The sequence below is a fragment of the Burkholderia pyrrocinia genome, from assembly GCF_018417535.1.
Lineage (GTDB): Bacteria > Pseudomonadota > Gammaproteobacteria > Burkholderiales > Burkholderiaceae > Burkholderia > Burkholderia pyrrocinia_E.
This window is the reverse complement of the sequence record NZ_CP070978.1, coordinates 57,672-113,148: the sequence shown is the minus strand read 5'-3', so window position 1 is coordinate 113,148 and position 55,477 is coordinate 57,672. Positions and strand designations below refer to the sequence as shown.

The following is a 55,477-nucleotide window of genomic DNA, read 5'->3' as shown; positions in this document are numbered from 1 at the left end:
GATGCGCCGCGCCGCCGTGCCGACTACACGCTCGCGCGGCTCGCCGACGACCTGAAGGCGGTGGCCGACGCGACCTGCGGCGGCCGGCCGTTCCATCTCGTCGGCCACGACTGGGGCTCGATCCAGTGCTGGGAGGCCGTGACCGACCCCGCGTTCCGCGGCCGGATCGCATCGTACACGTCGATCTCGGGCCCATGCCTCGATCACGTGTTCCGCGCGAAGATGCGGCTCAAGCAGAGCCTGAAGTCATGGTACATCGCGTTCTTCCACCTGCCGCTCGTGCCGTCGCTGGTGTGGCGGCTCGGCGGCGCGGCACTGTGGCCGCGCTGGCTGCAGCTCACCGAACGCGTGCGCGCCGAGCGCGACCCCGTGCAACTGAAGAACGCGCTGAACGGCCTGCAGCTTTACCGCGCGAACTTCCTCGCGCGGGCGCGCAAGCCGCGCGAACGGTATGCGCAGGCGCCCGTGCAGATCCTGGTGCCGGTGCGCGACCGCTACGTGACGCCCGAGATGTCGGTCGACCTCGACCGCTGGCTCGGCGACCACGTGCGCGAGGAAATCGACGGCACGCACTGGATCGTGCTGCGCCACCCGGACATGATCGCGTCGCGGATCGACCGCTTCGCGGCGGCGCAGGAGCGGCCGGCGGTTACGAACGCCGCGGTTCAGCGCACCGTCGGCGCCGGCAGGCGCCTGAACAGCGTCTCGTAGTCGATCACCAGCCCGTCGTCGTCGATGTCCATCTCGGCCGTGAAATTCCGGAAGATGCCTTCGTAGCGGTAGCGCCGGCCCGGCTCGATGCACGCGTAGGCCTGCTTGACCGGCGCGACCTTCAGGTCCGGCGTCGAGATATACGCGACGTCGATCGGCCGCCGCTCGCCGCGCGCGAGCCCGAGGCGGCCGATCGGCAGCGAATTCGTGAACGGCGTCGCCGCGATGTCGATGTCGATGCAGCCGTCCAGCTCCGGCAGCGCGCGGCCCGCGCCGTCGTGCCAGTGGCCGGCGCCGTCGCCGCGCAGTTCGAGCGTGCCGCCGCCCATCACCTTCAGCACCGCATACGTCACGCGCCAGTGCGGATCGCACTCGACACGATACGCGAGCCCGTACGTGCGACCGTACCGCTGGCCGACCACCGCGCTTTCGACGACGATCCCGCTGCCGCTCCGGTCGAACGTCAGATGTTCGACCCCGTCGCCCTCGAGCGACGCCCAACGCACTTCGCGCATCTTTCCGCCTCCGGGTTTACTCAATGCGAACGATCGTCGCATACATCCTGACCATCCGGAATTTCACTGTCGGCCAATCCAACGCGCGTCATTCGTTGTCGAAGTTCATGTCCCTGCCTTCAAACGAGGACCGGATAGCTTCCACGACTCGCGACGCCCTGCGCTCATTCTCCAGCTGCGGATACTGCTGCTTCAGCTTGCCGGAGATTTGCCAGCCGTTTTCCTTGACAGAGCGAATGATACGGTCAGCATCCGGGCCCGGCATCTCCACGACCTCCTTGAGCCGCTCCTGGGCAAGCTGAAAGATCAGCAGCGTCCTGGCTTCATCGGCCATCTCCGTGCGAATCGTGTGCTCGACAACTCGCGCGATATACAGAACGTGAGCCGTCAGATCCGGATAACGCCAGACGAAGCGCGCATCTTCGTAGTTGTCGAATACGAAGTTGCTCAGCGTCCCGTCCTCATAGGTCACCAGTTCTCCGAACCGATAGGACGTCGCATAGCGGCGCATGAAGCAGCGAGAAAACACCTCGAGCGTGCGATCGTAGCCGGCACGGAACTCCGTCGAACTCGTGATGGTTGCCGAGATCGGCAATATCACGCCATCCGGCACCGCCTTGTCCCGCACCAGGGAGTCGTTGATCAGGAAGCGATGAATCCGGCCGTTGCCGTCTCGCATAGGGTGGATATAAACGAAGCCGAATGCCAACGCTGCGGCACGTGCCAGCGGCTCGGCGCCTCGAGTCGCGGCCTCGAATTCACCGAGCCCCTCCAGCATCGGTGCCACGTCCTCGAACGCCGGGGCAATGTAATGCACGATGTTCTCGCGCATCGTAGCCTGCCCCACAAAGACCGGTGAACGCCGCAACCCCAAGCCGAACGCATCGTGGCCCAGAATGCCGGCTTGCAGCGTATGCAGGCTGCGGTCGCTTAGTGGAGCGTCGATACTGCCGCAGTATTGCGCGATGACGTGTGCAAACCGCTGGATGCGGTCGGTCTGATCAGCCTCTTTCTCAATGAGAAAACTCGCCCGCGACTCCTTGAACGTCAGCCAGCTGGCTGTCCGCATCAGGATGTCGGGACCGAAGACGCGATCCAACTCTCTCAATGCGGTGCCCAAGTCGAACTGCAGCGCTGCCTGCACCGCCGCGGTTCGCCGAACCAGCGGGCAGAACGCGGGCGTTCCCGGCAAGTTGTCGTGCACGCGCCAACGGCGAACGCGAAGCGACTCTGTGCGAGTAAGGTATTCAGTCGGAGAAACGGCGTTGACATAGCCGCCGTTGGTCACGTCAGGCACATTCAGGCGCCTGCCTGTCAGCCACTCGTACAGGAAACCCGCGCGTCGGGCGTATTGGCCAAAGGGGGCATTTCGGCACCACATTTCGATCGGCTCCGGTCCCACGGCTGCAAACAGGCGTGCAAAAAACTCGAAGTGAAGCGCTTCGTACTTGAGTCCGAATTCAAAATGGCCGGCGAAGTCGTCGGTGGGTCGATAGCTGGGCGGATACCGGTTTTCTACCTGCTCATCGGTTTCCCGGCTCGCACGTCCGGTGCCGATGACCGAATCGACACGCAGAGGTTGTGCGAGCGTAATACCGTAGCGAGCAGCCAGGGCCTTGAAGCCGACTTGCATGGAAAAATCTCCTACCGAGGCCGCGAAAATACTACCAATTCCCGGATCCTACCCGAAAACGCTAACGCGTTAGCATGCGCACGGAAAATCTAACGACGACCAAAATTTGCTACCAAAATAGAGAAACTCCAAAAAAACGCTAATGCGCCTGACAAACGCATCTTGGACAACGCTTTCCGCCCGAATTCGGGGCACCGCCGACAAATCCTGACTATCCAGGATTCCCTATTCCGGTGCATCGGATTGTGTCCTATGCTCGCGGCTCGTCCTGTCCCGCCGCCATCATGCCTACCGCCCGCTCCGCCTCGCCGTCGATCGACCTGCGCATCCTGCTGCGCGGCATCGGGCAGATCGTGCTGCAGGCGAATGCGTGCACCGGCGCGCTGCTGCTCGCCGCACTGGCGCTGACCGACCTGCGGCTCGCGTGCGCGGCGCTGGTCGGTTCGGCCGCCGCCAGCATGACCGCCGTGCTGACGGGCGCCGAGCGCCGCGACGTCGAGCAGGGGCTGCACAGCTTCAACGGCGCGCTCGCCGCGCTGATCGCCGTGCTGTTCGCGCCCTGTTCGGTCGCCGCGCTCGCGCTGGTGCCGCTGGCCGCGATCGGCGCGGCGCTCGTGCAGCGCGCGATGCGCGCGCCGCTCGCCCGCTGGCGCCAGTGCCCGTATTCGAGCCCGTGCCTCACCGTCACCGCGCTGTGGCTGCCGTTTGTTGCGCTGCAGCAAGCGAGCGGCGCCACAGTCAGCGCGGCGCTGACGCTTTCTTCCACCGCCGACGCCCTGCTCTCGGGCGTCGCGCAGACCACCTTCGCGCAAGGCGCATGGGCCGGCGCGCTGATCGTCGCCGGCATCGCCGTCGCATCGCGCCGCGCGGCCGCGTTCGCGCTCGGCGGCGCCATCGTGTCGACCGTGCTGCTGCTCGCGCTCGGCGCGAACGGCGCATGGTTCGCCGACGGCCTGCTCGGCTTCAACGGCGCGCTTGCCGCGCTCGCGCTGATGCCGCGCGGCCCGCGCGCGGCGTTCGCGGCCGCCGCACTCGCCGCATTGATCCAGTGGCTCGCGACGCGCGCGGGCATCCCCGCATTCACGGCCCCGTTCGCGCTCGCGTCGTGGGTCACGGTGGCCGTCGCGCGCCGCCTCACCCTCGGAGAACCCGATGTCGTCATTCGCACACCGTTCTGATGCCGTGAAACCCGGCGGCCCGATCTCGGACGCCGAACGCCGGCTGCGCGTCGACCTCGCCGCCGCGTATCGGCTCGTCGCGCTGAACGGCTGGGACGACCTGATCTACACGCACCTTTCCGCGACCGTGCCCGGCGAGCCCGGCCACTTCCTGATCAACCCGTTCGGCCTCACGTTCGACGAGGTCCGCGCGTCGAACCTCGTCAAGATCGACCTGGCCGGCAACCGGATCGGCGACAGCGAGCATGCAGTCAACGTGACGGGCTTCGCGCTGCATGCGGCCGTGCACGCCGCGCGCGCCGACGCCGTGTGCGTGATGCATCTGCACAATACGGCCGGCATCGCCGTGTCGATCCAGCGCGACGGGCTGTTGCCCGCGTCGCAGCACGCGCTGCGGTTTCATCGCGACCTCGCGTACCACGACTACGAGGCGCTCGCGTTCTCGCCGGCCGAAGGCGCGCGGCTTACTTCAAGCCTCGGCACGAAATCCGCGATGCTGCTGCGCAATCACGGCACGCTGACGGTCGGCCGCACCGTTGCCGAGGCCTATGTGCTGATGGATACGCTGATCAAGGCCTGCGACATCCAGGTGCGCGCGCAGGCAGGCGGCGAGCCGCTCGTGCTGCCCGATCCGGCCGTCGCCGACCGCACGGCCGAACAACTGCGCGACGGCGGCGCGATCGAAGGCGAACTGGAATGGCCGGCGCTGCTGCGCCGGCTCGACCGGATCGATCCTTCGTATCGCGACTGACGCCGCAACCATCGCCGCAACCGCGGCCGAATCGTTCAAACCCAACCGGAGCACTTGTCATGCCGACTTTCAATATCCAGCTCTTCGAAGGCCGCACCGTCGACCAGAAGCGCGAATTCGTCGAAGCGATCACGCGCGTCACATGCGAGACGCTCGGCTGCGCGCCGGGCTCGGTCGACATCATTCTCACCGACGTGAAGAAGGAAAACTGGGCGACGGCCGGGAAGCTGTGGAGCGACGAGCGCTGAGAGGCGCCCCACAGAAAGCCAGCGCGCCTCCGGACCACAAAAGCGCGCTGTCTCCGTTGCTCAGCTATAGCCCCTCGCCACCTCCTCGAATACCTCACGTCAATCAGCTATCCCAATATATTGCCATTGACATTCATAATCATCGCAATTAGCTTTCGTTAACACAACAGCATCCAGGAATCGTTTCTCTTTTTTCCAAAAATAGATTCGCATAACGAATCAAAAACATCATTCCGCATTCGACATAGTAGCCAGCCAATCACCGCCCATCGGTGTCACCGCCAGCGATGAAATCCGGCAAGTACGTCTACGCCGACATTCAACTTATCACTGCAGGTAGACACCATGAAAATCAGGACGCTCAAAGGCTACTCCGCCGCTCTGCTGTTTTCGTTGATTTCCTTCGCGACTTCCGGCGTCGGCAGCCCCGTCTCGACATCGTCCGACACGACGTCGGATCAGCACTCCGCTACTCTCCACGAGACATGGGAGGCCAACGAGAATGGAACGGCTTACAGAATCATCAAGATTTCCGCCGACCGCTTTCTAGTCGTATACGGAAACAAAAAGAATATTTCCGGATACGTCATCCATGATCGACGAGACGGATCAAACGGCACTGACTATGCCCCGTGGACTTCGAATTCGTCCAACATCACTATCGGAGTTCAGGAGACTAGCAGTCGATCAATTGGCGTCATGCTGAGCGCCAATGGTGAAACCACCAGCTTCGTTGCGAAACTCTATCGCTCCAAAAATAAAGCTCAGGGCGCCCTCCGTCCGGGAAGCTGGCTGGCAACAATCTCCGATATCCCTGTCCAGCTTCGCATCGACAAAAACCTTGCGGACGTGTCAGTCGATATCGGTAAATGCAGACTGTCAGGGAAGATAAAATCAGATGGCTTGGAAGATGGATCGCATCTGACGCTCTCTCCAGCAACGACAGCCTGCGCAACCAAGTTCAATCACGAATTTGATGCAGCGTTGCTCTTTTCGGAAGATCTCGCCGTGATCTATCCGACGAAACGAGAATCGACGAACTTCATCTTCGTCGCTCACCCGACCATCGACAACCCTCCTGGTATGGCGCCGCAGCCTCGAAACACGTCCTGCGCGCAATGGAGGGAGATGTGCCGGGCAAAGTGTTCTGCAATGACTTTACCAACCGGCAACTTCGGATTCAAATTCTGGAACTGCGTCAACAGTTGCAACGCATTGGCGGGATGTTAAAAAGGTAAGCACATGATCACGGACAAGCAAATCGCAAACGCCCTGAACGACATGATCTTACAAATGGGGGCCGATCTCGATCGCTCTCTACTGGAGGTCAAGGCGTCGTGCCCGGATTCCGAATTCGTCGCCTACCGCGAATTCGTATCGCAAGTGCTGACCACGATGCTGGTCGACTTCATGAACCCGCTCTACATACGGCATCCCGACCTCAAGCCGCCGGAACTGGCATGACCCGCATCTGCAGCACCCCGCCACGGGAGCTGCAGCCCCCTGCTTCACGCTCCGCCGTTGTGCGCCCGCACATCGCTTTGTCACGCAATCGGCGCATAATGCCGGACAGACGCAGCAGCCAATGGCCACCCGGGAGACCGCCATGGAAGCGAAGAACGAGGAAGTCGTCGCACACCTGCTCTCCGACGTCGTCGAATTCGCGCGCGGGCGCCTGCCCGAAGCCAGTTTCCGGATCGTCGAACCTTTCCTGCGTCACTACTACGATTTCGTCGACGCCGACGATCTGCAGAACCGCAGCATCGCCGACCTGTACGGCGCCGCGATGGCGCACTGGCAGACCGCCCAGAAATACGTACCCGGCAGCGAACGGCTGCGCGTATACAACCCGATCCTCGAACAGCACGGCTGGCACTCGGACCACACGGTCATCGAGATCGTCAACGACGACATGCCGTTCCTCGTCGACTCGGTGACGATGGCCGTCAACCGCCTCGGGCTCGCGCTGCATTCGGCGCTGCACCCCGTGTTCCGCCTCTGGCGCGGCGCCAACGGCGGCATCGAGCGCGTCGACGCGGGCGGCGCGACGCCCGGCGACGGCCAGTCGCAGCTCGCGTCGTTCATCCATTTCGAAGTCGATCGCTGCGGCGACGCGGCACTGCTCGACACGCTGCGCGAGGACATCGCACGCGTGCTCGGCGACGTGCGCGCCTCGGTCGAGGACTGGCCGAAGATCGTCGACATCGCGCGCGCGACGATCAAGGAGATGAAGGCGCGCGAATCGACCGCGGAAGACATCGAGGCGCGCGCGTTCCTCGAATGGATGTCCGCCGATCACTTCACGTTCCTCGGCCAGCGCGACTACGCGCTCGTGTCGGATGGCACGGGCTTCGGCCTGCGCGGCATCGAAGGTACGGGCCTCGGCATCCTGCGCGAATCGCTGCGCACGTCGGGCGCGCCCGACGTGACGCCGCTGCCGCAGGCCGCCGCCGACATCATCACCGGCGCCTGGCCGATCTTCCTGACCAAGGCGAATTCGCGCGCGACCGTGCACCGGCCCGGCTATCTCGACTACGTGGGCGTGAAGCGCATCGGCGCCGACGGCAAGGTCACCGGCGAGCGCCGCTTCATCGGGCTCTACACGTCGACCGCTTACATGGTGTCGAGCGCCGAGATCCCGATCGTGCGCCGCAAGTGCGCGAACATCGTGCGGCGCGCGGGCTTCCTGCCGAAGGGGCATCTCGGCAAGTCGCTCGTGACCGTGCTCGAAACCTATCCGCGCGACGAGCTGTTCCAGGCCGACGAAGACCAGCTCTACGACATCGCGCTCGGCGTCCTGCGGCTGCAGGAACACCAGCGCACGCGCCTGTTCGTGCGCCGCGACCGGTTCGACCGCTTCGTGTCGTGCCTCGTGTACGTGCCGCGCGACAAGTACAACACCGACCTGCGCCGGCGCATCGCGAAGCTGCTCGTCGACGCGTACAACGGCGTGAACGTCGAATTCACGCCGCTGCTGTCGGAATCGGCGATCGCGCGGATTCATTTCGTCGTGCACGCGGAACCGGGCACGATGCCCGACGTCGACACGCGCGAGCTCGAGACGCGGCTCGTGCAGGTCACGCGCCGCTGGCAGGACGATCTCGCCGACGCGCTGCTCGACACCTTCGGCGAAGAGCAAGGCAACCGCCTGCTGCAACGCTATGCCGACTCGTTCCCGGCCGGCTATCGCGACGACTATCCGGCGCGCACGGCCGTGCGCGACATCGAGCTGATCGAGCGCGTGAAGGATTCGGGCCAGCTCGCGATGAACCTGTACCGGCCGATCGAGGCTGAGCCGCGCGCATTCCGCTTCAAGGTCTATCGCGCGGGCGACCCGATCGCGCTGTCGCGCAGCCTGCCGATGCTCGAGCACCTCGGCGTGCGCGTCGACGAGGAGCGGCCGTACCGGATCCAGACGCAGGACGGCGCGCATGCATGGGTGCACGACTTCGGCCTTGAAGTCGCCGACGATGCCGAGTTCGACATCGAGCGCGTGAAAGACCTGTTCGAGGATGCGTTCGACCGGATCTGGAGCGGCCGGATCGAGAACGACGACTTCAACCGCCTCGTGCTGCGCGCACAACTGAGCGCGCGCGAAGTGACGATCCTGCGCGCGTACGCGAAGTACCTGCGGCAGGTCGGCTCGACGTTCAGCGACGCGTATATCGAACGCGCGCTGACCGGCAATCCGGCGATCGCACGGCAACTCGTCGAGCTGTTCGTGCTGCGCTTCGACCCGCGCATCGGCGACACGCGCGACGTGCAGGCCGAACGGCTGCTGAAGGCGATCGAAGGCGCGCTCGACCAGGTGCCGAACCTCGACGAGGACCGCATCCTGCGCCAGTTCCTCGGCGTGATCAACGCGACCGAGCGCACCAACTACTTCCTGCTCGACGCGAACGGCGAATCGAAACCCTATCTGTCGTTCAAGTTCAATCCGGCGAAAGTGCCGGGCCTGCCCGAACCGAAGCCGATGTTCGAGATCTGGGTGTATTCGCCGCGTGTCGAGGGCGTGCACCTGCGCGGCGGGCGCGTCGCGCGCGGCGGGCTGCGCTGGTCGGATCGCCGCGAGGATTTCCGCACCGAGGTGCTCGGGCTGATGAAGGCGCAGATGGTGAAGAACGTCGTGATCGTGCCGGTCGGCTCGAAAGGCGGCTTCGTCGTGAAGAACCCGCCGCCGCCGAGCGACCGCGAAGCGTGGATGCGCGAAGGCATTGCGTGCTACCAGACGTTCCTGCGCGGCCTGCTCGACCTGACCGACAACCTGGTCGGCAACGCGATCGTGCCGCCGCCCGACGTCGTGCGCCACGACCCCGACGATCCGTATCTCGTCGTCGCGGCCGACAAGGGCACGGCCACCTTCTCCGACTACGCGAACGCGATCTCGCACGAATACGGCTTCTGGCTCGACGACGCGTTCGCGTCCGGCGGCTCGGTCGGCTACGACCACAAGAAGATGGCGATCACCGCGCGCGGCGCATGGGAATCGGTGAAGCGGCACTTCCGCGAGATGGGCGTCGATACGCAGACGACCGACTTCACGGTAGTCGGCGTCGGCGACATGTCGGGCGACGTGTTCGGCAACGGGATGCTGCTGTCGCCGCATATCCGGCTCGTCGCCGCGTTCGATCACCGGCACGTGTTCCTCGACCCGAACCCCGATCCCGCGACGAGCTTCGCGGAGCGCCAGCGCATGTTCGCGCTCGAACGGTCGAGCTGGGCCGACTACGATCCGGCCGCGATCTCGGCGGGCGGCGGCGTCTATCCGCGCACCGCGAAGACGATCCCGCTGTCGCCGGCCGTGCAGGCCGCGCTCGGCATCGACGCGCAAGCGCTGCCGCCGACCGAGCTGATCCGCGCGATCCTGCAGGCGCCGGTCGACCTGCTGTACAACGGCGGCATCGGCACCTACGTGAAGGCCGCACGCGAAACCCATCTTCAGGTCGGCGACCGCGCGAACGACGCGGTGCGCGTGAACGGCGCAGACCTGCGCTGCAAGGTGGTCGGCGAAGGCGGCAACCTCGGCTGCACGCAGTTCGGCCGCATCGAGTTCGCACAGCGCGGCGGCCGCATGAACACCGATGCGATCGACAACTCGGCCGGCGTCGATTGTTCGGATCACGAAGTCAACATCAAGATCCTGCTCGGGCTCGTCGTCGCCGACGGCGAGATGACCGGGAAGCAGCGCAACGCGCTGCTCGCGGAGATGACCGACGAAGTCGGGTTGCTCGTGCTGCGCGACAACTACTACCAGACGCAGGCGCTGTCGATCGCGGGCCGTTATGCCGTCGAGCTGCTCGACGCCGAGGCGCGCCTGATGCGCTGGCTCGAACGCGCGGGCCGCCTGAACCGCGTGATCGAATTCCTGCCGACCGACGACGAAGTCGCCGAACGGCAAGCCGCGAAGCTCGGCCTCACGTCGCCGGAGCGCGCGGTGCTGCTGGCGTACAGCAAGATGTGGCTCTACGACGCGTTGCTCGAATCCGACGTGCCCGAGGATCCGCTGGTTGCCGCGATGCTCGTCGACTACTTCCCGACGCCGCTGCAGCAACGCTTCAGCGAACCGATGCGCCGCCATCCGCTGCGCCGCGAGATACTCGCGACGCACCTGACCAATGCGCTCGTCAATCGCGTCGGCTGCGCGTTCGTGCACCGGCTGCTGGAGGAAACCGACGCGAAGCCGGGCGACATCGTGCGCGCGTGCATCATGGCGCGCGACGTGTTCGACCTCGATGCGGTGTGGCGGGACATCGACGCGCTCGACAACCGCGTCGCCGACGACGTGCAGGCGCGCATGTTCGTCGACGTCGCGCGGTTGCTGGAGCGCGCGGCGCTGTGGTTCCTGCGGCACCTGCAGTCCGGCGCGGTGGCCGACGGCGGCGTTGCCGAGCTGATCGCGCGCTGCCGCGACGCGGCGCAGCGGCTCGCGCCGCAACTGCCGTCGCTGCTGCCGACGGACGCGCTCGAAGCGCTGTCCGAGCGGCAACGCGTGCTGGTCGAAGCCGGCGTCGACAGCGCGCTCGCGGTGCGCGTCGCGAGCGGCGACATCTCGGCCGCGCTGCTCGACATCGCCGAAGTGGCCGCGACCTGCAACCGCAGCCTCGAACTCGTCGCGGGCGTCTATTTCTCGCTCGGCACGCTGCTCAATTACGGGTGGATCGGCGAACGCGCGGCGACGCTGCCGACGCCGACGCACTGGGACATGCTCGCGCGCGCGGCCGCGCTCGCGGAAGTCGCGCGCCTGAAGCGCACGCTCGCGACGAGCGCGCTCGCGGAATCGCCGGATTCGACCACGTCGGAGACGATCGTCGGCGCGTGGCGCGAGCGCCGCGAAGCCGCGCTCGCGCGCTACGAGCACCTGCTCGCGGACTTGCGCGCGTCCGGCGGCGCCAGCCTCGCGGTGCTGCTCGTGATCGTGCGGGAGATGGCCGTGCTCGAGCGCGCGTAACTCTTCGAGCAGGGTCAGACCGTCGCGATCAGCAGCTCTTCCGCGTTGTTCGGCGGCCGCAGGCCGTCCGTGCGATCGGCGAAATAGCGGCGCGTCAGCTCCGCGGCCGACACGTGCCCGGCCTTCGCAAAACCGGCCTCCAGCGCGAGCGCCTGGATCTGTGCCGGCATGAAGAAGCTGATGAATGGCGTGCCGCTGGCGCGCGCGCCCTTCGCGGCCATCTCGAGCCCCGGGCGCACGTCCGGATCCGCGTTCTCCAGCGGCAGCAGGAACGTCATCGCGAGCGTCGAGCCCGGCGCGAGCGATGCGACTTCGCGCAGCGCGGCCGCGTTCGCTTCGCGCGTCAGGTACATGCTGACGCCGGTGGATACCACGACCGCCGGCTTGCCGGCATCGAAGCCCGCGCCGACGAGCGCAGCGCGCCACGACTGCTTCGCCTCGAAATCGACCGGCACGAACCGCAGCCAGTCGGGCACGCCGAAACTGAGCTCGGCGAGGCGGCGTTGCTTCCATGCCTGCGGCGCCGGCGGGTCGACTTCGAAGACCGTCACGCGCGACGCCATGTCGGGCCGGCGCTGCACGAAACTGTCGAGGCCCGCGCCGAGGATCACGTACTGGCTCACGCCGCGCGCGGCCTGCTCGACCACGAGATCCTCGATGAAACGCGCCCGCGCGACGATCGACGCGCGAAACGGCCGCGTGAACCGCGGATCCATGTCGCCGCGCTGCTGCCAGCCCGGCGCCGGCGCGAGCAGTCGAAGCCCGACTTCGTCGGCGACCACGTGCGGCGGCGCGTCGAGTTCGACGTGCAGCGCGCGCCACAGCGCGACGCGCGCGGCGGTGCTGTCGGGGGCGTCTTCCCGGGTATCGGTCATGTCGGCCTCACGCGCCCTGCTTGCCCGGCGCCTGCAGGCGCCACACTCGGCCGTCGGGATCGCGCACGGTCATGTCGCGCGTGCCCCAGTGCGTATCCTCGAACGGCGTGACGACCTCGACGATCGGCTGCGGCCGCACCGCCTGCTCGTCGGGCACCTTGAGCACGACCTGCATGTCGGGCGTCTCGCCCGGCGGCACTTCGGCGATGAACAGAGAGGGGCCGTCGCCGCTGCGAAGCTGGCCCGAGTTGTGATCGGTTTCGAATTCCAGCGTGAAGCCCAGCGCCTGGAAGAACTTCGCCGACTTGCCCCAGTTGTGCGTCGTCAGGTACACGGCTTCGATTCGCTCGGATGACATGTCACTCCTCCTTGGTGGACGGCCCCGCGCCCGGCGGCGGCACGGCCAGGTATGCGCGCAACGCGTCGGCCACCAGCGCGGACAGCGACTGCTCCGTTTCGATGGCGCGATGCTTGACCTGCCGGATCAGGCTGAGCGGCAGGTACACGTTGAATTGCTTCACTTCTTCGTCGGTCATGATTGCTAGTATGATAGCAATCTAGCAAAAGTCAACTGCGGGCGCGGCTGGATGGATAGCCGACGCAGGCGCTGTCGATCGCCGGCCACTACGCGGTCGAGCTGCTCGACGCCGGGGCGCGCGTCGCGAGCGGCGACATCTCGGCCGCGCTGCTCGTGGTCGTGCGGGAGATGGGGGCCCGAGCGGGCGTGATGGAACAAGGGCACGAATGGCGGCAGCAAAGGCCGGCGTTCAGCGATTCGCCCTGATCGAAGGCCGGGTGCCGCCGGGTCTGGCCGATGCGATCGCGACGACAAGCACACCGATTTATTTCGCCGCAACCCACTATATGGGCTCCCTTTCATTATGCTCAGCGATCGACGCCAGATATGCCAAAAATGATAGTTGTAGAGCGCTCATACGTGAACTAGTCTGAATTGGCCACAGCTTAATTCAATAAGAGTTGATTTTCACGTTTTTAGAAACTATTCCGGTATTCGTTGACATGACCGCGCGCGATGTTGCGACTTCCGCCGCTCCATTACGCTTTCCGTTAAAAAATTAAACAATACAGCCCCGGAGTTTCCATGAATGTCAGCAATGTATCGAGTTCGGGTCGGCGTGTTTCCCGGTGGGCGGCAGCGGCGATTTATGCGGGCGCCTTCATATCGGCGACCTGCGCCGCGCTGCCAGCGAATGCAAAAGGTATCGACGGCGGCGAATGTGACACGCCGACGACACCATTCTGCGATGCACTGATGAACCCGTTGCCGGCATGGCCCGGCCACGTTTTCAAGCTGTCGCAGGACTACCCCGATGTCGCGCCAAAAGATTACCGGCCGTGGCTTAAATACGATCCGATTACCGACACCAAACGCTACATCCTTTCGGCGCTCATGTATTTCTATGAAGGAAATATTCGGGGGAACCGCGCGGAAAGCGAATACAATTTCGATCCAGCACTCAATTCGAGGCGCACCTGGTATCACGCCCCCTGGCAAGATCACGGCAAGGAAGGGCGTGAGTTCATCCATGGATTGACGCGGGAACGTGTATCGGCACCTCTCGAACTCGCCAAAGCACAGACGTCATACTGGAATAACTACGCGGTCGGCTTCTACAACGCGCCGGGCGGTGTCACGCTCGGGAAGGTCTGGCGCGATCATGGAAAGCCCGATCCGGATGCCGGAATCTTTCCTGAAGGAACCGTTTCGGGGAAGCTGCTTTTTACGACGGCCACCCCTAACGAGGTTCCCTATCTCGCCGGCGCGCCCGAATGGAAGGCCTATATTTATTGCGACGTGCACGACCAAAACCCGACGCTGGATAGCAAGCGCTGTGTCACGACGGTTCGCTTGCTGCAGATCGACATTGCGGTGAAGGACAACCGTGCAAAGGGCACCGGTTGGGTATTCGGTACCTTTGTCTACGGAGGCGGCAAGCCACCGAAAACGAGTCCGTCAAGGAGCTCGGAACTCGCTGTCGGCGACGGAAGGCCGAAACTGAAGCCGCTAAGGAATTGGGAACAGGTTTATCCCGTCGGTGTCATGTGGGGCAATGACCCCGGTTTCACGGGGTCCGGCAAGCTGACCCAGACATGGCTCAATCCGGATGTCACGCTGCCCCATTACGGTTATCAGAACCGCCTTAACGGTCCGGTCGACAATCCGAAATCGGCTTGCATGTCGTGCCACTCGACTTCCCAGTGGCCGTTAAGTGCAAGCATGATCCCGCCCAAGGGGGCATCCCAATATGTCACTGCATGGTGGTTCCGCAACATCCCTTCGGGGACGCCATTCGGGCCGGGGATGCCGCCGGAACCGCCGCCGCCGGGGACGCCGCCCGCGAGCGACAATGTGCACCGTGTATCTCTCGATTATTCGCTTCAGCTCGCAGGCGGCATCAGAAACTTCTTTGAAGTCAATCCGCAGCTCATCGAAAAAATGTTTCCCAAGGCATCCGCTGACGAGGTCAAGGCATACCTTGGCAATCCGGTCACCCGGTCAGGCGAGGAATAGTCTCCAGGACGGGCACGGGTAGAGATTTCGCGCGACTCGGAATCATCGGGAATCGAGCGAGGGCCCAGGACTGTCGTGTGCGCGCAGTTATAGCGCCCACACGCAACGGAGCATTTACTTGCGGCCCACGGAAAAACCACTATCGGAACCAGGCGTCTTCGATTGGGAGAGGATAATATGCTGCAACCCGTAAAATGCCACGTCCGCTTACTACGCGTCGCGATGCTGATTGCGGGGGGCGCGTCGCTCACGATTTACCCAGCCACCGGGGTGAGCAGCTCCCCTGGTGGCGATGCAAACGATCCGATCGAGATTAGCTCCTCGCTCCCCAAGGATCTCAATAATTCCGATGCGCCGCACGCAACATTGCAACAGGCCGCCGCTTTTGCCTGGAATCAGTTCATTGCACTGAACTGGCCCGCACTGGCCAAAGATACCAATAATCAAAAGCGAGATTATCCTGATACGAGTTTACCGTTTGGCGATCCACAGTACAAAGACCCGCTCGTCTGGCATACTTTTCGCGGAAAAGTTGAAATATTCCCAGCCGACAATTCCAAGGCCTTCGCAAAAGGAGCTGCCAGCGATTACGGCTACGACGACAGGCCGAACTACAATTATGGACAAGGAAATGTCGCCCCCTCTTCCGGGCCGGCGCCCTGGATCAACCTCGACGAGAACAGCCAGATTGGCCTGAATAAAATTTATGCCGGCGTCGTGTCGAGCATACCACTGGATAAAAATGCACAAATTCTCTTTATGGCAAAGGCCAACAGAAATGAATACAAGTATATTACCGCAAACAAATGGTGGAATCCACTAGCCCCCGACCCAAGAGTGTCGAATCCGCTAGGCTCCACCCCAACCATATTCCAAGCGACAGCCGATTTCGTCAAAACATACAAACGCGACCCAATAGCCGGCTCGACCAATTGCGATGGCAACCCCTCCAAAGCCAGGTGCATCAGCCTGCCGCTAGACTCCATTGAAGTCAAGGCAGCATGGAGAAGATTGACTCCTGATGAAATAAAATCCGGACGATTTTATACAACCCTGACCCGTCACTACGAAAGCCAGGACGACGGAAAGAACATCAAAGCTATCGATGAAGCCATGGGGCTTGTCGGATTGCATATCATCAGAAAAACCAAATCCGCCCCCTATTTAATTTATACGACATTCGAGCAGGCTGACAATATAACGGATGCCGACGGGAATGCGATCGAAGATGAAGATGGAAATTACAAGAGCGTACTGAAGAACGCAACACCGATGACGCCGAACGTAATCTCCAACAACGCCACTGCCAGCACAACCCAGACGTTCGTGCGCCCGGAAAGTTACTCTGCCAAACCAAACAAACAGCTTTACTATCAGAACATCAAAGACACCAAAGATCACAGGTCCGGCCTGCTCAATGGAGGGATAATTCTCGTCAACAAAAGAATAAATGACATACCCGACGAAATAATAAACGCCAACAAGCAAGCCCACGACCAGATCCGGTCATATGCAGCATCCATGAATTTCAAGTCACCGCCCGTTTGGCTGTACTACAAGCTCATCAATGTTCAAAACACACCGCTTGGAGGAAAGATTCCCGGAATCGACCGATTCCCGCGATCAACCTATTATCAAGCCAATAGCGTTATCGAAACCGACTACAATCTTCAGCGGTTCAGTGGAGAGTTTGATGACTTCAGGAATAAAATTTTCACCATTTCCGATTTCACAAAAAGCGGAAACAACCTGACCAACGTTGCACACAATGGGAACAGTCTTAACATGGGCGGCTGCATGGGTTGTCACGGCAATGCCCAGGCTGCCGGGTCCGGCTTCAGCTTTATCTTTCTTGATTCACCCGTAACCGCTCCGGAGTGGGACACCAAATCCCTGAATGACACTAAATTTCGCCGATTCATGAATTACCTGGCCCGCCCATGAAAGTCCTTATATTTCGACCAGGCATCGGCAACGTTTTTCAAAAAAATTTCGAATCCCGTTCTGCGACTGGATAGGTGAATTTTTCACCTCGCTCCCAAGACAACCCGACAGTCGATTTAACAATTACTTAAAGAGGCCATCATGTCAAATACCATCAATATACTTGTTGCGGTAAATACAACCGGCGCAGTTAATGCAAACAACGGAGACATCCCAGGCAAAACCGTTGGCGACTTCGTATATATGGCAGACGACTCCGACACCACATACGCCGCTGCCGAAAATTACAAAACCGAGGGCACCGACGAACTGCTCACGTACTGCAACGACGGGGACGCCCTCATTTGGCGCGTTTATTCAATCAATCAACAGCCGAGCATTTCCATTACAGGAATTACCGGAAACGTGAACACCACGTTTAATGACTTCAATCCTCAACCGATACCCGGGCATAACGGCCAATGGTGGTCTGCAGTTATTCATGGAACAGGAACAAACGTTCAATACTCTGTAAACCTATTGATAGGCGATGTGCCCGTATCGTTCGACCCGCATATCACAGCGGTAGAACCTAAATTCGCCAAGCGCTAGTCGGGCAAACGGGGCAACCGACCGGAATCGAGCGCAAACACATGCTTGTCCCGGCCCGTTGCTTCCAAGCTCATGAACGCGGTGTTGAACAACGGCCCGCGGCAGCCTGCCCGCTCGTCACCGGGCCGCGCACGTCCGACCCCACGCTGCGCGCCGCCGCGTGCGCGAACAGCGCGTCGAGATCGAAGCCCGCCGTGTCGATGCCGATCGCGTCGCGCAGGCATGCGCCCCATGCAGCCGCGTCGTCGAACGTGACGGTGCGCCCGGCCCCCGCCGCGTCGCGCAGCGTCAGTGCGGTGTTGAGTAGCGCCGCGCGGCCGTCCGGCAGCACGCGGCATGCGATCAGGTCGTTCACGAAGATCGATTCGGGATACGTCGACGTGAACCAGTTCGCGGCGTCGTAATCGATCCACTCTGCCGGTTTCAGCGAGAAGCGGTACGTGGTCTGCCAGCCGTCGGGAATCTCGAACTGCATGTCGAATTCGCCGTCGACCGGCGCGTCGATCACGCGAAACGCGCCGTGCGGCGTCAGTTGCCGCTCGCCCGGCACGAAGCGCAGCGGCGCGGTCAGCGTCGCGCTGCCGAAGCCGATGTCCGCGAGCCAGGCCGCGCCATCGAGATCGATGCGCAGCAGCATGTGCGTCTGCGCGGTGACGATCTCGGGCGGCCGCATCCAGCGCACGCGCGCGATCAGCGGCGTCACGCGAAAACCGATCGTCGTGAGCGCGGTGTAGAACAGTTTGTTGAGTTCGAAGCAGTAGCCGCCGCGGCGGCGCCCGATCACCTTGTCGACGATCGCGGGCAGGTCGAGCGCGACGCGCGCGCCGGTCAGCGGATTGAGGTTCTCGAACGGAATCGCCTGCGGGTGCAGCAGATGCAGCCGGCGCAGCACGTCGAGCGTCGGCTCGGCCGGGCCGTCGTAGCCGATGCGGGAGAAATAGCGCGAGAGGTCGAACGAGTCAGTCATGAACCGGCACCGATAAAAGGGACACGCCACGATAGCATTGCGCGAAATCCCCATGTTGTGCGGGGCGATTGTCCGTCGTCGCGCGCGATGCCGGTACCGCATCGCGCGCAGCCCCGCGCAACGTTACGGCAGCAGCTTCAGCGCGGACGACGCGACCGACGGCACCGAAATACCCTGGCTCGTCGCGAACTGCACGGCCTGGCTGAGCGTCGCCGCGAGCGACTGCAACTGGCCCGGCGCGCTTTGCGCGATATACGACGCGGCCTGCATGTTCTGCGGATTCAGGCCCGACTGCAGCAGCGACGCGGCACTCGTCGAACCGAGATTGCCGAGCCCCGACTGCAGTTGCGAATATTGCGTGAGCCCCTGGCCGAGCGACGCGAGGCCGTTGCTGAACGCCTGCTTGTCGATCGGGCCGTGCGACGCGCCGCCGCTCGCGAATGCCTGGCCGAGCGCCTGCGACACCGACTGCTGCGCGCCGCCCATCTGCGACAGCGCGGCCGGCGTCAGCGCGTTGCTGCCGGCCAGTTGGCCCGCGGCCTGTTGCGCCTGCCCGGCCGCACCGGTGAGCCCCATCGCCGACGCGAGCGACGACTGGCCGGACAGCACCTGCTGGTTCGCACCGACATACGCCTGCAGCAACTGCGCGACGCCGCCCTGCGCGGGTGCCGCCTGCTGCTGGCCGCCGCCGAGCAGCGACGCGCCGAGCGACTGCAGGTCGAGCTGCGCGTGCGCGACGCCGCTCGCCAGGAGGCCGAATGCGATACCTGCCGAGGCCAGGTACCGGCCCGTCGCGCGAATGTGCTTCATGTGTTTCCCTCGTGCCGGAATGATTGAGGCCGATATTGTCGAAGCGCGTCGCACGCCGCCGCAACGACTGAAACACATCGAAACGAAATCGCGCCGTGCGGCCGCTTGCAATTCCGGGCCCGACGGACACCGTCGAGCGGATTCGTCCGCGTTTGCTGCGCGATATCACGCGTGTGCCGGAATTCGTTCTCCGGTCGCATCAATGAAGGCGGGTTTCGGTCTCTGCGCGCGGCGCCGCAAACGCGTCGCGCCAGAAAACGCGTCCGTCACCGGCGCGCCGAGTGCCGAGTGCCGAGTGCCGAGTGCCGAGTGCCGAATGCCGAGCGCCGACCAACACCGCGTTCGGGGATCGAAGCAAAACGGGCGGCTCGCCGCCGCCCGTTTCGCCACCGCGCGACCGGCTTCCCGCCGGCTGCGACGTTACGCAGCCATCCACGCCGGCATCCGCCGGCCGACCCAGTCGGCCGCCTGCTCGTAGCCGCGCGCGAGCTGCAGCACGGCGAGATCGGCGCGCGGGCGTCCGATCAGTTGCATCCCCATCGGCAGCCCCGCGTCGTTGAAACCGACCGGCACGTTGATCACCGGGCAGCCGGCCAGCGTCCACGGCACGACCGTTTCCATCCAGCGGTGGTAGGTGTCCATCGCGCGGCCCGCGATCTCCTTCGGCCAGCGCTGGTCGACGTCGAACGGGAACACCTGCGCAGTCGGCGCTGCGATGAAGTCGTAGCGGTCGAAGAAGCCCAGCACGGCCTGGTGCCACGCGGTGCGCTCGACGCTCGCATCGAACACCGCCGCACCCTGCATCGCGAGCAGCCCTTCGACCTCGTAGATCGCCTCGGGCTTCAGCAGTGCGCGCCGCGCCGGGTCGCGATAGTGCGCGAGCAGCCCGCCGCCGGACAACAGATGCCGGTGCGCGAGCCACAGGCGCCAGATCCGGTCGGGCGCGAACGCCGGCAGCGCGGCGTCGACGTCGCAGCCGATCTCGCGCAGCGTTGCCAGCCCCTGTTCGCACTGCGCGAGCACGCCGGCCTCGGTCGCGAGATAACCATTCCAGTCGCCGACCCACGCGATGCGCTTGCCGCGCAGGTCCGCGTCGAGCGGCTGCGCGAACACGGCCGGATCTTCCGCGAGCGACAGCGGATCGTTGCGGTCGTAGCCGGCCTGGATCGCGAGCAACTGCGCGACGTCGCCGACGGTGCGGCCCATCGGCCCTTCGATGCCGAGCTGCTGCACGAACACGTCGACGCCCGGCCAGCGCGGCACGCGCCCCTGCGACGGACGGAAGCCGTAGATGTTGCAGAACGCGGCCGGATTGCGCAGCGAGCCGCCGAAGTCGCTGCCGGCCGCCACCGGCAGCATCCGCGACGCAAGCGCCGCCGCCGTGCCGCCGCTGCTGCCGCCGGCGCTCTTCGTCAGGTCGTACGGATTGCGCGTCGCGCCATAAACCTCGTTGAACGTGTGCGAACCGAGCCCGAACTCCGGCGTATTGGTCTTGCCGATGAAGATCGCGCCGGCCGCGCGCATCCGCGCGACGCCGACGGAATCGGCCTGAGGCACGTTCTCGCGGAAGATCGGCGAGCCGTAGGTCGTCCGCAGCCCCTTCGTCATCGCCAGATCCTTCGGCGCCTGCGGCATCCCGTGCATCCAGCCGTGGTACTCGCCGCGCGCCAGCGCGGCATCCTTTTCCTCGGCTTCGGCGAGCAGCGCAGCGCGGTCGCGCAGCGCGACGATCGCGTTGACCGCGCCGTTCACGCGCTCGACGTGGTCGAGATACGCGCGCATCGTCTCGACGCACGAGACCGCCTTGCCGCGGATCGCCGACGCGAGCTCGCCGGCCGACAGGCGCACGATCGGGTCGACGGGGATGGAAGCGGGAGCGAGAAGCTGCGGGGCGCCGTGCGGCATGCGGGGTCTCCTGGGATCGGAATGGAATGGCAGGCCGCGTGGCGGCGGCGGTCGCTCCCGAACCGGCCGGGAGGGGCCGCGCCGCGGCCGATGCACTACTCTACGCGACGCCGAATCGGCGACCTCCGATATTTTCCGTCGCGATTCATTGCGGATCCGACTAAATCGGGGCGACAGGCGCCGGGCCGCCCACGCCGGCCCGGTCGATGAAATCGTTTATGCGCATAAACTTAAATTTCTTATATTTCTAATAGGCGCGACACGCGACGGCGCGCGTTAACGAGATTTTTACGCGGCCGCCCGATCTCTTTAGATTGCTCGTTCCGGCCGCGCGCTACGCTGGAAGCATCTCGTTCCCAGGACATCGCTCATGCTCAAGCTGCTGGTTCCGGTCGGTCACTCGCCCCGCTCGCTTCAGGCGGTTCGCCACGCGACATTCCTGTATCGCGAGCGGTGCGCATCGGAGATCGTGCTGATCAATGTCCAGGCGCCGCTCGAAGCGACGCGGCTCGAGGCCTATCACCCGCTGTCGCGGCTGCGCTCGATCGAGGAGAAGTTCGCGTCCGACGATCTGGCCGTGGCGGAGCGGATTCTGCGGGAAGCCGGCGTCAAGTACAGCGTCGTGATGAAGGTCGGCCCAGTGGCCGACACGATCGCTGCCGTGGCGGCCGAGACCGGATGCGACGAGATCGTCGTCGTCGCGCCGAGGCACGATCCGCTCCATGCGCTGATGTCGGTGTTTCGCCGCAGCGTGATGGGCCGGCTGGTACGGATTTCGAATGTGCCGGTGACGGCCGTGCAATGACCGGGATGATGCGCGGCGGCGCGGCGACGGTCGGTCGCGCGACGGGTCGCAGGCTTGCACCGGCGACGGACGAATGAGCGGCGCAGTACGTGTTGCGCGTTGCGCATCGCACGCGTACCGCCCGTCATGCGACGCTTATTCGATGACCTTGCGCCAGAACACGAAATAGGCGGCCGCCGAAGACGCCACTAGCAAAATTGCCCACATCGGAGCGAGACTGATCAGGACGGAAGAGACGTTCAACATTTGGATTCCTCACTATTTCGATAGCGATGTTCAACACGCACCTGCTTGCCGGATCCGATGCGTCCTTCAGGCATCGTGTTCCGTCAAATCATGTATTCATGCTATCGCTTTGAACGGCAGCGCGACCGTCCCCGCCTGCCCGTACCCTGACATTCGTCAAACGCGCGCGAATCACGCGCCTGTCGCACTGAAATCCGTCGCGCGATTCCCGCGCTGCGTGCCAATCCTCGCCTGCCTGCCGCCAGCCTGAAAGCTCCCTCCCTTTTGCACCCGAAACACGAAAAACGGGACAGGATCACGCCGCCCCGCCACCGATTCAGCAGACGTTTACCGGGGGAACCCCCAAGTGCTTCGCCGAACGTGTCCGCGTTACGCTTGAGCAACGAGGAGACGAACCATGAGACGAGCCGTACATATCGCTGTTTTCGCGCTGCTGGCCTATCTCATTGCGGATCGCGCGATCCTGCATGCGCAGGGCCGCGACGCCAGCCCGCTGGCGTGCGAACAGGGCGCCGCGCAGGTGAGGGTCGACGCGCTCGGCCGCGGCTTCGGCGAGACGGCCGCCAGCAGCCAGAGCGAGGCGTTCATGTCGGGCTGCCTGGTGACCGGGCGAAGCAATCAGGACGTCGCGATGGCAGCCCGCTGACGCGAATCCGGCGACAAGCCGGCTGCGCCGAAACCGCGAGCGCAGGCGCGGGCGTCAATCCGCGCTGTTTACCGTCATTTTCTCGATCGATGTCGCGACGGATGTCACGGCCCGGACGCCGTTCACGCTGAACGTCCGCTCGTGGTCCGTGTCGTCGCGGGGAAGTCGCATCGACAACTGCGCCGCCAGCCCGTCCTTTCCGTATTGCCCAAACCAGTCGATCAGCCGGCCGATGTAGCACTTGCCGCCGACATGAACCGGCACGTCGCCGACAATCTCGTACGTGTAATGGCCGGGGCCGTAGTTCGAATACTCGCTGCGATCGTCGCCCTGCACGTCGGGCGGGATCGGACACAGCGGCTTGTCCGCGCCGGCATCGCTCGCGACGTTGTCGCTCGCCTCGTGCAGCGCCTGTTCGAGGGCCGCATGCAGTGTGCCGTCGAGCACCGTCGTGCCCTGCTTGCCTTCCTCGTGCTGTTCGACCGGCACCGACAGGCGATAACGATAGTTCACCGTCAGTTTCGGCACCTGGTCGACGACGGTAAACGGCCGCAGCAGGTAAAACTCGTCCACGCCGTAGTGACTGTCGCGATAAAGGGCATAGACGCGCCCGCGTACGCGAATCCATTCGCCTGCCTGATTCGCGCCGCGGCCATTCGTCGTATACAGGCTGCGGTCGATCGCCTCGTTCGACTCGCCGGGCACCTCGAACTTGCCGCCGTTGCGGCGCAAGACGTGGACCGACGACCACAGCCCGGTTCCGTTCGACGCCGATTCGATGACCAGATCGCGCCGCCCGTCGCCGTCAAGGTCGATGAGCGTGTAGAACGCGCTCATGGCCGTGTCGTCGGTGTCGATGTGCGACGCCTTCAATGCGCTCCATTCGTCGGCCGTCACGCCGTCGGGCCGGACCGCCGGGAAAACCGGCCCCTGCTCGCCGCCGGATTCGCTCGAAAAACGCGTGACAGCGTTGTTGATCCGCAGCCGCTCGATCGCTTTCTCGACCGGCGAGCCTGAATCCGTTCGGCGCGCCTGATCGACGAGCGTACGCAAGTCGTCGAGCGCGGCCTTGTCTTCGGCGTCGGGGCGATACGCGAGCACCGTGACGAGCCGCGCTTGCAGATCACTGATCCGCGACAGATAGCGCTGCTCGATGCAGCCGCGATCGGCGCCGCATTGATCGCGGGTCTTCAGCCAGCCGAGCTGCGCGGTGCGCAACGCAGTGCGCTGACCTTGCGGCAACGCATCGGACAGCTTCCGGTAAAAGGCCGACAGCCTGCCGTCGTCCAGATGCAGGTCGTTCGACGCGCACACGGCCTTTTCTGTCGGGCTGGTCGCCTGCGTGCAGTCGAGCCCTGCCGCGAAGGATGGGGATGCCTGAGCAAACAGCACGAGCAACAGGGTGCGCCGCAACGGGGCTTCAATACGGAATTTCATGGATGGGTTCTCGACTGTCAACGCACGCTCAGGTCGAGGCCAGGCCGGCCTCCAGCGCGGGATTGTCCATCAATTGACCGGCCGGCGGAACAGCCGGGCGAAATCACCGCGCGCGGCCGCGTCCATCTGCGACAGCGCATTTGATTTCCGCTACAGTGGCTTGCCCGGCATCCGGCCGCCGCGTCGAGACTCCGCTTCATCTACAACGACAGCCAATCAAAAGATGAGCCATCCGAACTCCGAGTTGATCCAGCGCTTTTACACGGCCTTCCAGCAGCGCGACATCGACGCGATGCTGGCCTGCTATGCCGACGACGTCGTCTTCGGCGATCCCGCATTCGGCGAACTGCGCGGCGAGCTCGCGCGCGACATGTGGCGCATGCTGGTGGCGCGTGCGCAGGAATTTTCGTTGACGTTCGGCGAGGTCGACGCGGACGAACATGCCGGGCACGCGGAGTGGATCGCGCACTACAGGTTCACCGCGACCGGCCGGATGGTGGTCAACCGGATCCGCGCCCGGTTCCGGTTTCGCGATGGGCTCATCGTCGAGCATCGCGACAGTTTCGACCTGTGGCGCTGGGCGCGTCAGGCGCTTGGGCTGAAGGGAGCCCTGCTCGGCTGGACGCCTTTCATGCAACGCGCGATCCGTGCGCAGGCGCGGAAGAATCTCGACGCGTATCGAGCCAGGCGGAAATAGGACACGCGCCGCTATGGCTTCGTCGTGGCGTCGATCAGGTCGTAAGCCATGTCCGGCAACACGCCGTCCGGGTTCGTGAGACGGTATTCGCGATACCAGCTTTCGTCGACCTCGGGATGCGGGCCGACGAGCCCGATGCGCCCTTTGCCGTAGCGGTAGGTCGCGGCCGCGATATCGTTGTTCGGATAGGTCGCCAGCACGACACCCCCGGCGCGGGCCGGGGCGGCCGGAAGCGTCGCGCCGTCCTGGAAGTAAATCCAGCGCTTTTCCCCGCGCCATACGACTGGCGTCACCGTGTCCGCGATACCGTGAATCGTCGAGCCCGGGCGGTCGACCTCGGCGTCGATCTCGCCGGCGACCAGCCCGACCCCGGTCGCCCGCCAGGTATGCGCCCATGCAGATGCCCAGATATCGCCCGCCGTTCGACACGTATTGCCGCACGGCCTTCATTGATTTTGCTCCGATGCCGGCCGCCGCGGCGGGGATGTCCTGCCCGCCGCCGGGCCGCGGCACCGGCAAGGGCCGCGGGCGTGATCTTGCGCTTTTCCGCCGGCCCGACGTAGATCACCCGGAACGTGTAGTCCGATTGCCGCAGGCGCTTCGCGATCGCCTCGGGGCAGCCATCGCACGCCGCGGGCCCGCGACAGACCAGCGCGACGGGACGGCTGGCGGAGCCACGCGTTTCGTCGCCGGGCGCGGCCGCATGAACGACCGACGACGCAACGAGTGACGCCATCAGGACAATCGAATCTCGGGATCGCATGTTCTTGATCGACGGAGTGGAAAGCATCGCTACCGTTCAGGACGAATCGGCCGGCGCGCGTCCATTTTCGTCCCTCGTTTTTTTGAAACCTGATTGCAGGCCGCGCGACACGAAGCGTAGGCGCGCGAAAGCGCCGCGTGTGTACCGTTTCTTGCGTCCTTGTGCAGATATGTGCGGCCCCGGCAATCGGAATCGAGCCAGGCGGCTTCGTGATCCGACGCATGCCGTCGCCCGTCGCGATCTCGAACGGCCCGCGCCTGTTCCACATGACGAAAGCCGGGCCCGACAGGGCCGGCCTGACGTCAGCGGGCACCTCCGGACCGCGCCCGAACAGGTCGACGCCCCCGTGCAACCACGATTCCGTCACGTCTTGCGCCGTCTTGCGCCTCAACTCTTATATAAGACATAAGACATTTGACGTTCCAGAGCATTGAGATTAGAATCCCGCTCAAAGCAGTGCCTGGAACAGCCTCGGAGTGCCGGAAAGGCCTTCCCCTCAAACGCCATATCAGCAGGTCTCCCCATGCTTGAAAACTTTCGTGCTCACGTGGCCGCCCGCGCCGCGCTCGGTATTCCTCCCCTGCCGCTGACGGCTCAGCAAACCGCCGAACTGGTGGAACTGCTGACGAACCCGCCCGCCGGCGAAGAGCAGACGCTGCTCGAACTGATCACCTATCGCGTGCCCGCAGGCGTCGACGAAGCCGCCCGCGTGAAGGCCGGCTTCCTGGCCGCCGTGGCCAAGGGCGAGACCGCCTGCCCGCTGATCTCGCGCGAGCGCGCCACCGAACTGCTCGGCACGATGCTGGGCGGCTACAACATCCAGCCGCTGATCGAACTGCTGTCCGACGACGCAGTCGCGGCCGTGGCCGCCGACGCGCTGAAGAAAACCCTGCTGATGTTCGACCAGTTCCATGACGTGAAGGAACTCGCCGACAAGGGCAACGCGCACGCGAAGGCCGTGCTGCAAAGCTGGGCCGACGCCGAATGGTTCACGAGCCGTCCGGAAGTGCCGCAAAGCCTGACCATCACCGTCTTCAAGGTGACGGGCGAAACCAACACCGACGACCTGTCGCCGGCGCCGGACGCCACCACCCGCCCGGACATCCCGATGCACGCGCTGGCGATGCTGAAGAACGCCCGCCCGGGCATCACGCCGGAAGAAGACGGCAAGCGCGGCCCGGTCAAGTTCATCGAGTCGCTGAAGGAAAAGGGTCACCTGGTCGCGTACGTGGGCGACGTGGTCGGCACCGGCTCCTCGCGCAAGTCGGCCACCAACTCGGTGCTGTGGTTCACCGGCGAAGACATCCCGTTCGTGCCGAACAAGCGCTTCGGCGGCGTGTGCCTCGGCGGCAAGATCGCCCCGATCTTCTACAACACGATGGAAGACGCCGGCGCACTGCCGATCGAGCTCGACGTGTCGCAGATGGAAATGGGCGACGTGGTCGAACTGCGCCCGTATGACGGCAAGGCGCTGAAGAACGGTGCAGTGATCGCCGAATTCCAGGTCAAGTCCGACGTGCTGTTCGACGAAGTGCGCGCCGGCGGCCGCATTCCGCTGATCATCGGCCGCGGGCTGACCGCGAAGGCACGCGAAGCACTGGGCCTCGCGCCGTCGACGCTGTTCCGCCTGCCGCACCAGCCGGCCGACAGCGGCAAGGGCTTCTCGCTCGCGCAGAAGATGGTCGGCCGCGCATGCGGTCTGCCGGAAGGCCAGGGCGTGCGTCCGGGCACGTACTGCGAACCGAAGATGACCTCGGTCGGCTCGCAGGACACCACGGGCCCGATGACCCGCGACGAACTGAAGGATCTCGCGTGCCTCGGCTTCTCGGCCGATCTCGTGATGCAGTCGTTCTGCCACACCGCCGCTTATCCGAAGCCGGTCGACGTGAAGACGCACCAGACGCTGCCGAACTTCATCAGCACGCGCGGCGGCATCGCGCTGCGCCCGGGCGACGGCGTGATCCACTCGTGGCTGAACCGCATGCTGCTGCCCGACACCGTCGGCACCGGCGGCGATTCGCACACGCGCTTCCCGATCGGCATCAGCTTCCCGGCAGGCTCGGGCCTGGTCGCCTTCGCGGCCGCCACCGGCACGATGCCGCTGGACATGCCGGAATCGGTGCTGGTCCGCTTCAAGGGCAAGATGCAGCCGGGCGTCACGCTGCGCGACCTCGTCAACGCGATTCCGCTGTACGCGATCAAGCAGGGCATGCTGACGGTCGCCAAGCAAGGCAAGAAGAACATCTTCTCGGGCCGCATTCTCGAAATCGAAGGCCTGCCCGACCTGAAGGTCGAGCAAGCGTTCGAGCTGTCGGATGCGTCCGCCGAGCGTTCGGCCGCCGGTTGCACGGTCCACCTGAACAAGGAACCGATCATCGAGTACCTGAACAGCAACGTCACGCTGCTGAAGTGGATGATCGCGCAGGGCTACCAGGATCCGCGCAGCCTGCAGCGCCGTATCGCGGCGATGGAGCAGTGGCTGGCCGACCCGCAACTGCTGTCGCCGGATGCCAACGCCGACTACGCGGCCGTCATCGAGATCGATCTCGCCGACATCCACGAACCGATCGTCGCGTGCCCGAACGACCCGGACGACGTGAAGACGCTGTCCGACGTGGCTGGAGCTACGATCGACGAAGTGTTCATCGGCTCGTGCATGACCAACATCGGTCACTTCCGTGCGGCGTCGAAGCTGCTGGAAGGCAAGCGCGACATCCCGGTCAAGCTGTGGGTCGCGCCGCCGACCAAGATGGACCAGAAGCAACTGACCGAAGAAGGTCACTACGGCGTGTTCGGCACGGCCGGTGCGCGTACCGAAATGCCGGGCTGCTCGCTGTGCATGGGCAACCAGGCACAGGTGCGCGAAGGCGCGACGGTCATGTCGACGTCGACCCGCAACTTCCCGAACCGCCTGGGCAAGAACACGAACGTGTACCTCGGCTCGGCGGAACTGGCGGCGATCTGCTCGCGTCTGGGCAAGATTCCGACCAAGGATGAGTACATGGCCGACATGGGTGTGCTCAACGCCGACGGCGACAAGATCTACAAGTACATGAACTTCGACCAGATCGAAGACTTCAAGGAAGTGGCCGACACCGTGCAGATGTAAGCACGCTGCCGGACTGCGGCGGGCCGTTCCCGTCGCAGCGCCACGCAATGGCGCCGCAGGCTGAATGCCCGCGGCGCCATTTTTTTATGCGGCTCCGGCGACGCTCACCCGGCATCGCCGCCCGGCTCGCGACGGATCACCAACTCGTTGAAGCCGGTGCCCGCGTCGAGTTCGCGGGAGAAACGATGCGCGGGAAGCAGCACGAGCAGGATCTCGGCAGTCGTGCGCACCACGCAGCCGCTCGCCACATGGCCGCCCGTCACGCGGCCGCCTGCATCGGACACGGACATGTGCAGGTGCGCACCATCCGGCGAGACCGAGCCGGCCAGCGTCAGGATTTCGAGGTCGCCGCGCAGTTCGGTCGGCAGGTCGGCGCCGGCAAAGCGCAACTGCGCGACGCTCAGGCTGCCGATGCCCTGGATCACGAATGCCGCGTGCGCGCCGTGCGGACGTAACGCTCTCTCGATGGATCCGCGCAGATCGTCGCCAGGGGATAGACGCAGAGGATGGGCTTGCATGGTCAGGAACCCGCTGGTGGATCGTGGTGTCGACAAAGAGTACGTTCGACCCGTGAATCCGGCAAGTCACCCACCCTCGGGAAAACTGCGCGCCCGCCTCCCCGCGGTGCGCTGGCATCACCCGGCAAAACGCTCGCCCGCAATCTGCGCATCCGGTACGCCTGCCGCACCCGCGACTTCCTGCACGAGCGGCGGCGGCCTGCACACGTAGGCCGGTAGCGCACCAGCCCGCGCAAGCGCCGCACGCAACGCATCGACCGGCGTGCCGCGATACCTTGCCCACTCCCCGTCCGGCCGCCAAACGCAGAGATCGACCCGCAACCGCGGCAGGTCAGCCTGCAATCGCATGAGCTCGTCGAGCATGATCGGTTCGTTTTCCTGCTTGACGCCGAAGAACGGCCGCGCGTCGGCCATCTCCCGATACTCGGCCACGCCATCGACAGGATCGTCACCGACCAGCTGCGCAGCCATGCGGCAGCGAAGGCAGAGATACCGGTGCAGACCGGACCGGCGTGAAGCACGTGTTCGTGAAAGCGGCGCCCGCGCGAACAACCGTGCCGAAAACAGCCATCAGCCGACCCGTAGGCGCGAACGCAAGATGGGCGGGTTCCGGAATGCGCGTCGCACTCAGGCGTTTCTTTCATGCTTCGGCCCGATCCAGCAGCATTTCGCGTTGCCCAGACATCAAACGAAAGCGGCCTATCATCGGGCGATGCTCAAGGAGCGCATCGCCATATGGTACGACTGGGCTGCCGCCGAAGCGACCGGACCAGACATCCGATAAGGATGCCCATATAGGTTTCGACATTGCCCACTTCCATCGGTCAAATCGACAAAGCCGTAACGGATAATGTCGGGCGGGGAACCGGGATCTCTTGAACGAAACCGACGCCTCGACCGATTACGAGACGGAGGCGGATTCATTTTTCGCGTCCCATTCCATTCGCTTCCCCTGAAAAATCCTGCAATGCCATCCCGGTGTCATAGTCTTGCTGCATAAGCGGCCGCGGATTGCTCAGGGCCAATTAATTATCTTATTTTCGGAAATACACATTTTCATCAAATACCGGCCTCACCATAAGTACAGCACGTGGAATCCCGCCTATTTTTACGATAACCTGCTGGACACAACTTCACGAAAATTATTGGTACAGCCTGCATGTTTCAATAAAATTAATGCATCTTTAATCATGAAAAAATATTGACCGATATCCGGTCAAGTCATCGATGCACACGATGACGTTGATCATATATTGATGATGGATATCAATACATGATCTTCTTCGCTCGACCTATGATGTGTCTCTGCTCTTTTCATCCACCCGGACATTAATTGAGAGAACCCATGAAGACTACGATCCGACTCATACCAGCTTTTTTGGCCGCATTCGTTTCTCTCGCCGTGCAGGCCGATCCGAACATTTCCGCGTCGGCGCCGCAACCACCGACGGGTGGTTACGACCGCATGTCGTGGGATATCACGCCCGAAGTGGTTCCGACTACGGTTAACCGAAGCTTCTACTGGGCGAACCTGTTAACGTCGGAGCACGGTGGCCATGCCATCTACACCGGCATCCAGCCCCGCACCCAGGGATCGAATCTCGTTATCTTCAGTGCGTTTGACAACGGCACAACGCCGCTCGCGACGAACTGTTCGAGTGGCGCCGACGGCGGCTCAGGAACTTCCTGCTCCCTCGCCCTCGCTTGGCAAACGGGACATACCTATCAGCTGGAGATCGCGTACAGTGCGCCGGATTCCGATGGCGGCGATGCAACCCTCGAAGGTTCGATCACGGATAAGGGTACCGGTGTCAAGACGTCGACGGGCAAGATTGCGATTCCTGCATCATGGGGCGGCCTGTCGCGATCGGCCTATTTGTTCGACGAGTACTTTCCATTCAACGCCGGCCCGAAGGATCCCGCGCAGCGAGTCTGTGTTCCATACGTGCGATACACGACTGTCCTTCCGAGCTTCTACCTGAAGGGAGTGGAGTATCCGACGACCGAACAGTCGATTCGTTTGAACACAGGGCAGGATAAGTGCGCGGTTGCCGCCGGTACACCGAATGCGCGCGCAACGCTTGTCAACACGGCGACCTACCGCCTCGAGAATGGTTTCCTGCCTGGCAGCAGCGGTGCGCCGAAGTAAGCGGTGCTATCGCGCAGCGCCCGCCACCGGAATGGCGGGCGTCAAGCGAGATCAGCAAAGCGTGGTTGTAGCGGCTCGCAATCATCGGCCACCGGCATCCTCCGCCCCGCCGGCTTGAGCACCGCCACGATCTGCTCCACCGAAAACCGTTTGCGTTTCATCGCCAACCTCCTTCCGAGGAGTCTCGCGTCGAAACACCAACATCAATTTCGGTCCGGATTTCCTGAAGCAGATCAGCCAGGCATGCGTCGACAATTGCATGCGTTCGCGCTGCCCCGCGACGCAACCGGATCGCCCCGAACAAAAAAGCCCGGACATCGCCCGGGCCTGTGCACATCGTCCGTTACCGCCGGCCGCGCTTACGCTTCAAGCGCCTCGAGCACCTTCCCCTTCGTCTCGATCCCGACGAAATGCACGGTCACCGCCGCGATCAGCGGCACGATGCCGATCAGGTAGAACGCCGGCGCGAGGTTCCCGCCGATGATCGCGTGCGGCACGACCATCGGCGCGACGAACGACGCGATCTTCAGCCATGCGCTGCCGAGCCCGCAGCCCGACGCGCGGATGCTCGTCGGATACTGTTCCGGCGTGTAGACGTACGCGGTAATGAACCCCGACGCCATCAACCCGAGCGACAGCGAGCAGAAGACCGCGACGACATACACCGACGACGCGTGATAGATGCCCGCGAGCGCCAGCGACAGCGCGCACAGCACGAACGACCACACGATCACCGGCTTGCGGCCGAGCTTGTCGACGAGCAGCGCCGACGCCAGCGACCCGAGCACGCCCATCACCGAACCGATCACCGCGAGATTCAGCGCGAGCTGCAGCGGCGCGTGATAGAAGTTCTTGTAGATCGTCGGCAGCCACGTCGACAGCCCGTACTGGATGAACCCGCAGGTCGCCCACAGCGTCGCCACCGCGAGCGTGCGCTTGCGATACGCGGCGCTGAACAGGTCGCTCATCTTGCGCTTCGGATGCTGGCGCACCATCTCGTCGAACGCGGCCGCCTGCGTGACCGGCGGCAGCTCGCCGCGCACCGACGCTTCGAACACGCCCACCGCGCGCCCGGCTTCCGCGAGCCGCCCGCGCGACGCGAGCCAGCGCGGCGATTCCGGCACGAGACGGGTGAGCACGAACGACAGGATCAGCGGCAGCCCGCCGACGAAGTACATGATCTCCCAGCCGAAGCGCGGCACGAGCCACGCGCCGAGCGCCATCGACACCAGCAGGCCGATCGGGAACACGATCTCGTACAGCAGCACGAAACGGCCGCGGCCATGCGCGCGCGTGATCTCGTTGATGTACGTCGCGGCAACCGGCAACTCGCCGCCCAGCCCGAGCCCCTGCAGGATCCGCAGCAGCACGAACACTTCGAAGGTCGGCGCGAAGCCGCACGCGATGCTCGTGATGCCGATCACGGCCGAACTCCACGCGATCGCCTTCACGCGGCCGTGCTTCTCGGCCAGCGCGGGAAACAGGAATGCGCCGATCAACTGGCCGATCGCGCCGGACGCGATCAGCATGCCGATCTGCGTCGGCGACAGCCCCCATTTGTGAATCAGCAGCGGCAGCGTCGCCGCGATCGTGATCACGTCGAAGCCGTCGAAGAACGTCGCGGCGCCGATCAGCACACGCGCGCGGATCTGCATCGCGTTGCCGGGAAGCCGCTCGAGCCGCGCGATGATCGCGCCGGGCGTGGAGGCGGCAGCTTCCATCGTGGCGCGACCGGCCACGACGTTGTCGAAAGTGCTCATGTGGGGTGTCTCCTGGTCTTTGCCCGGTCAGGCAAGCGCTTTGGTCGTGTCTGCCAGGGCTTCCGTATCCACTGCCCGGCCCTGGTTCATCCACTTGCGCGCGAGCTTCAGCTCACGTGCGTTGTTCACGGCGATGACACCTCTCACATGCCCTCCGCCAAGGAAAAACAGCGTCGCGCGGCGCGCGGCGAGATCGCCGCGCACGACGAGCTGCGCATCGGCCGGCAGATCGCCGAGGATCTGCAGGTTCACGTCATACTGATCGGACCAGAACCACGGAATCTCCGCGTACGGCGCGCGCACGCCGAGCACGGCTTTCGCGGCCGCGATCGCCTGGTTCTGCGCGTTGGCCCACGATTCGAGCCGCACGCGCCGCTTCAGCCAGCCGTTGTGATGGTTCGCGACGTCGCCGCACGCGAAGATCGCCGGGTCGCTCGTCGCGCCGAATTCGTCGACGACGATGCCGTCGTCGACGGCCAGCCCCGCATCGCTCGCGAGCGACGCGTTCAGCGCGAGGCCAATGCCGGCCACCGCGAAATCGGCGTCGATCGTCGTGCCGTCGGCGAGCGTCGCGCGCACCTTCGATGCGTCGTCCGGCTGCGCATCGAGCGACGCGAGCGCCGCGCCGAGACGCACGTCGACGCCGTTCGCGCGATGCAGGTCGAGCAGGAAATCCGACACGATCTGCGGCACCGAGCGCCCGCACAGCCGCGGCGCGCCTTCGACCACGACCGCCTCGACGCCGAGCTTGCGCGCGGTGGCCGCGACTTCGAGGCCGATCCAGCCGCCGCCGATCACGAGCACGCGCCGGCTGGCGCGCAGCTTCTCGCCGAGCGCGGCCGCTTCGTCGAGCGTGCGCAGGTAATGCAGGTTCGGCGTCTTCACGATCGCGTCGGGCAGGCGGCGCGACGTGCCGCCGGTCGCGATCACGAGCCGGTCGTATTCGATCTCGCGGCCGCTTTCGGTACGCACCACGCGACGCGCACGGTCGATCGATGCCGCGCGTTCCGGCTGCCACGCCTCGATGTTCAGCGCGTCGAATTCGTCGGGACGCACGACGCGTACGGATTCGATATCGGCGTCGCCGGCCAGCACGGCCTTCGACAGCGGCGGCCGTTCGTACGGCAAATGCGCCTCGTCGGCGATCATCACGAGGCGGCCCGCGTAGCCTTCCGCGCGCAGCGTCTTCAGCACCCAGCCGGCGGCCTGGCCGCCGCCGATCACGACGACCGTGCCGGGCGCGGGCTGCGCGGGCATGTTCGCTTCGGTCAAGATTTGCGCTCCGTCATGAACTTGCCTTCCGGCGCCTTCGCGTTCTTCTGCCGGCGCGTGTTGCCGTCGAGGCCGCCGTCGACGGCCCACTCGGCGAACACGGTCGGGCCCGGCTCGAATTCGCGCGGCTGCCAGTCGGGCGTCAGGACGTCCTCGTCCGCGTAGTACTCGATCAGCGCGCCGGCCGGATTCTGGAAGTACCAGAAGTACGCGGACGATACGGGATGGCGGCCCGGGCCGAGTTGCGTTTCCCAGCCGCAGCGGTCGATGTGCATGCCGCCGCCGAACACTTCATGGATGTCGCGCACGGTGAACGCGACGTGGTTCAGGCCGCGCTTGCCATTCGGCAGCGCGAGCAGGAACAGGTCGTGATGGCCGCCGTGCGGCGCGCAACGCATGAACGCGCCGCGGCCCGGGTAGCGATCGGACGTCTCGAAGCCGAGCAGCTCGTGATAGAACTTTTCCTGTGCGTCGAGGCAGTTCGTGAAGAACACGACATGCCCGACCTCGACCGGCTCCGCGCGTGCATAGATCGGGCTCGGCTGGTCGACGCGCAGCGTCTGGCCCCACACGTTCGACGGCGAGCCCGTGATGTCGAGTTCGCGCTTGCGCGTGATTTCGACACGGATCGCCATCCCGTTCGGGTCGATACAGCCGACCGCATCGTCTTGCGCGTAGTAGCCCGGCTGGCCGGCAAGCTTCGTGCGCAGCGCGTCGAGTTCGCCCTGCGTCGCGACGCCCCACGTGACCTCACGCAGCGTCGGGCCGGCCTCGAACGCCGGCGGCAGCGACGGATCGTCGGCCCTGACCGCCAGCACGGTGCAGCCGTTCATCGTCTCGAAGCGCGCGCGCGTGTCGTCGTGCGCGACTTCCTTCAGCCCCCAGTCGGCGAAAAAGCGCCGGCAGGTCGCGAGGTCGTCGACGCCGTACGTGATCTGCTCGATTCCCAAGATGCTCATTGCGTCATTCCCCTTCGCTCAGTTCGCCCACGGCAGCGGCGCGTCGTTCAAACCCCAGTAGAGGCTCTTCTGCTGCATGTACTCGCGGATGCCGAGACGCCCCTTCTCGCGGCCCATCCCGCTCTCCTTCCAGCCGGAGAACGGCGTGGAGATCGAGAACAGCTTGTACGTGTTGATCCATACGGTGCCCGTCTCGAGCGCGCGCGCGATGCGCCATGCACGCTTGTAGTCGCGCGTCCAGATGCCGGCGGCAAGACCGAACACGCTGTCGTTCGCCTGCGCGATCAGCGACGCCTCGTCGTCGAACGGCATCGCGACGAGCACGGGCCCGAAGATTTCTTCCTGGCAGATGCGCGCGCTGTTCGGCAAGCCTTCGAGTATCGTCGGCTGATAGAAGAAGCCGTTCTCGCGCCCGTCGCCCGACGGCCGCTCGCCGCCGCACAGCAGCCGGCCGCCTTCTTCCAGGCCGAGCGCGACGTAGCGCTCCACCGATTCGCGGTGCTTCGCCGTGATCAGCGGCCCCATCTGCGTGTCGGGCCGCGTCGGGTCGCCCACGCGCAGCTTGCGTGCGCCCGCGACCAGGCGCTTCATGAATTCGTCGTACACCGCGCGCTGCACGAACAGCCGCGAACCCGCGATGCACGCTTCGCCCGACGAGCTGAAAATGCCGTACAGCACGCCGTTGACCGCGTGATCGAGATCGGCGTCGTCGCACACGATCGTCGGCGACTTGCCGCCGAGTTCGAGCGACACGGGCATCAGCTTCTCGGCCGCGATGCGCGCGATGCCGCGGCCCACTTCGGTGCCGCCCGTGAACGACACCTTCTTCACCAGCGGATGGCGCACGAGCACGTCGCCGATCACCGAGCCCTTGCCCGGCAGCACGCTCAGCACGCCCTTCGGCACGCCGGCTTCCTCGCAGATGCGTGCGAGCGCAAGCGACACGAGCGGCGTGACTTCGGCCGGCTTCAGCACCACCGCGTTGCCGCCGGCGAGTGCCGGCGCGAGCTTCTGCGCATCGGACGCGATCGGCGAGTTCCACGGCGTGATCGCCGCGATCACGCCGATCGGCTCGTACACGCTCATCGTCAGGTAGTCGCCGCGCGACGGCGTCAGTTCTTCGTCGAGCGTTTCGAGGCAGGCCGCGAAATAGCGGAACGTGTTCGCAGCGCTCGCCACCAGCACGCGGGTCTCGCCGATCGGCTTGCCGTTGTCGCGACGCTGCAGGTTCGCGAGCGCTTCGTGGCGCTGCATGATCAGATCCGCGATGCGGTACAGCACCTGCGCGCGCTGGTGCGGCTTAAGCCCGGCCCAGTCCGCACGGCGCCATGCCGCATCGGCGGCTTCGACGGCTTCGGCCGCGTCTTCGGCGTTCGCCGTCGACACTTCCAGGTTCAGCGACTGGTCGGCCGGATAGATGCTCGCGTAAGGCGCGCCACGGCCGCGCCGCCACTCGCCGCCGATCAGGATGTTGCCGTCGGGTACCAGGCTCGTATCGAAAGGAGTCATTTCACAAGTCCCACAAATCTGTCTCTGCGCACCCGCCCTCGCCGTGGCGCGGGCGGACGTTCCATTCCCCGAAGCGCCGCTCAGATCACGCAGCGGGCCGCGCGGTTGCGCAGCGCGCGGATCGCGCAGAACGCCGTCAGCGCGGACGTCTTCGGGTTGTCGGGCAGCGGCTTGCCGCTCATTTCCAGCGACATCTCGCCGAATGCGCCGCGTGCGGAAATGCGGTGCACGTTGCGCGCGACGGCCGGATCGGCGATCAGGCGCACGCGCGTCGCGTCGAGGCCGAGGCCTGCCAGCGCGACGGTCGCCGCGACGTTCGCGTTCTTCGGATACAGCCGCGCGGCGTCGCGCGCGGTGCCTTCGAAGATCACCTTCTCTTCGGTCATCGCGCGCAGGTCGCACAGTTCCTCGGCCGGCGTGCCGAGCCAGCCGAGCGGCGGCTTGCGGCCGACGTACAGCACTTCGTCGAGCCCGCCCTGCTTCGCGGAAGCCAGTGCATCGATGCCGCCGATCGCGCCGGACAGCAGCGTCAGCGTCGCGTCGCCTTCGTCGGCGGCCTGCGACAGCACATCGAGCAGCGCGAGATCGGACAGCGCGCCGATCGATGCGACCGCGCAGTCGGTGCCGGCCTTCAAGAGCGGCACGACGTGATCGACGAGCGCACTGTGGCCCGCGCATTCGAGCGCGAACCCGGGGCGGCGGGCAAGCGCGTCGACCGACGACACGACCTCCACCGCGCCGCCCAGCACACTCTGCACCGCGGCGCGCTGGTGTTCGGGCACGATCACGTGCGTGATGCTCAGCGACGCATCGTGCTCGACCGCGTGGTACACGGCCGCGCCGATCGCGCCGAAGCCGATCATCACGACGTCGACGGGTGCGTGCGCGTTACGCATACTGGCGCTCCGACAGCGCTTCCTTCTTGACCGGCGGGCCTGCGAACGACGATGCGAACGAGCCGACCGACAGCATGTCGACTTCGACCATCACCGGCCCTTCCTTCGCCATCCCGTCGCGCACGATCGCTTCGGCCTGGTCGAGCGACGTGATCCGGTAGTGCGTGAGGCCGAAGCTCGCGCAGAACTGCGCGAAATCGGGCTGGTGCAATTGCACGAAGCAGCGGCGGCCACCGTAGTGCGCATCCTGGATGTTGCGGATCACGCCGTAGCACTGGTCGTTCATCAGCACGATCATCACGTTCGCGTTTTCCTGCACGGCCGTCACGAGCTCGCCGACGTTGACCATCAGGCCGCCGTCGCCGACGAGGCAGACCGTCTTCGCGGCGGCGTCCGCCAGCGCCGCGCCGATGCCCATCTGAATCCCCTGGCCGATGCCGCCGCCGAGCGCATGCACGCCCGCGCGCGGTTCGAAGATCTTCAGCAGGCGGTTGCCCCACGTGCTGTTCGAGATCGTCACGTCGCGCACCCAGTTGTAGTCGCGGCCGACGGCGCCCTGCAGCGTATCGACGAGCTGCTTGTAGGGCCCGAGGCCCGTCGACACATCCGCGACTGCCTGCTCGCGGGCCGCCGCGAGGTCGGACGCGAACTGCGGATCGACCGACAGGCGGCCTTCGAGGCGGTCGGCGAGTTCGGCCAGCACGCGCTTCGAATCGCCGTGCACGAACAACTCGTTGCGGTAGCCGCGGTTGTCGGCGAGCGCGTCGGCATCGACGCGGAACAGCGGCTGCGGCAGCGCGAGCTTGTATTTCAGCGTCTCGTTGCCGCGCAGGCGCGAGCCGACCACGACGAGCGCGTCGCAGGTCTTGTAGAACGCTTCGACGGACGCGTGCACGTTGAACGCGCCGAGCGTCGCCGGATGATCCTCGGGCAGCACGCCGCGGCCCTGCACGCTCGTCACGACGCCGAAACCGAGCTTCACGAGGCGTTCGACTTCCTCGCGGGCGTGACGCGCGCCGCCGCCGAGCCACAGCAGCGGGCGACGCTTGGCCGCGAGCGCGTCGGCGAGCTTCGCGACGCGCGCGGCATCGTGCTCGCGCACCGTGATGTGCGCGGGCGCGAGGTCTTCCGGCCATTCGATTTCGGCAGCCTGGATGTCGATCGGAATCTCGACCGACACGGGGCCCGTCGGCGCGGTCTGCGCGATGCGCACGGCTTCGCGGATCGTCGGCAGCACGGTCTCGACCGTGCGCACGCGGAACGCGGCCTTCGAGATCGCGTCCAGCATCGTCAACTGGTCGGGCGCTTCGTGGATGTACGCGAGATCCTGGTCGAGGTACGGCGTCTCGATCTGCCCCGTGATGTGCAGCATCGCGGTGCCGGCCGTCAGTGCCTCGACCATCGCGCCGGCCGCGTTGCCCGCCGCCGTGCCCGTGCTCGTGAACGCGACGCCGAGGCCGCCCGACACGCGGGCCAGGCCGTCGGCCATGTTCACCGCGCCGGCTTCGCCGCGCGCGCCGACATACCGGATGTTGCCGCGCGAGTTGATCGCGTCGAGGATCGGCATGTTGTGGATCGAGATGACACCGAATGCGGTTTTGACGCCGCACTGCTCGAGAAAGGCGGCAATCAGCTCGCCAACCGTGGTTTTTTCAGACATGGCGTGCAAAGCCTCCAGAAACGTCGATATGGCTGCCCGTCGTATAGGACGACAGATGCGTTGCGAGATAAAAAAGTGCCCAGGCGGCCTCGTCGGGCTTGCCGAAGCGATTCAGCGGAATGTGCTTCTTGCGCGCGAGCGCACCCGTCCAGTCTTCCCAGCTTTCGCCGGCTTGCGCCTGCGCTTCGTAGCGGCGGCGCCACTGGCCGGACTCGACGATGCCGATCAGGATCGAGTTCACGCGGATGCGCTGCGGCGCCAGTTCGGTCGCGAGCGACTTCACGAGGCTCAGCACGCCCGCACGTGCCGACGACGTCGCGACCATGTGCGGCTCGGGCTGCAGCGCGAGCAGCGAGTTCACGCAGGTGATCGTCGGCGCGGCCGCATCGCGCAGCAGCGGCAGGAACGCGCGCGTCGGGCGGATGATGCTGAAGTACTTCAGTTCGAGCTCTTCGCGCCACGCGTCGTCGGTCGTATCGGCGAAGGTCGACACGCGGCCCTGGCCTGCGTTGTTCACCAGCATGTCGGCACGGCCGAAGCGGGCGGACACCGCTTGCGCGAACGCGGCCACGTCGGCTTCGTCGAGCACGTTGCAGCGCTCGGCGAGCAGTTGCGCGCCCGGATATTTTTCGCCGAGCATCGCCGCGGCGCGTGCGAGGCGGTCGCTGTCGCGGCCGCAAATCGCGACCGATGCGCCGGCCTGCAGGAACCGTTCGGCGGTCGCGAGGCCGATGCCGGACGAACCGCCCGTCACCACCGCAACCTGCCCGGTCAGATCGATCTCAATCATCGGAGTCCTAACGCCTTAAGAAACGTGTGCTCGTCATCCGAGCGGTAATTGAGCCGCCGCGACAGTTCCGCCGCCGCGCGCTGCACCTTGTCGATCAACCCGTCCGCGATCAGCGCCGCATCGATCTCCGGCCGCGGCACCGTCACCGTGATGCACGCGACGATCTTCTGCGTCTCGTTGCGCACGGGCGCCGTGACCACCGAGATGCCGCGCTCGAACGACGAGTTGCTGACGCCATAGCCGCGCAGCGCATCCTCGCGGATCACTTCGTACAGCGCATCGACCGTCTCCGGCGTCGCGTTCGTCATCCGGTTCAGCGTGCCTTGCGGATACAGCGCGCGCAGCTCCTTCAGCGACAGGTCGCCCATCAGCACATGGCCGTGCGTCGTCGCATGCGCGGGCAAGCGGGTGCCGACGTTCACGCGGATCGAGCTGAACACCGGCGCCTGGCTCTGCGCTTTCGCGACGAACACGACGTCGCGGCCGTCGCGGATCACGATGTGCGTCGTGAAGCCGGTCGCGTCGCGCAGGCTCTCGATCACCGGCAGGCCGAGATCGGTCAGCTCCAGCGAGCTCAGGTATTCGAAGCCGAGCCGCAGCACGGCGATGCCAAGCTTGTAGTTGCGATCCTTGTCCGCCCGCTCGAGGAAGCCGAGCGACTCGAGCGTCTGCAGCAGACGGAACACCGTCGTGCGCGGAATGCCGAGCCGCTTCGACAACTCGGGCGCGCCCAGCACGGGCTCGCGCGGCGAGAACTCGGCGAGAATCCGCAGCCCGCGCTCGAGGCCCGGCACCACGTAGCCGGCCTCGGCCTTGCCGTTTTCGGCTTCTTGTTGCAGCGGTTCACTCATGATGCCTCCCGCCGCGCCGCCTCAAAGGCGGCATCCGCCCCCTCGGGTGGCAGCGAACAAATGCGAGCGTGGGGGTCGTTCATCCCAGCCCTCGCTGCGTATCGCACTGACGGCAGAACGTGTCGATCAGTGCGGAATAAACGGCCGGCGCTTCCACGTAACCGGCATGGCCTGCCTGCGGAATCACCTGCAGCCCGACATGCGCGGCCGCGGCGATCCGCTCGCATGCGGCAGGCGGCGTGATCGCGTCGTTCGCGCCGACGGCCACCGCCGTGCGGCCGCGAAAACCGGCGAGATCGGTCGCGAGATCGGCGTTCGCGAGCAGATGCGTGGCCTGCGCATAACCGGCCGGCACGATGCGCGCCATGTTCCAGCGCACCCACGCGCGGGCATCCTCGCTCGCGAAACCGGACAGCATGTTGCCGCTGCGCTGCTCGGCGAGCCCGGCCGGGCCAAGTTCCGCGAGCATCGCGAGCCGCGCGTCGCGGCGCGATTCGCGCGTTTCGGCGGGCGCACTGCCGTAGCCGCCCGCGGGCGACACCAGCAGCAGGCCGGCGATCCGCGCGGGCATCGCGCGGGCGAGACCGCCCGCGACGATCGCGCCGAGCGAATGCCCGACCAGCACGCAGCGCTCGATGCCGAGTGCCTCGAGCCACGCGTTCAGCGACGCCGCGTAATCGGCGGCGGCCGGCGACGCGCCGTGCACGGGCGTCGATACGCCGTAACCGGGCGCATCCCACGCGAGCACGCGCCGCGATGCGCCGAGCGCGTCGAGCTGGCGCACCCACGATGCGGCGCCCGAGCCGATCCCGTGCAGCAGCACGACGGGCAGCGCGCGGCCCGCATGCTGCGCGCCGGCCTCGCGATAACCGATCGTGCCCGCCGCGCCGGCTGCGCAACGCTGCTCGGGAAACTGCCCGAGCAGCGCGGCGAACGCCGCGGTGCGGTCGCGTTCACGTTTGTCGATGACACTCATTGCTTCACCTGCCCCGTCTCAACGCTTGATCTTCGCGAGCGGCGAATCGGGCGGATAGGTCGGCGTGATGGGCGTCGACGAACCGAGCATCACGCACATCAGCGCGTCTTCCTCGCCGATGTTGATTTCCGTGCGATACACGCCGGGCGGCACCGAGATCAGGTCGCGCTCGCCGAGGATCGCTTCCCACGTCTGCCCGTCGCGCTCGCAGATCACCTTCATCTTGCCGCGCAGCACGAAGAAGATTTCCTCGACGTCGATGTGGATGTGGCTCGGGCCGATGTTGCCGGCCGGGATGACCATCGTCGAGAACGTGAAGTTGCCGGCCGGCACCGTGTTGACGTCCTTCGCGACGCCCGTGCCGCCGGTGCCGACATAGCGCATCTGCGCACGGCGGTACTTCGGGTCGTAGTCGGCCTGGAACTTCAGTGCGTCCCAGTCGTAGCGCCGCGTCGCGTAGCGCGCCACGCGCCCTTCCATCCAGTCGTTGAAGCTTGCGCCTTCCGGCTGGTCCCACGACTTGCGTTCGAGATCGGCGTCCGCCATCGTCAACTCCTTCATCAAGGGTGAAAACATCAATTCATTACGAAGCCGCCGTTCACCGGCAGCAGTTGGCCCGTCACGAAGCGCGCGCCGTCCGACAGCAGGAACAGCACGGGGCCCGTCACGTCGTCGGGCACCTGTGTGCGCGTCAGCGCGCGGCCCTGCATGTAGAACGCGTGACGCTCGGCCGGCACGTAGGCGGTTGCCTCGACTTCGGTCAGCCCCGGCGCGATCGCGTTGACCGTCACGCCGTGCGCGCCGAACTCGCGCGCCTGCGCATGCGTCATCGCGATCACCGCGCCCTTGCTCGCGACGTACGCGAGCAGCCTCGGCGCACCCCACAACGCGGTGTCCGATGCAAGGTTCACGATCGCGCCGCGCCCCGACTTCGCGAGGTGCGGCAGCGCCGCATTGCTGACGAGCCACACGCCGCGCACGTTCACGTTCATCACGGCGTCCCACGTCGACACGTCGAGCTCCGTCGACAGCTTGCCGCCCGAGTTCGTGATCGCCGCGTTGTTGATCAGCGCGTCGATGCCGCCGAGCGCCGCCGCGCCCTGCGCGACGAATGCGTCGATGCTGGCCGGATCGGCCAGGTCGAGCGCGAAGAAATGTGCGGCATGGCCGGCTTGCGCAAGCTGCGCGGCGAGCGCGCGGCCTTCGTCGGCCAGCACGTCGCCGAATGCGACCCGCGCGCCCGCGGCGACGAGCGCCTTCACGAACGCCGCGCCGAGACCGCGCGCGCCGCCGGTGACGAGCACGCGGCGCCCCGCGAGCGACACGACCGGAGCGGACTCAACCATTCGCGGGCTCCGAAGCGGCCTGCGTCGCGCGATGCGCATCAAGCGCGGTCAGGTGTTCCTGCGCGCGCTGGCGCAGCATCCGGCGCACGCGCGTGATGCCGACGTCGTGCTGGTACAGGTATTCGTGATCGCGCGCCTGCGGCGCGAGGCTTTCGAGGACGTAGCGGTCCTGCTCGAGCACGTCCCAGTGCAGCCCTTCGAGGCGGTTGCGGTACATGAAGCGCCACACGTCGCGCTGCCAGCCGCTGACCTTGCGCGTGCGCCAGAAGTAGACCTGGCAGTTGTCGCCGTCGACCGGCGTCGCGAAGCCGATGATCCCGAAGTTGCCGCCCGGGCCGAACTTCTGCTTGTACGGAATCGCGAGACGCATCCACAGGCAGCCGGTTTCGCCGAGCTCGACCCAGTCGAAGTTCACGTCGCGCTGGCCGATCTTCTCGAACATCAGGCCGGTTTCCGTCTTGCGCACGCGCATGTCGGCCTGCTTGTCGCCTTCGGCCATCGAGTGCGACGTCGCGTGCAGGTACGCGCCGTGCATCGGGTCCATTACGTTGTCGATCGCGTACTGGTAATTGCACTTCCAGTTCGACACGCACAGGAAGTGGCCGTACTCGTCGGCGACCAGTTCCTCGGGCAGGTTCAGCGGCGCCGGCTCGCCGTGCGCTTCGTCGCCGAACCACAGGAAGATCGCGCCGGCCTTCTCTTCGACCGGATAGGACTTCACGCACTTCATGCCTTCGAGCGGGCAGTTCGCGACGGCCGGCACCTTGTCGACCGTGCCGTCACCGCCGATCTCGATGCCGTGATACCAGCAGGCGATGCTGCCGCCGAGGTTCCAGCCGAGCGACAGCCGCGCGCCGCGGTGCGGGCAGCGATCTTCGAGTGCGTGAACCTTGCCGTCGTGATCGCGCCACAGCACGATCTGCTCGGACAGGCGCGTCAGGCCGACGGGGGCATTCGACACCTGCCAGCTCGGCGCGACGGGATACCAGTAGTTCTTGATGCCGCGGTCGAGATAGTCACGGACCGGGTCGTGTTGGGAAGCGTGTTGTGCGGGGGACGTCATCAGTGTGCTCCGGATGCGGTTGTCGTCGGGTCGGCGGGTCACGCGCTCGGCGCGGTCATTCCGCGAGCGCGGCCATTTCGGCGCGGAAGCGCTCCGGTGTCCACGGCGTGCCGTCCGGCGCGCGGAAGCCGATGCGGTTCAGGCCCGCGACGACGTCGTCCAGCTCGGTCGCGCCGGCTTCGAACACGCGTTCGAGCGCATCGCCGAGGTCGTTCTCGTACTGGGTCGGCTCGGCCTTGCGGTTCTGCCAGATCCGGTTCTCGACCTGACCGGGGATCTCGATCTGCCCCTTGCCGGCGACGTTGTTCGGCTGAGGCGCCACCCACGGCTTCAGGAAGGGATTGAAGTTGACGGTCGCTTCTTTCATGTCATTCCACCTTGATCTGGATTTCCTCGCCGGCGAGGCGCACCGCGTACTGCTTCAGCGCGCGTCCGCCCGGACCCTTCAGGCATTCGCCCGTCTTGATGTCGAACACGGCCTCGTGCAGCGGGCATTCGACCGTGCCTTCGTCGACGAACCCCTGCGTCAGCAGCGCGTACGCATGCGGGCACACGTTCTCGAGCGCATACACGTCGTCGCCGACGCGGTAGATCCCGATTTCGACGCCGTCGGTCCGCTTGAACTCGATCGGCGTGTCTTCCGACAGCGCGCCGGCGTGCCCGGCGCAAATCCATTGTTCAGACATCTCACACCCTTCCTTCTGATCGACTCTCGGTTTGCTTGTCGCTTGTTCCATATCAGGAACATCAGTTTATGGATGGTGATTATAGGAGCGACTTTCCATGAGTAAAACAAAAAGCTGCATGCCCTAGGGAAAACACCGACCGTCGAGTCGGCGATCACCTCCATCTACCGCATCAAATGTAATTTGTTGTTGTGTGTCGGGGAGTTATACCCTTTTTACGGGCTTCGCGCACCGGTCCCGGACATCGTCCCGGAGCCCATCCGTCCCGAAAAAATTATTTTTGATCACGGACATGACACCTCTATACTTCATTCCACCAGAGGCACATTGTTCCTTATATGGAACATACAAAATGCCCATCCGGCAGTGGAACACGCGTGACGGCCGGCCGTCCCTACGCATGCCGCCACGGCACGTTTTCATCAGGTTGGAGAGTCAGGAGATCAAATGGTCAAGCATGCGGTAGCAGCAGCAGTGATCGGATTGGGCGCCGTGTCGGGCGCGTGGGCACAGAGCAGCGTGGTGCTGTACGGCAGCCTGGATGCGGGCATCGCGTACGTGAACAACGTCGGCGGCCACGCGAAGTGGGCGATGATCCAGGGCAACACGCAGCCCGATCGGTGGGGCCTGAAAGGCAAGGAAGACCTCGGCGACGGCCTGTCGGCGATCTTCCAGCTCGAAAACGGCTTCTATACGAACAACGGCCAGTTCGCGACCGCGAACACGATCTGGAACCGCGCGGCATTCGTCGGCCTCAGCTCGGAGCGCTACGGCACGCTGACGCTCGGCCGCCAGACGCCGCTGTCGTTCGACTATCTCGATCCGCTCAGCACGGCCTACCTCGCGCTGAGCTGGTACGCATTCCACCCCGGCAACATCGACGGACTCGCCGCGACCGGCAACGTGCCGTACAACAATTCGGTGAAGTACCGTTCGCCGACCTACGCGGGCTTCTCGGCCGCGGCGACGCTGGCGCTCGGCAACACGACGAACTTCTCGACCGGCAAGTCGGTCGGCGTCGCGCTGAACTATGCGAACGGGCCGTTCAAGGCGTCGGCCGTCTACTCGAACGAACACGACCGCTCGATCCTGATCGGCCAGACGGGCATCGCTTCGTTCCAGGGGCAGAACACCGCGAACGGCTATATCGCGAACAAGGTCGAGAACATCGGCGCGGGCGCGTCGTACCAGTTCGGCGACTTCCTCGTGCACGGCCTCTACACGCGCACGAAGATGCAGTCGAACGGCCATTCGGATACGTTCCAGAGCTATGACGCAGGCGTGAACTACCGCAGCAGCGCGTTCAACACGATCGCGGGCGGCGCGGCGACCACGACGCTGGCCGGCCGCCGCTGGACGCAGGTCGAGCTCGGCGACATCTATGCGCTGTCGAAGCGCACGCAGCTCTATGCGAACGTGTTGTATGAACACGGTTCGGGCGGCGCGAAGGCCGCGTTCTTCACGGCCGGCGTATCGAGCACCGCGAACCAGGTGATCGTGCTCACCGGGATTCACCACTCGTTCTGAGCGGTTTCGGGCGTTCGGCATCCGAAACGACAAGAGCGGCCCTCGGGCCGCTCTTGTCGTTTACGAAGCCGGATGCGTCGCCCGCGCGTCAGAACATCGCGACCTTGTGGCGCGCGTGCGCGAACGTCGGGTCGCTTTCGAGCGGACGGTAGTTCAGGCGCTGCGACAGGTCGACCGCCGCGCCGCACACGGCTTCGACGAGCCGTTCCTTCTCGCCGGCCTCGCCGATCTCCGAGCGCGGCACCGTCGCCGTGATCGCCGCGACGATCGAGCCCGAATGATCGCGCACGGGCGCGGTCACGGCCGAGATGCCGCTTTCGAACGCCGCCTCGCTGACCGCATAACCGAGCCGCGCGTAATGGCGCACGCGTTCGTACAGTTCGTCGACGGTGCCCGGCGTGCGCTCGGTGAACTGCTCGAGCCGCTTTTCCGGATAGAGCTGGCGCAGCGCGTCGCGCGTCAGGTCGCCCATCAGCACGTGGCCGTGCACGGTCGCATGCGCCGGCAAGCGCGTGCCGACATGCACCTTCACCGAACCGAACATCGACGCATTGCTCTGCGCCTTCGCGACGAACACGACGTCGCGCTGGTCGCGGATCAGCAGGTGCGTCGAGAAGCCGGTGGAATCGCGCAGCCGTTCGAGCACGGGCGCGCCGAGATCGGTCAGCTCGAGCGAGTTCAGGTATTCGAAGCCGAGCCGCAGCACGCCGACGCCGAGGCGGAAATAACGGTCGCCGTTCACGCGCTCGAGGAAACCGAGCGCCTCGAGCGTCTGCAGCAGGCGGAACGTGGTCGTGCGCGGGATGCCGATGCGCTTCGACAGCTCGGGCGCGCCGAGCACAGGCTCGCGCGCCGAGAATTCGGCGAGGATTCGCAGCCCGCGTTCGAGCCCCGGCACCAGATAGGACGAAGCGCCGCCGGACGATTCGTCGTCGCCGGTAGCGGCAGGATCGGGTGCACCGCTCATCGTTGTCTTGACCATGTGGACATGGACGGAAGGAAATCAGTCACGAAACAGGTCATGGAACGTCGTGGATATTCAGTCATGCTACTCCAGCGCGCGCGCAGGCTCGCACCCGTGCGCTTCGCCGCGATGCCGCATGCGCATCCACGACCCCATGCAGAGTCTTTCACGGTCGAGAGGATAGCAGCGATGGACAGCGCAACGCCATGCGGAAATCGCCGAACGGCGGGAACCCGGCCGCCCTGCCGTTGCCCGCTTCGGGCGGCTGAAAGACGGCGACCGGCGCGGTAGTCGACGCCGCGTAGCCTACAGGCGCGACAGGTGGACCCGGATGTTCGCGCGGTCGTACGTAAAGCCGCCGGCCGCATCCTCCTCAAGCACCCGGGCAAGATCGACCGCATACATCCATCCGCTGCCCAGACGGCCGCCGTTCACGGCCCGGATCCGGCTGCCGCCGACCGCGATCGCGGCATGAAAGACATTGCCGCCGCGAGAGAAACCGACCGCAGTTCCCGCCGGAATGCTGGCGTGGCCGTCCCACTGATCGCCGGTCTCGAAGTTGAACCGCGTCCTCCAGTGCTGACCGATCGTGTCGAGCAGCGCACCGGGCGCGATCATCGCGTCGCCGCGCAGCAGGTACCGGACATAGGCCGCGGCGTCGTAGCAGACGCCGCCGGATACGTACTCGTTGATGTCGGCCATGCCGTACATCAGCGCTTGCGCATGTTTCTGCTTTTCGGCGAAGCCGGATTGGGCGACATGGCCGCCTAACTGGGTCAGTTGCATGGGTAGGTCCTTTTAAGGAAAAAGGGCATCGTCGCCCCGCCAACGCAATAACCTCATATCTTATTACGATATCCGCCGATATCGGCCGGCCCGGGCGTCACGGCGTGCGCGCGGCCGACGCCGGTGCGGCGGCGGCCGCGTCAGGATTCGGCGCGAGCCGCAGGCGCACGCGCAACGGCTGCAGCATGTCGGGCGGCGGCGGCTCGGCCAGCGGGCCGCCGGCCATGAGCAGTTGCCGCAGCGTCGCATCCGCGTCCGGATCGCCCAGCGACGCGAATTCGACGCGCGTGACGGCGCCGTTCGCGCCGATCCACGCGCGCACGACGATCGCGGGCGGCGGCGCATCGGCGCTCGCGTTCAGCACGCGCGCCTCGAGATAGCGGTGCAGCCGGTCGGCCGCGTCGCCGTCCGCTTCGAGCCACGCCTGGAACTGCTGCCCGGCGAGCTGCCCGTAACGGATCCACGTCTGCGGCACGTCGGCCGTCTGCGCGGCGGCCGGCGCGGCACACGCGGCCAGCGCCGATGCGACGACGATCGCCCGCAGCCATCCGGATGCGCCCCACTCCTGCATTCGCTTCATCCCGCCTCCCGTTTCGACGAATCGCCTGCGCGCCGTTTCGTGCGCGGCCTTCGCGTTGCCCTCGCGTTGCCCTCGCATTGCCCTCGTGCTGCCCTCGTGCCGCCTGGTTTCGCCCGCTCACCCGATCTCGATCGGCACATACAGCCGCGTGCCGCCGCGCTGGACCAGCAGCGCGACGTTGCCGTGCGCGGCGTCGATCTCGGTCATCAGCGCGCCGATGCTCGCGACCGGCGTGCCATTCACCGACAGCACGATGTCACCCGGCTGCAAACCCGCGCGGGCGGCCTGGCCGCTCGCCTGCTCGACGACGAGCGCCTGGCCGACGCCGAGCCGCTGGCGTTCCTGTTCCGTCGCCGCGCGCAGCGCGAGCCCGAACCGCGCGGGCCCTTGCTCGCCGCCGGTCGACGCCGTGCCGCTGTCGAATGCGCCGACCGTCGCGACCACGTGCATCGCCCGGCCCGCGCGCCACACGAGCAGGTCGGCCTGCCGCCCGGCACGCATGCCCGCGACCGTGCCGAGCAGGTCCGCCGATTCGGCAACCGGCTTGCCGTCGACCGCGAGCACGACGTCGCCCGCCTGCAGGCCCGCATGCGCGGCCGGGCCGTCCGGCTCGACCATCGTGATCAACGCGCCGTCCGGGCTCGCGAGGCCGAACGAACGCGCGAGCGCCTGGCTCACTTCCTGCACGGCCACGCCGAGCCGGCCGCGCGTGACCTTGCCGGTCCGCAGCAACTGGTCCTTCACGTCGAGCGCGATGTCGATCGGGATCGCGAACGCGAGCCCCTGATAACCGCCCGTCTTCGAGAAGATCATCGAGTTGATCGCGATCACGCGGCCGCCCAGGTCGAACAGCGGGCCGCCCGAATTACCGGGGTTGATCGGCACGTCGGTCTGGATGAACGGAATCGCGCGCTCGCCGGGCAACGAGCGCGATTTCGCGCTGACGATGCCCTGCGTGACCGTGTTCGCGAACCCGTACGGCGAACCGATCGCCATCACCCAGTCGCCGACCTCCGTGCGCGCGGGGTCGCCGGTCTCGACGACCGGCAGGTTGTGCGCGTCGATGCGGATCACCGCGACGTCGGACACGGGATCGCTGCCGATCACGCGCCCCTTGAACTGGCGCTTGTCGGTCAGCTTCACGTCGATGTCGGCCGCATCGCCGACCACGTGCCGGTTGGTCAGGATCACGCCGTCAGCACTGACGATGAAGCCGGAGCCGAGACTCACTTCCTCGCGGTTGCCGATCACGCGCCGCGCGAGAAACGGTGCGAGCGGATGATCGGGCGCGATGCCGGGCGGCAACTGGATGCCCATCTGCGTGACTTCGCGCGTGACGCTGATGTTGACGACGGCCGGGCCGACGCGCCGGACCAGCGCGGCGAAGTTCGGCAGCGCGACGGTCGGCGGTGCGGCCCCCGCCTGCACGGATCGCTCCACGGCCGGTGCCGTCGAGCACGCGCAGGCGAACGCGAACACGCCCGCGATCGCCCGCAGCACCACCGCCCGGCCCGTGTGCTTGCCCGCTTTCATGTCGCTGATCCTCGTCGGTTTGCACCGGAACGCCGCCGGCTCATCGATGCCCGCGCCGCGCGACCGGCCGCATGCATCACTTCGGCGGCACCGCGACCGGCGCATCGGGCCGCTGCGGCGTCACCGACCGGCCCCAGTTCGAGCCGAAGCGGTTCCGCTCGGTCGACAGGTTGAACGTGCCGAGACGGTTCGACGGCTGCTTCGACAGCCGCTCCGAATCCGTCTGCGATGCGCCCGTCTGCGGGTCGGCCTTCGGCTTCAGTTGCTGGCTCAGGCAGTCGTACGACAGCGCGCGCTTGCCGTCGACTTCCGCGTCGACGCACACCGGCTTCGCAGCCGAACCCGGACTGGCCGGCGCAGGGATGGCCGCACCCGCCGCCGTGCGGCTGCCCTGCGCATGGGCGCCAGCTGCCAGCAGCAGGCAGACGATCGTCGCGATTCCGTTTCGTCGCATCTTCATCCGCGGCTCCTTCGGTGATGGCTTCATCGCTTTCGCGCCGCCGCACTCACACGCTCGCACGCGACGCCGGCGCGCGCGCCAGAAAGCGCTCGACCGCCGCGCGATCGGACGCGTCGACGGCCGGTTCATGCGCATCGGCGTGCTGCGACCAGGCATCGCGCATGCCGTCGACCGGCTGCCACGCCTGCACCTGCGCACCGGTCGGATACGGCGTGACGAGCGCCTCGCGATAGTCGACGCGAAACAGCGGCGGCGCGTCGCTGCCGGCCGCCCACAGATCGCCGACGTCGCGCACGCTCGCGTCGAACCAGAACCGCGCCCAGCGCACCGTGGGCGCACGCGCATCGCCGGCCGGCGCGTCGGCGCCCGGCACATCCGGCACGCGCAGGAAGCCGGCCAGCACGAGCAGCACGGCCGCGAGATCGTCGTCGCGCAGCATCCGGTACGACCAGAGATCCGCGACATCCACGCATGCGATCACCGCGATGAAGCGGCCGATCGTGAGCGCGGGCCACGCGCGCCGCATCAGCGCGTAATGACGCGGCCACTGCGCGATGAAGCGCTCGCGATGGAGCGCGGCGACCGGTGCATCGCGCGAGCCGCGTATCGTCAGTTCGTCCGGCTGATACTGGCGCGTCGTGAGCACGCACTGCGCGGAGCACCGCGCGCTCCGGTGCCGCGCATAGCCTCCCGCGCCGGGCAACGGCTCCAGCGCACCGAAGCAAAGCGGACAATGCGTCGGCCATTCGCCGGGCCGGCCCGGCCACGGGTTCGCCTTCGGCATGCGCGGACGGTCGGACGCGGCCGCCGGGCGACGCCGCGCCGGCGTGCGCGCGTCGGGGGCCGCGACGCGCGGCGTCGAACGGACAGGTGCCATGAGTGCGCCTACCGGGCCGACGCGAGCGCTTTCTTCAGCGCGTCTTCGTTGATCGGCGCGTTCGCGGCCAGCTTCGCCAGATACGCCTGCGCATTCTGCTGCGTGCGCTGCGCGCGCAGCATCGCGCGCAACTGCTCCTTCACGCCGGCCAGCGGGCGCGGCGCAGCCGCGCGTACGTCGATCAGCTTCACGACGTGAAAGCCGGCCGGCGTCCGGATCGGCGCGGAGACCTGGCCCGGCTTCAGCGCGTCGGCCGCCTGCCGGACGGCCGGCAACATCAACGAGTCGGGCACGAAGCCGAGATCGCCGCCGTTCGCGGCGCTCGCCTTGTCCTGCGAGTTCGCCTTCGCGAGTGCCGCGAAATCGCCGCTGCGTGCGCGGTTCGCAAGATCGGCCGCCTGCTTGCGCGCCTTGTCGAGCGTCGCGACATCCGCGTTCGGCGGCACCGCGAGGTAGATCTGCGCGACGTGCAGCGCGCGCGGCGCGGTGAACGCCGCAGGGTTCCTGTCATACGCGGACTGGATCTCCGCGTCCGACGGATAGTCGGCCGGCGGTGCACTCACCGACGTGAGATAGCTGCGCGCGACGATGTCGCGCTGCGCCTGCTCGACGGCCGCCTGCACCTGCGCCTGCTGGTCCCAGCCCTTCGATTTCGCCTCGGCCAGCACGGCCTTCTGCGCCAGCGTCGAACGCACGACCTGGTCCAGCGCCGCGGGGTCGGCCGCGAGGCGTTCGCGCCCTTCGGGGCTCACCGCCTTCAACAGCCCCGCGATGTCGGCCTGCGTGACCGACGCCTGCGCGGCGTTCGCGATCACGTCGTCCTGTGCGTGCGCGGCAAGCGGCGCGCTCAGCGCGAGACTGCCCGCCAGCATTGCCAGCGTCTTCACTTTCGTCATCATGATTCGACAGCCCTCTCGATTGCTTTTGAAGCGCGTACACCGTCCGTCGCGCGGTGTCCGCGTCGTTCCGTTCGTCGCCGTCCCGCGCTAGCGCATGCCCGTCAGCGTCACGCGCATCACGATCGGCTGCGTCATCCCGCGCGGCGGTGCCGTGCCCACCGCGCGGCCCACCAGCGCGTCGCGCAGCGCAGCATCGATCGCCGGGTGGCCGGCCCCCGGATGACCGGCCCCCGAATCCCCGGCCGGCGCGCTGGCGACCCGCGTCACGCGCCCGCGCCGGTCGAGCCATGCGCGCACCAGCAGCGCGGGCACGTCGTCGCCGATATCGGCGAGCCGGTCGGCCCAACGCCCGACATCGGCACGCAGCCGGCACACGGCCGCGTCGTCGCCGTCGAGCACCGTCCGCAGCCCTTGCGCAACGCCTTCCGCGTACATCACCCACGCGGCGGGTGCGGCGGTGGCGGACGTCGGCCCGGCGTCCGGCAGCCGACGCCCCGGCAACAGCGCGCGCAGCGCGGCGGCGATGCGACTGCCGGCGGTCCTGCCAGCGGCGTTCACGACTGCGCGACGGCCTCGCGTGCAGCCGAAGCCGAAGCCGGAGCCTCAGCCGGAACCGCCGCCGGTTCGCTCGCCGCCGCTTCCTGCTCGGCCATCGCGGGCCGGTTGCGCAGGTGCAGCAGGAATTCCTGGATCAACCGATCCCACAGCTCGATCGTCGAGCGCAGGTAGCGCTCGGACACGCCGCCCGCGACGACGACGTCCATCTCCAGCGCGAGAAACGCCCCGTGGCTCGCGAGACGCGCAAAGCGCTTGGTCCGGTTCCAGTCCGCAACGAGTTCGGCCGGCAATTCGCCCTGCACCTGCAGCACGCACGACAGCGTGTAGTCGATATACGGCAGCGCGGCGGCCTGCGCATCGGCGCCATGCGGCACGAGTGCCGTGGCCGGATTGCCGAAGCGCACCGCGAAGCCGATGCCCTGGCTCGCGCTCATCAATTGCACCGTGCCGTTCTGCTCGGCGGCCGTCACGCGGTAGCCCGCGCGGCGCAGCACGTCGGCGAGGCGCTCGGCGCTGATCGCTTCGATCGGCGCATCGTGTGCCGCGCGTTCGTCGCCGGCGTTCGGTTGCTTGTCTTGCATGTCTGTCTTCTCCGTATTCAACGAACCGATCGGTTCAAGTGCGGCTTCAAGCCGTGCGCTCATTGGGTGCTCACTGCGCGCTCGCCGACGCGGCCGACGCCGATGCCGACGCCGGTGCCGGTGCCGGTGCCGGTGCCGCGGCAGCCGGACGTTCGGCCGGGTCGTACTTGCCCGCATACAGCGCATCGCCGTAGCGTTGCGCGAGATCGTCATACTTCACGCGCGCCGACTGCGCGAACGGCTGCCGCGACGAGAAGAACGTGCCGATCCCGACATGCTCGTACGCGTCGAGAATCTCGTGCCCCACGCGATACAACTCGGCATTGTGTGCCCGGCAGGTTGTCAGTTGCGTGTCACGCGCGGCGACATCCTTCTGCAGTTGCGTGTGCTGCGCATCGCGGGCGCGCGACACGGCGAGCAGGTCCTCGTAGGACGACTTGTATTTCGCCAGCGACTTCGCGTCCTGCTCGCGGCCCGCGCGCTCCTGCGCGAGCGCACGCTTCGCGGCTGCTTCGGCGCCCGAATCGCCGCGTGCCGCCGCAAGCTGCCCCTGCAACGCCTTCAGTTGCGCGAGTGCGCCGTCGCGCTGCTGCTCGGCCGCCGACTTGTCGCTCTGCAATTGCGCCTGGTTGTCCTGCAACTGGCGCAGCTCCTGCACGGTCGAACGCAACTGGCTGCGCAGCTTGTCCTCGATGCTCTGCGCGTGCGCGCCGCCGGCCGCCAGCAGCAGCGCGCCGGCCACGCCGGCTGCGAGCAGCGTGCGATGGGTCGGATGGGTCGTATTCATTCGCGGCTCCGGTCAGAAGCGAGCATTGAGCTCGATCTGCAGCACGTCGATCGAGACCGGCGGCCCGTACACTTCCTTCGAGCTCAGGTAGCGGGCCGACACCCACGTGTCGCGTGCGACCGCGTACGCGGCGCCGATCACGTAGCCGCGCGCGTTGGTGCCGCCGAGATGGAAGTCGGGATCGTTGAACGCGTCGAGCACGGCGTCCGGCTGCAGGTACTTGTACGCGACCGAGAAATTCCACTGGCCCTTCTCGCGCGGCTCCGGCTCGCCGATCGTCGCCTTCGCGAGGAAGCCGTTCGGGCCGCTGCGGTAGTCGGCACGCGTCGCGTTCACCGACGTCGATTCGTAGTTGTTGACCGGCAGCGACGCCGCCGCGAACGCCTTGTTGTCGTTGTACGCGAGGTTGCGCACGTATTCGCCGTCCAGGCGCAGCTTGAAGCGGTCGGCCACCACCGTGTCCCACTGCGCCTTCAGGTCGAGCAGCCGGTAGTTGTACGCGAGCCCGAAGAGCTGCGGCTGCGGCGTCATCCCCGGCGCGAGTTGCGGGTTCTGCACGATGTTGCGCAGCGCGATCAGCGTATTGCCGCCCTGCATGAACGCGGGCGCCTCGTTGTCGGTGCTGCAGTTCGTCGCGCCGAAAGACAGCGCACACGGCGACGACAGCGTGCCGCGCAT

53 protein-coding genes and 1 pseudogene (2 of these 54 only partly in view) are annotated in these 55,477 nt (G+C 65.9%); 17 read left to right on the top strand and 37 right to left on the bottom strand.

All coding sequences use genetic code 11. From position 1 onward, the window contains the following. A protein-coding gene (locus tag JYG32_RS18645) for an alpha/beta fold hydrolase (RefSeq protein WP_174382440.1) crosses the window boundary here: on the top strand, positions 1 to 711 show its 3' portion. It extends 201 nt beyond the left edge of the window; only the last 711 of its 912 coding nucleotides appear in the window; the start codon falls outside the window, past its left edge; its stop codon occupies positions 709 to 711. Here JYG32_RS18645 and JYG32_RS18640 read toward each other — a convergent pair. Both JYG32_RS18640 and JYG32_RS18635 read right to left on the bottom strand, forming a co-directional pair. Continuing rightward, the gene (locus JYG32_RS18640) at positions 666 to 1,226 is read right to left on the bottom strand and encodes a putative glycolipid-binding domain-containing protein (protein WP_213266490.1); all 561 of its coding nucleotides are present in this window, start codon (positions 1,224 to 1,226) and stop codon (positions 666 to 668) included. The two genes, JYG32_RS18645 and JYG32_RS18640, sit on opposite strands and share 46 nt — an antisense overlap. Positions 1,227 to 1,314: 88 nt before the next feature. Continuing rightward, positions 1,315 to 2,859, bottom strand: coding sequence for a Fic family protein (locus JYG32_RS18635; RefSeq protein WP_213266489.1), 1,545 nt, complete (start codon positions 2,857 to 2,859; stop codon positions 1,315 to 1,317). Between the two features lie 284 nt (positions 2,860 to 3,143). Between JYG32_RS18635 and JYG32_RS18630 the strand changes: the two genes are divergently transcribed. The 6 genes from JYG32_RS18630 (at position 3,144) to JYG32_RS18605 (ending at position 11,484) form a co-directional block, all read left to right on the top strand. Next, a complete protein-coding gene (locus tag JYG32_RS18630) occupies positions 3,144 to 4,037 on the top strand; it encodes an urea transporter (protein WP_213266488.1) in 894 nt (297 codons plus the stop codon). Further along, the gene (locus tag JYG32_RS18625; RefSeq protein ID WP_213266487.1) at positions 4,012 to 4,788 is read left to right on the top strand and encodes a class II aldolase/adducin family protein; all 777 of its coding nucleotides are present in this window, start codon (positions 4,012 to 4,014) and stop codon (positions 4,786 to 4,788) included. Before JYG32_RS18630 ends, JYG32_RS18625 begins: the two co-directional genes overlap by 26 nt. A 59-nt stretch (positions 4,789 to 4,847) precedes the next feature. Next, complete coding sequence (locus JYG32_RS18620) at positions 4,848 to 5,036, top strand: 4-oxalocrotonate tautomerase (RefSeq protein ID WP_011354745.1); 189 nt, start codon at positions 4,848 to 4,850, stop codon at positions 5,034 to 5,036. Between the two features lie 345 nt (positions 5,037 to 5,381). Further along, positions 5,382 to 6,266: a hypothetical protein gene (locus JYG32_RS18615; protein ID WP_213266486.1), complete on the top strand. Its 885-nt coding sequence runs from the start codon at positions 5,382 to 5,384 to the stop codon at positions 6,264 to 6,266. A 12-nt stretch (positions 6,267 to 6,278) separates the two neighbouring features. Next, positions 6,279 to 6,500, top strand: coding sequence for a hypothetical protein (locus JYG32_RS18610; protein ID WP_213266485.1), 222 nt, complete (start codon positions 6,279 to 6,281; stop codon positions 6,498 to 6,500). Between the two features lie 142 nt (positions 6,501 to 6,642). Then, positions 6,643 to 11,484 (top strand): NAD-glutamate dehydrogenase, encoded by a 4,842-nt coding sequence (locus tag JYG32_RS18605; protein WP_213266484.1) that lies wholly within the window; start codon positions 6,643 to 6,645, stop codon positions 11,482 to 11,484. A gap of 14 nt (positions 11,485 to 11,498) precedes the next feature. Here the strand turns inward: JYG32_RS18605 and JYG32_RS18600 are convergent, their stop codons facing one another. From JYG32_RS18600 to JYG32_RS18590, 3 genes are read right to left on the bottom strand one after another with little or no spacing between them, the layout of a single operon-like run. After that, positions 11,499 to 12,359, bottom strand: a complete 861-nt coding sequence (locus JYG32_RS18600) for a class I SAM-dependent methyltransferase (protein ID WP_213266483.1) — start codon at positions 12,357 to 12,359, stop codon at positions 11,499 to 11,501. 7 nt (positions 12,360 to 12,366) lie between these two features. Beyond that, entirely contained in the window at positions 12,367 to 12,717 is a 351-nt protein-coding gene (locus JYG32_RS18595; RefSeq protein WP_213266482.1) for a VOC family protein, read from the bottom strand. A gap of 1 nt (position 12,718) precedes the next feature. After that, on the bottom strand, positions 12,719 to 12,895 hold the full coding sequence (locus tag JYG32_RS18590; protein WP_122947424.1) for a ribbon-helix-helix domain-containing protein: 177 nt from the start codon (positions 12,893 to 12,895) through the stop codon (positions 12,719 to 12,721). Between the two features lie 566 nt (positions 12,896 to 13,461). Here JYG32_RS18590 and JYG32_RS18585 point away from each other — a divergent pair. The 3 genes from JYG32_RS18585 (at position 13,462) to JYG32_RS18575 (ending at position 17,427) form a co-directional block, all read left to right on the top strand. Next, complete coding sequence (locus JYG32_RS18585) at positions 13,462 to 14,892, top strand: hypothetical protein (protein ID WP_213266481.1); 1,431 nt, start codon at positions 13,462 to 13,464, stop codon at positions 14,890 to 14,892. A gap of 177 nt (positions 14,893 to 15,069) precedes the next feature. Then, positions 15,070 to 16,836 carry a hypothetical protein gene (locus tag JYG32_RS18580; protein WP_213266480.1) on the top strand — a complete coding sequence of 589 codons (1,767 nt, stop codon included), beginning with the start codon at positions 15,070 to 15,072 and terminating at the stop codon, positions 16,834 to 16,836. 141 nt (positions 16,837 to 16,977) lie between these two features. After that, complete coding sequence (locus tag JYG32_RS18575) at positions 16,978 to 17,427, top strand: hypothetical protein (RefSeq protein WP_213266479.1); 450 nt, start codon at positions 16,978 to 16,980, stop codon at positions 17,425 to 17,427. A 70-nt stretch (positions 17,428 to 17,497) separates the two neighbouring features. On the opposite strand, the gene JYG32_RS18570 is transcribed toward JYG32_RS18575, so the two are convergent. The 3 genes from JYG32_RS18570 to JYG32_RS18560 form a co-directional block, all read right to left on the bottom strand. Further along, entirely contained in the window at positions 17,498 to 18,394 is an 897-nt protein-coding gene (locus tag JYG32_RS18570; RefSeq protein ID WP_213266478.1) for an arylamine N-acetyltransferase family protein, read from the bottom strand. 123 nt (positions 18,395 to 18,517) lie between these two features. Next, positions 18,518 to 19,204, bottom strand: a complete 687-nt coding sequence (locus JYG32_RS18565; RefSeq protein ID WP_213266477.1) for a hypothetical protein — start codon at positions 19,202 to 19,204, stop codon at positions 18,518 to 18,520. 420 nt (positions 19,205 to 19,624) lie between these two features. Beyond that, positions 19,625 to 21,109 (bottom strand): amidase, encoded by a 1,485-nt coding sequence (locus tag JYG32_RS18560; RefSeq protein WP_213266476.1) that lies wholly within the window; start codon positions 21,107 to 21,109, stop codon positions 19,625 to 19,627. 370 nt (positions 21,110 to 21,479) lie between these two features. Between JYG32_RS18560 and JYG32_RS18555 the strand changes: the two genes are divergently transcribed. Then, positions 21,480 to 21,914: a universal stress protein gene (locus JYG32_RS18555; protein WP_213266475.1), complete on the top strand. Its 435-nt coding sequence runs from the start codon at positions 21,480 to 21,482 to the stop codon at positions 21,912 to 21,914. Between the two features lie 643 nt (positions 21,915 to 22,557). Beyond that, positions 22,558 to 22,806 carry an adhesin gene (locus tag JYG32_RS18550; RefSeq protein WP_213266474.1) on the top strand — a complete coding sequence of 83 codons (249 nt, stop codon included), beginning with the start codon at positions 22,558 to 22,560 and terminating at the stop codon, positions 22,804 to 22,806. Between the two features lie 54 nt (positions 22,807 to 22,860). Here the strand turns inward: JYG32_RS18550 and JYG32_RS18545 are convergent, their stop codons facing one another. Then, the gene (locus tag JYG32_RS18545; protein ID WP_213266473.1) at positions 22,861 to 24,243 is read right to left on the bottom strand and encodes a lysozyme inhibitor LprI family protein; all 1,383 of its coding nucleotides are present in this window, start codon (positions 24,241 to 24,243) and stop codon (positions 22,861 to 22,863) included. A 223-nt stretch (positions 24,244 to 24,466) separates the two neighbouring features. Between JYG32_RS18545 and JYG32_RS18540 the strand changes: the two genes are divergently transcribed. Further along, positions 24,467 to 24,940, top strand: a complete 474-nt coding sequence (locus tag JYG32_RS18540) for a nuclear transport factor 2 family protein (protein ID WP_174382144.1) — start codon at positions 24,467 to 24,469, stop codon at positions 24,938 to 24,940. 11 nt (positions 24,941 to 24,951) lie between these two features. Here the strand turns inward: JYG32_RS18540 and JYG32_RS38950 are convergent, their stop codons facing one another. Next, the gene (locus tag JYG32_RS38950; RefSeq protein ID WP_249744815.1) at positions 24,952 to 25,233 is read right to left on the bottom strand and encodes a hypothetical protein; all 282 of its coding nucleotides are present in this window, start codon (positions 25,231 to 25,233) and stop codon (positions 24,952 to 24,954) included. 993 nt (positions 25,234 to 26,226) lie between these two features. Here JYG32_RS38950 and acnB point away from each other — a divergent pair. Further along, positions 26,227 to 28,812 carry a bifunctional aconitate hydratase 2/2-methylisocitrate dehydratase gene (gene acnB / locus JYG32_RS18530; RefSeq protein ID WP_213266472.1) on the top strand — a complete coding sequence of 862 codons (2,586 nt, stop codon included), beginning with the start codon at positions 26,227 to 26,229 and terminating at the stop codon, positions 28,810 to 28,812. 104 nt (positions 28,813 to 28,916) lie between these two features. Here acnB and JYG32_RS18525 read toward each other — a convergent pair whose 3' ends face one another. Beyond that, positions 28,917 to 29,330, bottom strand: coding sequence for a PPC domain-containing DNA-binding protein (locus JYG32_RS18525; RefSeq protein ID WP_213266471.1), 414 nt, complete (start codon positions 29,328 to 29,330; stop codon positions 28,917 to 28,919). Between the two features lie 117 nt (positions 29,331 to 29,447). Further along, entirely contained in the window at positions 29,448 to 29,744 is a 297-nt protein-coding gene (locus JYG32_RS18520) for a hypothetical protein (RefSeq protein ID WP_283842755.1), read from the bottom strand. 27 nt (positions 29,745 to 29,771) lie between these two features. On the opposite strand from JYG32_RS18520, the pseudogene JYG32_RS39710 reads away from it, so the two are divergent. Together JYG32_RS39710 and JYG32_RS18515 are read left to right on the top strand one after the other, a co-directional pair. Next, positions 29,772 to 30,114 (top strand): annotated as a pseudogene (locus JYG32_RS39710) (DDE-type integrase/transposase/recombinase); the annotation flags it as partial. Positions 30,115 to 30,675: 561 nt separating this feature from the next. Beyond that, complete coding sequence (locus JYG32_RS18515) at positions 30,676 to 31,479, top strand: DUF3472 domain-containing protein (RefSeq protein WP_249744814.1); 804 nt, start codon at positions 30,676 to 30,678, stop codon at positions 31,477 to 31,479. A gap of 359 nt (positions 31,480 to 31,838) precedes the next feature. Here JYG32_RS18515 and JYG32_RS18510 read toward each other — a convergent pair whose 3' ends face one another. The 14 genes from JYG32_RS18510 to JYG32_RS18445 form a co-directional block, all read right to left on the bottom strand. Beyond that, on the bottom strand, positions 31,839 to 33,239 hold the full coding sequence (locus JYG32_RS18510) for an MFS transporter (RefSeq protein WP_174382127.1): 1,401 nt from the start codon (positions 33,237 to 33,239) through the stop codon (positions 31,839 to 31,841). 27 nt (positions 33,240 to 33,266) lie between these two features. Next, positions 33,267 to 34,496 carry an NAD(P)/FAD-dependent oxidoreductase gene (locus JYG32_RS18505; protein WP_213267415.1) on the bottom strand — a complete coding sequence of 410 codons (1,230 nt, stop codon included), beginning with the start codon at positions 34,494 to 34,496 and terminating at the stop codon, positions 33,267 to 33,269. 11 nt (positions 34,497 to 34,507) lie between these two features. Then, positions 34,508 to 35,470, bottom strand: coding sequence for a VOC family protein (locus JYG32_RS18500; RefSeq protein WP_213266469.1), 963 nt, complete (start codon positions 35,468 to 35,470; stop codon positions 34,508 to 34,510). A gap of 18 nt (positions 35,471 to 35,488) precedes the next feature. After that, entirely contained in the window at positions 35,489 to 36,979 is a 1,491-nt protein-coding gene (locus JYG32_RS18495; RefSeq protein WP_213266468.1) for an aldehyde dehydrogenase, read from the bottom strand. Between the two features lie 80 nt (positions 36,980 to 37,059). Further along, positions 37,060 to 37,875, bottom strand: coding sequence for an aspartate dehydrogenase (locus JYG32_RS18490; protein WP_213266467.1), 816 nt, complete (start codon positions 37,873 to 37,875; stop codon positions 37,060 to 37,062). After that, positions 37,868 to 39,535, bottom strand: a complete 1,668-nt coding sequence (locus JYG32_RS18485; RefSeq protein ID WP_213266466.1) for a thiamine pyrophosphate-binding protein — start codon at positions 39,533 to 39,535, stop codon at positions 37,868 to 37,870. Before JYG32_RS18485 ends, JYG32_RS18490 begins: the two co-directional genes overlap by 8 nt. Further along, positions 39,528 to 40,325, bottom strand: coding sequence for an SDR family oxidoreductase (locus tag JYG32_RS18480; protein ID WP_174382122.1), 798 nt, complete (start codon positions 40,323 to 40,325; stop codon positions 39,528 to 39,530). The genes JYG32_RS18485 and JYG32_RS18480 overlap by 8 nt, the downstream gene beginning before the upstream one ends. Further along, a complete protein-coding gene (locus tag JYG32_RS18475; RefSeq protein ID WP_213266465.1) occupies positions 40,322 to 41,176 on the bottom strand; it encodes an IclR family transcriptional regulator in 855 nt (284 codons plus the stop codon). The genes JYG32_RS18480 and JYG32_RS18475 overlap by 4 nt, the downstream gene beginning before the upstream one ends. 79 nt (positions 41,177 to 41,255) lie before the next feature. After that, positions 41,256 to 42,152: an alpha/beta fold hydrolase gene (locus JYG32_RS18470; RefSeq protein WP_213266464.1), complete on the bottom strand. Its 897-nt coding sequence runs from the start codon at positions 42,150 to 42,152 to the stop codon at positions 41,256 to 41,258. Between the two features lie 18 nt (positions 42,153 to 42,170). Beyond that, a complete protein-coding gene (locus tag JYG32_RS18465) occupies positions 42,171 to 42,698 on the bottom strand; it encodes a cupin domain-containing protein (RefSeq protein ID WP_174384192.1) in 528 nt (175 codons plus the stop codon). Between the two features lie 29 nt (positions 42,699 to 42,727). After that, the gene (locus JYG32_RS18460) at positions 42,728 to 43,498 is read right to left on the bottom strand and encodes an SDR family oxidoreductase (RefSeq protein WP_213266463.1); all 771 of its coding nucleotides are present in this window, start codon (positions 43,496 to 43,498) and stop codon (positions 42,728 to 42,730) included. After that, on the bottom strand, positions 43,491 to 44,561 hold the full coding sequence (locus tag JYG32_RS18455; protein ID WP_174384194.1) for an aromatic ring-hydroxylating oxygenase subunit alpha: 1,071 nt from the start codon (positions 44,559 to 44,561) through the stop codon (positions 43,491 to 43,493). Before JYG32_RS18455 ends, JYG32_RS18460 begins: the two co-directional genes overlap by 8 nt. A gap of 55 nt (positions 44,562 to 44,616) precedes the next feature. Then, on the bottom strand, positions 44,617 to 44,928 hold the full coding sequence (locus JYG32_RS18450) for a recombinase-like helix-turn-helix domain-containing protein (RefSeq protein ID WP_034180372.1): 312 nt from the start codon (positions 44,926 to 44,928) through the stop codon (positions 44,617 to 44,619). A 1-nt stretch (position 44,929) separates the two neighbouring features. Next, positions 44,930 to 45,247 carry a non-heme iron oxygenase ferredoxin subunit gene (locus JYG32_RS18445; RefSeq protein ID WP_006489883.1) on the bottom strand — a complete coding sequence of 106 codons (318 nt, stop codon included), beginning with the start codon at positions 45,245 to 45,247 and terminating at the stop codon, positions 44,930 to 44,932. 447 nt (positions 45,248 to 45,694) lie between these two features. On the opposite strand from JYG32_RS18445, the gene JYG32_RS18440 reads away from it, so the two are divergent. Further along, on the top strand, positions 45,695 to 46,774 hold the full coding sequence (locus JYG32_RS18440; RefSeq protein WP_174384195.1) for a porin: 1,080 nt from the start codon (positions 45,695 to 45,697) through the stop codon (positions 46,772 to 46,774). 88 nt (positions 46,775 to 46,862) lie between these two features. Here the strand turns inward: JYG32_RS18440 and JYG32_RS18435 are convergent, their stop codons facing one another. The 11 genes from JYG32_RS18435 to JYG32_RS18385 all read right to left on the bottom strand — a co-directional run. Further along, positions 46,863 to 47,756: an IclR family transcriptional regulator gene (locus tag JYG32_RS18435; protein WP_213266462.1), complete on the bottom strand. Its 894-nt coding sequence runs from the start codon at positions 47,754 to 47,756 to the stop codon at positions 46,863 to 46,865. Between the two features lie 288 nt (positions 47,757 to 48,044). Then, entirely contained in the window at positions 48,045 to 48,524 is a 480-nt protein-coding gene (gene tecA / locus JYG32_RS18430; protein ID WP_213266461.1) for a type 6 secretion system effector deamidase TecA, read from the bottom strand. A 97-nt stretch (positions 48,525 to 48,621) separates the two neighbouring features. Next, positions 48,622 to 49,104: a YbaB/EbfC family DNA-binding protein gene (locus tag JYG32_RS18425; RefSeq protein WP_213266460.1), complete on the bottom strand. Its 483-nt coding sequence runs from the start codon at positions 49,102 to 49,104 to the stop codon at positions 48,622 to 48,624. A gap of 117 nt (positions 49,105 to 49,221) precedes the next feature. Then, on the bottom strand, positions 49,222 to 50,637 hold the full coding sequence (locus JYG32_RS18420; RefSeq protein WP_213266459.1) for a Do family serine endopeptidase: 1,416 nt from the start codon (positions 50,635 to 50,637) through the stop codon (positions 49,222 to 49,224). A gap of 76 nt (positions 50,638 to 50,713) precedes the next feature. Continuing rightward, positions 50,714 to 51,097, bottom strand: coding sequence for a hypothetical protein (locus JYG32_RS18415; protein ID WP_213266458.1), 384 nt, complete (start codon positions 51,095 to 51,097; stop codon positions 50,714 to 50,716). A 46-nt stretch (positions 51,098 to 51,143) separates the two neighbouring features. Further along, on the bottom strand, positions 51,144 to 51,974 hold the full coding sequence (locus JYG32_RS18410) for a hypothetical protein (protein ID WP_213266457.1): 831 nt from the start codon (positions 51,972 to 51,974) through the stop codon (positions 51,144 to 51,146). Positions 51,975 to 51,982: 8 nt separating this feature from the next. Beyond that, positions 51,983 to 52,873, bottom strand: coding sequence for a peptidylprolyl isomerase (locus tag JYG32_RS18405; RefSeq protein ID WP_213266456.1), 891 nt, complete (start codon positions 52,871 to 52,873; stop codon positions 51,983 to 51,985). A gap of 87 nt (positions 52,874 to 52,960) precedes the next feature. After that, entirely contained in the window at positions 52,961 to 53,431 is a 471-nt protein-coding gene (locus JYG32_RS18400) for a hypothetical protein (protein ID WP_213266455.1), read from the bottom strand. Next, positions 53,428 to 54,012 (bottom strand): YbjN domain-containing protein, encoded by a 585-nt coding sequence (locus tag JYG32_RS18395; protein WP_213266454.1) that lies wholly within the window; start codon positions 54,010 to 54,012, stop codon positions 53,428 to 53,430. The genes JYG32_RS18400 and JYG32_RS18395 overlap by 4 nt, the downstream gene beginning before the upstream one ends. A 70-nt stretch (positions 54,013 to 54,082) precedes the next feature. After that, positions 54,083 to 54,799, bottom strand: coding sequence for a hypothetical protein (locus tag JYG32_RS18390; protein ID WP_213266453.1), 717 nt, complete (start codon positions 54,797 to 54,799; stop codon positions 54,083 to 54,085). Positions 54,800 to 54,811: 12 nt separating this feature from the next. Then, positions 54,812 to 55,477, bottom strand: the 3' portion of a protein-coding gene (locus tag JYG32_RS18385; RefSeq protein ID WP_213266452.1) for a putative porin. The gene runs 1,149 nt beyond the window's last position; the window shows 666 of its 1,815 coding nt (coding positions 1,150-1,815); the start codon falls outside the window, past its right edge; its stop codon occupies positions 54,812 to 54,814.

What these genes read in the sequence shown, in the direction of transcription:
- JYG32_RS18615 (WP_213266486.1), top strand. Translation starts at nt 5,382, where the DNA reads ATGAAAATCAGGACGCTCAAAGGCTACTCCGCCGCTCTGCTGTTTTCG.
- JYG32_RS18595 (WP_213266482.1), bottom strand. Translation starts at nt 12,717, where the DNA reads ATGTCATCCGAGCGAATCGAAGCCGTGTACCTGACGACGCACAACTGG.
- JYG32_RS18510 (WP_174382127.1), bottom strand. Translation starts at nt 33,239, where the DNA reads ATGAGCACTTTCGACAACGTCGTGGCCGGTCGCGCCACGATGGAAGCT.
- JYG32_RS18390 (WP_213266453.1), bottom strand. Translation starts at nt 54,799, where the DNA reads ATGAATACGACCCATCCGACCCATCGCACGCTGCTCGCAGCCGGCGTG.
- JYG32_RS18600 (WP_213266483.1), bottom strand. Translation starts at nt 12,359, where the DNA reads ATGACCGATACCCGGGAAGACGCCCCCGACAGCACCGCCGCGCGCGTC.
- JYG32_RS18580 (WP_213266480.1), top strand. Translation starts at nt 15,070, where the DNA reads ATGCTGCAACCCGTAAAATGCCACGTCCGCTTACTACGCGTCGCGATG.
- JYG32_RS18445 (WP_006489883.1), bottom strand. Translation starts at nt 45,247, where the DNA reads ATGTCTGAACAATGGATTTGCGCCGGGCACGCCGGCGCGCTGTCGGAA.
- JYG32_RS18455 (WP_174384194.1), bottom strand. Translation starts at nt 44,561, where the DNA reads ATGACGTCCCCCGCACAACACGCTTCCCAACACGACCCGGTCCGTGAC.
- JYG32_RS18575 (WP_213266479.1), top strand. Translation starts at nt 16,978, where the DNA reads ATGTCAAATACCATCAATATACTTGTTGCGGTAAATACAACCGGCGCA.
- JYG32_RS18500 (WP_213266469.1), bottom strand. Translation starts at nt 35,470, where the DNA reads ATGAGCATCTTGGGAATCGAGCAGATCACGTACGGCGTCGACGACCTC.
- JYG32_RS18640 (WP_213266490.1), bottom strand. Translation starts at nt 1,226, where the DNA reads ATGCGCGAAGTGCGTTGGGCGTCGCTCGAGGGCGACGGGGTCGAACAT.
- JYG32_RS18540 (WP_174382144.1), top strand. Translation starts at nt 24,467, where the DNA reads ATGAGCCATCCGAACTCCGAGTTGATCCAGCGCTTTTACACGGCCTTC.
- JYG32_RS18625 (WP_213266487.1), top strand. Translation starts at nt 4,012, where the DNA reads ATGTCGTCATTCGCACACCGTTCTGATGCCGTGAAACCCGGCGGCCCG.
- JYG32_RS18405 (WP_213266456.1), bottom strand. Translation starts at nt 52,873, where the DNA reads ATGATGACGAAAGTGAAGACGCTGGCAATGCTGGCGGGCAGTCTCGCG.
- JYG32_RS18590 (WP_122947424.1), bottom strand. Translation starts at nt 12,895, where the DNA reads ATGACCGACGAAGAAGTGAAGCAATTCAACGTGTACCTGCCGCTCAGC.
- JYG32_RS18545 (WP_213266473.1), bottom strand. Translation starts at nt 24,243, where the DNA reads ATGAAATTCCGTATTGAAGCCCCGTTGCGGCGCACCCTGTTGCTCGTG.
- JYG32_RS18450 (WP_034180372.1), bottom strand. Translation starts at nt 44,928, where the DNA reads ATGAAAGAAGCGACCGTCAACTTCAATCCCTTCCTGAAGCCGTGGGTG.
- JYG32_RS18560 (WP_213266476.1), bottom strand. Translation starts at nt 21,109, where the DNA reads ATGCCGCACGGCGCCCCGCAGCTTCTCGCTCCCGCTTCCATCCCCGTC.
- JYG32_RS18515 (WP_249744814.1), top strand. Translation starts at nt 30,676, where the DNA reads ATGAAGACTACGATCCGACTCATACCAGCTTTTTTGGCCGCATTCGTT.
- JYG32_RS18555 (WP_213266475.1), top strand. Translation starts at nt 21,480, where the DNA reads ATGCTCAAGCTGCTGGTTCCGGTCGGTCACTCGCCCCGCTCGCTTCAG.
- JYG32_RS18465 (WP_174384192.1), bottom strand. Translation starts at nt 42,698, where the DNA reads ATGGCGGACGCCGATCTCGAACGCAAGTCGTGGGACCAGCCGGAAGGC.
- JYG32_RS18470 (WP_213266464.1), bottom strand. Translation starts at nt 42,152, where the DNA reads ATGAGTGTCATCGACAAACGTGAACGCGACCGCACCGCGGCGTTCGCC.
- JYG32_RS18525 (WP_213266471.1), bottom strand. Translation starts at nt 29,330, where the DNA reads ATGCAAGCCCATCCTCTGCGTCTATCCCCTGGCGACGATCTGCGCGGA.
- JYG32_RS18495 (WP_213266468.1), bottom strand. Translation starts at nt 36,979, where the DNA reads ATGACTCCTTTCGATACGAGCCTGGTACCCGACGGCAACATCCTGATC.
- JYG32_RS18490 (WP_213266467.1), bottom strand. Translation starts at nt 37,875, where the DNA reads ATGCGTAACGCGCACGCACCCGTCGACGTCGTGATGATCGGCTTCGGC.
- JYG32_RS18635 (WP_213266489.1), bottom strand. Translation starts at nt 2,859, where the DNA reads ATGCAAGTCGGCTTCAAGGCCCTGGCTGCTCGCTACGGTATTACGCTC.
- JYG32_RS18460 (WP_213266463.1), bottom strand. Translation starts at nt 43,498, where the DNA reads ATGGTTGAGTCCGCTCCGGTCGTGTCGCTCGCGGGGCGCCGCGTGCTC.
- JYG32_RS18395 (WP_213266454.1), bottom strand. Translation starts at nt 54,012, where the DNA reads ATGCAAGACAAGCAACCGAACGCCGGCGACGAACGCGCGGCACACGAT.
- JYG32_RS18630 (WP_213266488.1), top strand. Translation starts at nt 3,144, where the DNA reads ATGCCTACCGCCCGCTCCGCCTCGCCGTCGATCGACCTGCGCATCCTG.
- JYG32_RS18410 (WP_213266457.1), bottom strand. Translation starts at nt 51,974, where the DNA reads ATGGCACCTGTCCGTTCGACGCCGCGCGTCGCGGCCCCCGACGCGCGC.
- JYG32_RS18585 (WP_213266481.1), top strand. Translation starts at nt 13,462, where the DNA reads ATGAATGTCAGCAATGTATCGAGTTCGGGTCGGCGTGTTTCCCGGTGG.
- tecA (WP_213266461.1), bottom strand. Translation starts at nt 48,524, where the DNA reads ATGCAACTGACCCAGTTAGGCGGCCATGTCGCCCAATCCGGCTTCGCC.
- JYG32_RS18520 (WP_283842755.1), bottom strand. Translation starts at nt 29,744, where the DNA reads ATGGCCGACGCGCGGCCGTTCTTCGGCGTCAAGCAGGAAAACGAACCG.
- JYG32_RS18605 (WP_213266484.1), top strand. Translation starts at nt 6,643, where the DNA reads ATGGAAGCGAAGAACGAGGAAGTCGTCGCACACCTGCTCTCCGACGTC.
- JYG32_RS18415 (WP_213266458.1), bottom strand. Translation starts at nt 51,097, where the DNA reads ATGAAGATGCGACGAAACGGAATCGCGACGATCGTCTGCCTGCTGCTG.
- JYG32_RS18610 (WP_213266485.1), top strand. Translation starts at nt 6,279, where the DNA reads ATGATCACGGACAAGCAAATCGCAAACGCCCTGAACGACATGATCTTA.
- JYG32_RS18480 (WP_174382122.1), bottom strand. Translation starts at nt 40,325, where the DNA reads ATGATTGAGATCGATCTGACCGGGCAGGTTGCGGTGGTGACGGGCGGT.
- acnB (WP_213266472.1), top strand. Translation starts at nt 26,227, where the DNA reads ATGCTTGAAAACTTTCGTGCTCACGTGGCCGCCCGCGCCGCGCTCGGT.
- JYG32_RS18425 (WP_213266460.1), bottom strand. Translation starts at nt 49,104, where the DNA reads ATGAAGCGAATGCAGGAGTGGGGCGCATCCGGATGGCTGCGGGCGATC.
- JYG32_RS18550 (WP_213266474.1), top strand. Translation starts at nt 22,558, where the DNA reads ATGAGACGAGCCGTACATATCGCTGTTTTCGCGCTGCTGGCCTATCTC.
- JYG32_RS18440 (WP_174384195.1), top strand. Translation starts at nt 45,695, where the DNA reads ATGGTCAAGCATGCGGTAGCAGCAGCAGTGATCGGATTGGGCGCCGTG.
- JYG32_RS18435 (WP_213266462.1), bottom strand. Translation starts at nt 47,756, where the DNA reads ATGGTCAAGACAACGATGAGCGGTGCACCCGATCCTGCCGCTACCGGC.
- JYG32_RS18420 (WP_213266459.1), bottom strand. Translation starts at nt 50,637, where the DNA reads ATGAAAGCGGGCAAGCACACGGGCCGGGCGGTGGTGCTGCGGGCGATC.
- JYG32_RS18475 (WP_213266465.1), bottom strand. Translation starts at nt 41,176, where the DNA reads ATGAGTGAACCGCTGCAACAAGAAGCCGAAAACGGCAAGGCCGAGGCC.
- JYG32_RS18620 (WP_011354745.1), top strand. Translation starts at nt 4,848, where the DNA reads ATGCCGACTTTCAATATCCAGCTCTTCGAAGGCCGCACCGTCGACCAG.
- JYG32_RS18485 (WP_213266466.1), bottom strand. Translation starts at nt 39,535, where the DNA reads ATGTCTGAAAAAACCACGGTTGGCGAGCTGATTGCCGCCTTTCTCGAG.
- JYG32_RS18565 (WP_213266477.1), bottom strand. Translation starts at nt 19,204, where the DNA reads ATGAAGCACATTCGCGCGACGGGCCGGTACCTGGCCTCGGCAGGTATC.
- JYG32_RS18505 (WP_213267415.1), bottom strand. Translation starts at nt 34,496, where the DNA reads ATGCCCGCGCAGCCCGCGCCCGGCACGGTCGTCGTGATCGGCGGCGGC.
- JYG32_RS18570 (WP_213266478.1), bottom strand. Translation starts at nt 18,394, where the DNA reads ATGACTGACTCGTTCGACCTCTCGCGCTATTTCTCCCGCATCGGCTAC.